Below are 57671 nucleotides of genomic sequence, written 5' to 3' on the forward strand. Positions count from 1 at the left end.
CGGCAACAGCGCGGTGGTCCCACCTGACCCCATGCCGAACTCAGAAGTGAAACGCCGTAGCGCCGATGGTAGTGTGGGGTCTCCCCATGCGAGAGTAGGGAACTGCCAGGCATCAAATAAGTGGAAAGCCCTGTACTGACGTACAGGGCTTTTTGCTATGGGAGATTTGGATAAATTTTCAGCCATATCCCTCTATTTTTTCCTCATGTAGTTCCCTTTTTATCACTCATTGCTTTTCGTTTTCTCTGGTATATAACCAGATCGTCTAGATTAATAACCGAAGCTGAAACATTTTCACTTAACGTTTGCAGACTCGACATTTTAGATAAAAACCGTTATCTTCGGCTATCTAGAAGTCTAAACGTATAAATGGATGTAGTGAGGAAGTTGCTATGCCGATCCGGGTCCCAGATGAATTACCAGCCGTAAATTTCCTGCGCAATGAGAATGTTTTTGTGATGACCTCATCACGCGCAAAAACTCAGGAAATTCGTCCTTTGAAAGTGCTGGTACTCAATCTGATGCCAAAGAAAATTGAGACCGAAAATCAGTTTTTACGGCTGCTTTCCAACTCCCCTTTACAGATTGATGTGCAGCTGCTGCGCATTGATAGTCGTGAATCTAAAAATACTCCGGCTGAACACCTGAATAACTTTTACTGTGATTTCGAAGACATCCAGCATGATAACTATGATGGCCTGATTGTCACCGGCGCTCCTTTGGGCTTAGTGGATTTCTGTGATGTTGCCTACTGGCCAGAGATTGAGCGCGTTATCCACTGGGCGAAAGAACACGTCACGTCGACATTGTTCGTGTGTTGGGCGGTGCAGGCTGCGTTAAATGTGCTTTATGATTTGCCGAAGATGACGCGCGAAACCAAGCTTTCAGGCGTTTATCCTCACCAGACATCACAACCGCTGGCTTTGCTGACCCGTGGATTTGATGAAACATTCCTGGCCCCTCATTCGCGCTATGCTGATTTTCCTGCGGACATCCTGCGTCAGCATACGGATCTTGATATTTTCGCTGAATCTGACGAGGCCGGTGCTTATTTGTTCGCAACGAAAGATAAGCGTATGGCCTTCGTTACGGGTCATCCGGAATATGATGCCGGTACGCTGGCCGGAGAATATTTACGTGATGTCGCAGCCGGTTTATCACCTGAAATGCCTTACAATTACTTCCCGCAAGACAATGCAGAGCTAGCGCCTAAAGCGACCTGGCGTAGTCACGGCCATCTGCTGTTTACCAACTGGCTAAACTACTATGTTTATCAGATCACGCCATTCGATCTGCGCCAGATGAATCCAACCCTGGAATAATTCCCTTCATGATTTACAGACGATCCTACGTGATCGTCTGCTTCTGTTTGCCTCCAACGCCTTCCTCTTAAATGACTATCCGATCCTCAGTCTCTAAAAAATCGAAATAGATTCATATTTTTCGATATTTTTTTACGTGTTTAACTCACTGATTAATAGCTGTTAAATCATGCAATAAAAATAAAATGGAAATCGTTTTTGATTTTATGAAAAACCTGATTACGCTTAAATCTATCGGGCAATAAATGACCATCGATAAACCCCCAGAGGATCTTTCCCTGTGGCGCTGGTTTATTTTCTACCGTATCAGCATCTGCTTAGTGAGGCGGTCTGGCAGATTTAAGTCGAAAAATCAGGAGAGTTAGCGATGTCAGAGCAAATTACGCGCAGTCAGCTTAGTTTTACACGCCGTTTTGGTGAAAATGAAACACATATTCTGACTGCAGAAGCAGTGGATTTTTTGTCTGAGCTGGTCATGCGCTTTACCCCGCAGCGTAACCGCTTGATGACAGAACGTGTCGCGGTGCAGAGAAAAATTGATGGCGGTATTTTACCGAATTTTATTTCGGAAACTGATTCCATAAAAAAATCACAGTGGACGATTCGGGGCATTCCGGAGGATTTAAAAGATCGCCGCGTAGAAATCACCGGCCCCGTAGAACGCAAAATGGTGATTAATGCGCTAAATGCCAATGTGAAAGTCTTTATGGCGGATTTTGAAGATTCCCTTGCTCCTGACTGGCAAAAAGTCATCGAAGGGCAGATCAACTTACGTGATGCGGTTAACGGGACGATCAGCTACACCAATGAATCCGGAAAAATTTATCAGCTCAAACCCGACCCGGCCATTCTGATTTGCCGTGTGCGCGGACTGCACTTACCTGAGAAACACGTCACCTGGCAAGGTGAGGCCATTCCCGGTTCTCTGTTCGATTTTGCGTTGTACTTTTTCCACAACTATCGCGCATTGCTGGCGAAAGGCAGTGGCCCTTATTTTTATCTGCCAAAAATGCAGTCATATCATGAAGCTGACTGGTGGAGTCAGGTCTTCAGCTTTGCCGAGGACTACGCCGGATTATCACGTGGCACCATCAAAGCCACCGTTCTCATTGAAACTCTACCTGCCGTATTCCAGATGGACGAAATTCTTTACCACCTGCGCGACCATATCGTCGGGCTTAACTGCGGGCGTTGGGACTATATTTTCAGCTATATCAAAACGTTGAAGAATCATTCTGACCGCGTTTTGCCCGATCGTCAGTCCGTAACGATGACTCAACCTTTCCTCAGTGCTTACTCGCGCCTGCTTATCAAAACCTGTCACCGCCGTGGCGCATTTGCGATGGGCGGCATGGCGGCCTTTATCCCGAGCAAAGATGTTAAACGCAATGAATGGGTGCTGAACAAGGTAAGAACGGACAAAGAACTGGAAGCGACCAACGGGCATGACGGTACCTGGATAGCACATCCGGGGCTGGCTGATACCGTGCTGGAAGTCTTCGATAAAGCGCTCGGTTCCCGCTCCAATCAGCTGGACGTATTACGCGAAGACGATGCAGATATTACTGCGGCACAATTGCTGGAGCCTTGTTCCGGCGAACGTACTGAAGAGGGTATGCGTGCCAACATCCGTGTTGCCGTGCAGTACATCGAAGCGTGGATCTCCGGTAATGGCTGCGTACCCATTTACGGGTTGATGGAAGATGCTGCTACCGCCGAGATTTCCCGAACCTCAATCTGGCAATGGATCCACCACGGCAAAACGCTCAGCGACGGTCAGCTGGTCACCAAGCCTTTGTTCCGCCGCATGCTGAATGAAGAAATGCTGGTGATCCAACAGGAGTTAGGTGAACAACGTTTCAGCGCCGGGCGCTTCACGCAGGCCGCCACATTAATGGAAAAAATTACCACGCAGGATGAGTTAATCGACTTCCTGACCCTGCCGGGCTATCAGCTGCTGGCCTGATTCTTCTTACCCTACACATAAAAAGACCGGAGCATTTGCCATGAAAACAACACGTACTCAGCAAATTCAGCAGCTTGAAGAAACCTGGAATCAGCCACGCTGGAAGGGGATTACCCGCCCTTATACGGCCGCCGAAGTCATCAGCCTGCGCGGCTCGGTGAACCCGGAATGTACTCTGGCTCAGCACGGCGCTGCCCGTCTGTGGAATTTACTGCACGGCGCGTCCCGTAAGGGGTATGTGAATTGCCTGGGCGCGCTCACCGGCGGGCAAGCATTGCAGCAGGCAAAAGCCGGGATTGAGGCGATTTATTTGTCTGGCTGGCAGGTCGCGGCCGATGCCAATACGGCGTCCAGCATGTATCCGGATCAGTCGTTATATCCGGTGAATTCCGTGCCTGAAGTGGTAACGAGGATTAACAACACTTTCCGCCGTGCGGATCAAATCCAGTGGGCGAATAATATTGAGCCCGGTCAGCCCGGTTATACCGACTATTTCCTGCCGATTGTGGCTGACGCTGAAGCCGGTTTTGGCGGCGTACTCAATGCTTTTGAACTGATGAAATCCATGATTGAGGCCGGTGCAGCAGCGGTTCATTTTGAAGACCAGCTTGCCGCTGTTAAAAAGTGCGGGCATATGGGCGGAAAAGTTCTGGTGCCAACACAGGAAGCCGTGCAGAAACTGGTATCCGCGCGGCTTGCCGCCGATGTTCTCGGTGTACCGACGTTGCTGGTGGCGCGTACCGATGCCGATGCCGCTGATTTACTGACGTCCGATTGTGACCCTTATGACAGCCAGTTTATTACCGGCGAAAGAACGCATGAAGGCTTCTACAGAACGCATGCGGGTATCGAGCAGGCCATCAGCCGCGGGCTGGCGTATGCGCCGTACGCTGATGTTGTGTGGTGCGAAACATCAACGCCTGATCTCACTCTGGCCCGGCGTTTTGCCGAGGCCATTCATGCCAAATTCCCGGGCAAACTGCTGGCCTACAACTGTTCGCCATCGTTTAACTGGAAGAAGAATCTGGATGATAAAACGATTGCCACCTTCCAGGAGCAGTTGGCGGCGATGGGCTATCAGTACCAGTTCATCACGCTGGCGGGCATCCACAGTATGTGGTTCAACATGTTCGATCTTGCTCATGCGTATGCGCAGGGCGAAGGGATGAAACATTACGTCGAAAAAGTGCAGGAACCTGAATTTGCGGCGATCGGCCGCGGATACACTTTTGCTTCACATCAGCAGGAAGTGGGCACCGGATATTTCGACAAAGTGACGAACATCATTCAGGGTGGACGCTCATCGGTAACCGCGTTAACCGGTTCGACCGAAGAACAGCAATTCTCCCCGACATCCCACTGATTTGACCCGGCGCAAGCCGGGTTTTTCCCCTGCCGGAGCCGATATTATGCGCATCGAGCTGTTGATTGCTCAGACTATTTTGCAAGGGTTCGATGCACAGTATGGCCGGTTTCTGGAGGTGACCTCGGGCGCGCAACAACGCTTTGAAAATGCCGACTGGCCGGCGGTGCAGGCGGCTATGAAACAGCGAATTCATCTCTACGACCACCATGTCGGATTGGTTGTCTCTCAGCTCAAATGCATTACGGGTCAGCACTTTTACGATGCTGCATTCTTGGTCCGCATAAAAAACTGTTACGCCGGATTGTTGCCTGACTATCCCCGGGCAGAAATCGCCGAAAGTTTCTTTAATTCAGTCTATTGCCGGATTTTTAAACACCGTGAACTCACGGCGGATAAGCTTTTTATTTTTAGCGAACAGCCCATTCACCGGCCACAGTATTGCGCCCGGCCACTCGCCCGGCAATATCCTGTGAAAGGAAATCTGGTCACCACGCTGGGCCGGATTCTTCACGATCTTCCGATGCGTTTAACGTGGGAGAATGCGCCGCGTGATATTGATTACATCAGTACAGCATTGCAGCAAAGATTTCCCGGTGATGCGATATCAGAGGCGGTAATTGAGATCGCCACTGAAGTTTTCTACCGCAATAAAGCGGCGTGGATTATTGGAAAAATCGGGCTGGGTCAGCAGGTTTTCCCGCTGTTATTGCCGGTGCATCAAAGTCATCAGCGCGAATTGTTTGTGGATGCGTGTCTGACAGAGGGAAATGATGCCAGCATCGTTTTCGGCTTCGCGCGTTCCTATTTTATGGTGTACGCCCCGCAACCGGGCGCGCTGGTGGAATGGCTGCGGGAGATATTACCGGCAAAAACGACGGCTGAACTTTACAGCGCGATTGGCTGCCAGAAGCATGCGAAAACCGAATGTTATCGGGAGCATTTACGCTTTATGGCGCAAACCGACGAGTCTTTTATTATTGCGCCGGGCGTCAAAGGTATGGTCATGCTGGTCTTTACCTTGCCCGGAAGTGACCGCGTTTTCAAAGTCATTAAAGACCGTTTCGCCCCGCAAAAGGAGGTGACTGAAGCGCAGGTTATGGCCTGCTACCAGTTGGTCAAAGAGCACGACCGCGTAGGGCGGATGGCCGATACCCAGGAATTTGAACATTTTGTTCTGGCTAAGAAAAATATCAGCCCGGAATTAATGGCAGAGCTACAGCGTGAAGTCCCGGCGAAGATTGAAGATCTGGGCGACAGTATTGCCCTGAAGCATTTGTATATCGAACGGCGTATGACGCCACTGAATTTATATCTGGAACAGGCGGATGATCAGCAGATGCATGACGTTATTGAAGAATACGGTAACGCGATTAAACAACTTGCGGCAGCGAACATTTTTCCTGGAGATATGTTGTTTAAGAATTTTGGCGTGACCCGTCACGGCCGCGTCGTATTTTATGATTACGACGAAATCTGTTACATGACGGAAGTGAATTTCCGCGATATTCCTGAACCGCGTTACCCCGAAGATGAACTGGCCAGCGAGCCCTGGTACAGCATTGCGCCGGGGGATGTTTTTCCTGAAGAATTTCGCCAATTCTTGTGCAGCGACAAGCGCGTCCGGCAGTTCTTCGAAGTGGCACACAATGACCTGTTTTGTGCCGATTACTGGCGCGGTCTGCAAAAGCGGATCCGCGAAGGGCACGTTGAGGACGTCTTCGCATATCGCCGCAGTCAGCGTTTCAGCCGCCGTTAAGTCTTATGCTCCCGCCATCAGTGCGGGAGCAATTCCTCAATTAATGTTTCCCGCCGCCATAAGCCTGCGTAATTTCTTTTGCTGCGTGGATCACCAGCGCGCCCAGTTCTGTCACGCGATCGTCTGTTATCCGTGAAACCGGGCCGGAAATGGAAATCGCGGCGTAAGCGTCGTTATGCTCATCGTAAATGCAGGTCGCCACACAGCGCAGGCCGAGTGCATGTTCTTCATCATCAAAGGCATAACCGCGTTTGCGCGTATCGGCCAGCTCCTGTTTCAGGTTTGCCGGAGACGTTTTGGTCAGCGGTGTGTAGCTGTGTAAACCAATTTTGTGCAGAAGCTTCGCCAGGCGCTCTTCCGGCAGGGTGGAAAGAAATGCCTTACCCGCACCGGAAGCATGCATCGGCAGTTTTCCGCCAATCGGCGCTGACATTCGCATCAGTGCATTACATTGCACCTGATCGATAATGATCGCCTGATAATCACTGTGATCCAGCACTGCCAGATTCACCGTTTCGCCGGACTCCTCCATCAGACGGCGCAGCATCGGGTGCACCATCGCCAGCAAATTACGGCTTTGCAGAAAACTGCTGCCGACCACGAACGCATGCGAGCCGATGGTCCACAGACCCAAATCGCCGACCTGTCGCACAAACCCCTGCTGCTGCATCGTGGTCAGCAAACGGTGAGTGGTGGAATTCGGTAAACCTGCCTGCTGAGCCAGATCCGTCAGTGCAACGCTGCCCTGAGCTTCAGCGATATATTCCAGCAACTTAAGGCCACGCGTGAGGGACTGAACCTGTCCGGTGGCGGCGCTACCTGCTGTTGCAGCGGCTTTTGTTTTCTTAGCACGCTTGGCCGGAGTCAATGTGGACATTGCCATAAGCCTGTTCCTTGTAAGATGCGCCAAAAACTGGCGAAGAAAAATTATTTTTGGAATTGGTTTTCGTTTTTACAGTATGGATCGCAACCTGCCTTTGCGCTCATCCGATGTGTTGCACAGCATTTGCGGGATGCCTTCCTGAATTGAAAAAGTCTCATGTCACCACGGCCTTTTGGCTTCTGAAGGTATGCTAGGATGTTGACCATAATTTCCGGCGTATGAATGAACAATTTGCCGGGTGTGCGTGGTGGGTGATGAGGTGAAAGTGACTAATCGGGTTGAAGCGCTACATAAGCAACTGGCACAGCGCATTTTGGTGCTGGACGGCGGCATGGGAACCATGATCCAGAGCTACCGTCTTGAAGAAGAAGATTATCGCGGCCAGCGCTTTGCCGACTGGGGAAGCGATCTTAAAGGCAATAACGATCTTCTGGTCCTGAGCAAACCCGAAGTGATCATCGAGATCCACAACGGTTATCTTGCCGCTGGCGCAGATATTCTCGAAACCAACACCTTCAACTCCACCACTATTGCGATGGCCGATTACCATATGGAATCGCTCTCGGCTGAAATCAACTATGAAGCCGCCCGGCTGGCGCGTCAGTGCGCCGATGAGTGGACCGCCCGCACACCGGATAAACCGCGCTATGTGGCCGGTGTTTTAGGCCCGACTAACCGCACAGCTTCGATCTCTCCAGACGTTAACGATCCGGCATTTCGTAATGTGTCATTCGATCAACTGGTGGAAGCCTATCGCGAATCGACCCGCGCGCTGATCGAGGGCGGTGCCGATCTCATCATGATCGAAACCGTTTTCGATACGCTCAATGCCAAAGCCGCCACATTTGCGGTTGAAAGCGAATTTGAAACGATGGGCATCGTATTGCCTGTGATGGTTTCCGGCACCATCACGGACGCCTCTGGTCGAACATTATCCGGCCAGACCACGGAAGCTTTTTATAACTCACTGCGCCACGTTAAACCGCTCACTTTCGGCCTGAACTGCGCCCTGGGGCCGGATGAATTACGTCAGTATGTCGCTGAGTTATCGCGTATTGCCGAATGTTATGTCACGGCGCACCCGAACGCCGGTTTGCCTAATGCTTTCGGTGAGTACGATCTGGAAGCCAAAGAAATGGCGGAACACATTGCCGAATGGGCGCGCTCGGGCTTTCTGAATATTGTCGGCGGTTGCTGCGGTACCACGCCTGCACATATTGCGGCGATGGTAAAAGCCGTCGAAGGCGTGCCGCCGCGTGCGGTGCCGTCTATTCCCGTGGCCTGCCGTCTGGCGGGGCTGGAACCTCTGACTATTGATCCGCAGACGCTGTTTGTGAACGTTGGCGAACGTACCAACGTCACCGGTTCTGCGCGATTTAAACGGTTGATTAAAGAAGAGAAGTATTCTGAAGCGCTGGCAGTTGCCCGCCAGCAGGTAGAAAGTGGCGCGCAGATTATCGACATCAACATGGATGAGGGGATGCTCGACGCCGAAGCGGCGATGACGCGTTTTCTCAACCTGATTGCCGGTGAGCCGGATATCGCCCGTGTGCCAATCATGATTGACTCCTCCAAATGGGATGTCATTGAAAAAGGCCTGAAATGCATTCAGGGCAAAGGCATTGTTAACTCCATTTCGATGAAAGAGGGTGAGGAAGCTTTCCTGCATCACGCCCGTATGGTGCGCCGCTACGGGGCAGCCGTAGTCGTCATGGCCTTTGATGAAACCGGACAGGCGGATACCCGCGCCCGTAAAATTGAAATTTGCCGTCGCGCCTACAAATTGCTGACTGAAAAAGTCGGCTTCCCGCCGGAAGATATTATTTTCGACCCGAATATCTTTGCAGTCGCCACCGGGATTGAAGAGCACAACAACTACGCCGTTGATTTCATCGAAGCCTGCGCCGACATCAAAGCCCAGTTACCTCATGCGCTGATTTCCGGCGGTGTCTCCAACGTTTCCTTCTCGTTCCGTGGTAATGAACCGGTGCGCGAAGCTATTCATGCCGTGTTCCTGTATCACGCCATCCGCAACGGCATGGATATGGGGATCGTCAACGCTGGCCAGCTGGCGATTTATGATGACTTACCGGCTGAACTACGCGACGCCGTTGAAGACGTGATCCTCAACCGCCGCGATGATGGTACCGAACGTCTGCTCGAGTTGGCCGAAAAATACCGTGGCAGCAAAGACGATGGCGAAGCGAATAAACAGCAGGCGGAATGGCGCAGCTGGGAAGTTAAAAAACGCCTCGAATACTCGCTGGTGAAAGGCATCACCGAATTTATCGAACTGGATACCGAAGAGTGCCGCCAGCTGGCTGCGCGGCCTATCGAAGTGATTGAAGGTCCGCTGATGGACGGCATGAACGTCGTCGGTGACCTGTTTGGTGCCGGTAAGATGTTCCTGCCGCAGGTGGTGAAATCCGCCCGTGTTATGAAACAGGCTGTGGCATATCTTGAGCCGTACATCGAAGCCAGCAAGGAGAAGGGCCAGACTAACGGTAAAATCCTGCTCGCGACGGTAAAAGGTGACGTGCATGACATCGGCAAAAATATTGTCGGCGTAGTGCTGCAGTGTAATAACTACGAGATTATCGATCTCGGCGTGATGGTGCCGACCGACAAAATTCTGAAAACCGCCATTGAAGAGAACGTCGATATTATCGGACTGTCAGGGCTGATCACGCCCTCACTTGATGAAATGGTTAATGTGGCGAAAGAGATGGAGCGCCGCGGTTTTACCATACCATTACTGATTGGCGGTGCGACGACATCCAAGGCACACACCGCGGTTAAAATCGAACAAAACTACAGCGGCGCGACCTGCTACGTGCAAAACGCTTCGCGTTCAGTCGGCGTGGTGTCTGCTTTGCTGTCAAAAGATCAGCGTGATGCGTTTATCGAACGCACGCGCAAAGAGTACGACACCGTGCGCATCCAGCATGGACGTAAAAAGCCGCGTACACCGCCGGTCAGCCTTGAGGTGGCGCGCGATAACGCCACCACTATCGACTGGGACGATTACACGCCGCCGGTTGCTCATCGCCTCGGCATTCAGAAAGTGGAAGCCAGCATTGAAACGCTGCGCAATTACATCGACTGGACGCCATTCTTCATGACCTGGTCGCTGGCAGGCAAATATCCGCGCATTCTGGAAGACGAAGTGGTCGGTGAAGAAGCGAAGCGCCTGTTCAAAGATGCCAACGATCTGCTCGATAAGCTTTCCGCTGAAAAATTACTGAATCCGCGCGGTGTGGTTGGCCTGTTCCCGGCAAACCGTAAAGGTGATGACATCGAGATTTACGCAGATGAGCGCCGCACGGACGTGCTGGTTGTCAGCCACCATTTGCGTCAGCAAACCGAAAAAACCGATTTCGCGAACTATTGCCTGGCCGATTTTGTCGCACCGAAATCCAGCGGCAAAAAAGATTACATGGGCGCGTTTGCCGTCACAGGCGGGCTGGAAGAAGATGCGCTGGCCGAGGCGTATGACAAGCAGCATGATGATTACAATAAAATTATGATCAAAGCGCTGGCAGACCGTCTGGCCGAAGCGTTCGCGGAATACCTGCATGAGAAAGTGCGTAAGGTCTACTGGGGTTTTGCGCCGACAGAAAACCTGAGCAATGAAGAACTTATCCGCGAAAATTATCAGGGGATCCGCCCGGCTCCGGGTTATCCGGCCTGTCCTGAACACACTGAAAAAGGCCAAATCTGGAAACTGCTGGATGTGGAAGCCAACACGGGTATGCAACTGACTGAATCCTTTGCGATGTGGCCGGGCGCGGCGGTATCCGGCTGGTATTTCAGCCATCCTGACAGCAAATACTTCGCCGTGGCGCAGATTCAGCGCGATCAGGTTGAAGATTACGCCGCGCGCAAAAACATGCCGGTCGCCGAAGTCGAACGCTGGCTCGCGCCAAACTTAGGTTACGACGCCGATTAATTTCCCTGTCATGCTTCCAGCTGACTCTGCGCTGGCGGTTCTCATGAAACCCGGTCACTGACTTCATCAGGTGGCCGGGATTCATATCAATTCACTTCCACATCAATGTGCAGCGCGTCATAACGCCAGTATTCCAGATCGCAGTCGATGACCCGGTCATTTTGGTCCCGGTTGGTGCGCGTGATAAATAACGCGGGGCTGCCGGAGGCAACTTTCAGCGCCTGCGACGCTTCTCTTGTCAGCAGCGTCGGCACCATATCAAACCGTACGCGCCCGTAATGGATATCGTAGCGTGATGCATACAGGTCAGTCAGGGAAGAGGTTAAATCTGCATCAAGAATGCCACTGAAATACAAAGGATTGAGGTAATGCTCCACATAAAGTACCGGGCGCTTGTCGATATAGCGTAACCGGCGGATGCAGATCACATCACTGCCGGAGGGCAGCAATAACTTCTGGCATACCGTATCGCTGGCAACGCAGTGCCTGGCATCAATAACCTGAGTTTCTGCGCTGCGCCCCTGATCTTTCGCCATTGCGTGAAAATGACTTCTTTGCAACGGGTTGTAGACAATGCGCGGAGGAGAAACAAACCAGCCCCGGCGTACTTCACGATAAATCAGCCCCTGCGCTTCCAGATGGCCTAACGCTTCACGCAGCGTAATACGGGTCGTGGAAAACTGTTCACTCAACGCGCGCTCAGAAGGCAACCTTCCTTCGGCAGAAAATGCTCCGGCCGCAATACTTTCGCTCAAAGCCTTGCAGATAACGGCAAGGGTGGTCTGCGATTCATTCATCGGTGAGCAAGCCTCATTTCAGTGCGTTTTTGCACCAACCTGACCCGGAATTGCGTAAATTATGTGCGCTTGTTAACAGCGATAAGCTTAAAACTGCTGCTTTTTCACGCTGACATATAATTATCACAATTGAGCGTTAGATTGGCTTGGTTCTTGCTGGACTAGACCAGCACTTCACACACTACCATCCGGAGCATCCGTTATGAAACAGTTGTTCGCTTCTGTGTTAACCAGCGCGCTTGTCCTCTCCGCTTCACCGGCATTTGCCGCTGAACCTCCTGCTGAACTCCTGAAAGCGGCACAAGCCGAAGGCACGGTGAACAGCGTCGGTATGCCTGATGACTGGGCGAACTGGAAAGAGACCTGGAATGATTTGAGCACCAAATACGGCCTGAAACACAGTGATACCGATATGAGTTCTGCTCAGGAAATCGCGAAATTCCTTGCCGAAAAAGACAATGCCAGTGCGGATATTGGTGATGTGGGTGCTGCATTCGGTCCGGTAGCGGTTCAGAAGGGCGTCACTCAGCCTTATAAACCGACCACCTGGGATCAGGTGCCAGACTGGGCGAAAGATAAAGATGGTATGTGGGCACTCGCTTACACCGGCACTATTGCATTCATCATTGATAAATCTCAGGTGAAAGATGAGCCGCACAGCTGGGCTGATTTGCTCAACAGCAAATACAAAGTCACTATCGGTGATGTCAGCACCGCAGCGCAGGCCGCGAACGGCGTTCTGGCGGCAACGTACGCGATGGGCGGCAATGAAAAGGATCTGAAACCGGGTCTGGAATATTTCGGCAAATTGGCGAAAGCAGGACGTCTGAGCCTGACTAACCCGGTCATCGCTTCTCTGGAAAAAGGTGAAGTGCAGGTGGGTGTGGTCTGGGACTTCAACGGTCTGAGCTATCGCGACAAAATCGACAAAACCCGCTTCGACGTGGTGATCCCTTCTGATGGTTCTATCACCTCGGGTTACACCACCATAATCAACAAATTCGCCAAACACCCGAACGCCGCTAAACTGGCGCGTGAATACATCTTCTCCGATGCCGGTCAGATCAACCTGGCGCGTGGTTATGCCCGCCCAATCCGTGCTGATCACATCACATTGCCAGACGACGTGAAAGCCAAACTGCTGCCATCCAGCGAATACAAAAATGCTCACCCGATTGCCGATCCGGCTGCCTGGGATAAGAGCGCCAAAACCTTGCCTCGCCTGTGGCAGGAAAACGTCATGATCAACATGCAGCAGTAATTTCCTGAATTAAAAAATAGAAAAAACCGGGCAGCGAAAGCATTGATTAATTACAACACCTGCAAGAAAGGCATAAGTGTAATGAAGAGCATTCTGGTAGTACTCGACGGCCTGAATTATCAGGTCGGCAAAGACGCAATGGGTTATTTACAGGCTCAGTGTGCCGCAGGACGCGGCCGCTTGTATCAACTGGAATGCGAACTGCCTTCGCTGTCCCGGCCGCTTTACGAATGCATTCTCACCGGCATCGCGCCGGTGGCGAGTGGTATTGTGCATAACCACGTTGACCGGTTATCCACGCAACGCAGTATTTTCCATTATGCTCGTGAGGCAGGTCTGACGACCGCGGCTGCGGCTTATCACTGGGTCAGTGAATTGTATAACCGCACGCCGTTTGACCCGCCGCGTGACCGGCATACCAGCGATGAGTCTCTGGCCATTCAGCATGGTCATTTTTACTACGACGACGGCTACCCTGATTCGCATCTGTTTGACGATGCTGAAAGCCTGCGTCGTCGGCATGACCCCGATTTCCTGCTGATCCACCCGATGAATATTGATGACGCTGGCCACAAATTTGGCCTGTCGACGCCGCAATACCGCAACAAAGCGCGGACGGCGGACGGCATACTTTCGCGCTATCTGGGTGACTGGCTGGACGCGGGTTATCAGGTCATCGTAACCGCCGACCACGGCATGAACGATGACCGCAGCCATGGCGGTATTTTACCGGAAGAGCGTCAGGTGCCGTTGTTTGTCTTTGGCAGTGCTTTCAGCTTTAAAGATGCCGCACCGCTGCAAACCGAGTTGTGTGGCACTGTTTGTCAGATCCTCAATATTGCCCACGACAAGCCACATTGCGCGGCATTACTGGCCTGAATCCCGTCACTTTTAGAGGATAACCGATGAAAGCTAAGTGGATTGCAGCGCTGTTTATGCTGCCGTTTCTGATTTTTTTCGTCGCGTTCCAGCTGGCGCCGCTGGCCTGGATTGCAGTGAGCAGCTTTTACAGCGAAACCTATGAAGCCTGGGGACTGGGCAATTACAGCGATATTCTGACTTCTCCGTTTTATCTGCAGGCCATGCGCTTCTCGCTGGATATTTCTATCTGGTCGAGTTTATACGGTTTGCTAATCGCGTTAGTGGGCAGTTACTCACTTCGCCAGCTAGGCCCGACAAAGCTGCATGATTTCGTGATGTCGTTTACCAATATGACCAGCAACTTCGCGGGCGTGCCTCTGGCGTTTGCCTTTGTGATTTTGCTCGGCCTGAACGGTTGCCTGACGCTGCTGCTCAGAAAATATGGCCTGATGGAGCATTTCGACCTGTATTCGAAAGACGGGCTGATTGTGCTTTACACCTATTTCCAGATCCCGTTGGGCGTATTGCTGATGTATCCCGCGTTTGATGCCCTGCGCGAAGACTGGCGCGAATCGGCGGCTCTGCTCGGTGCGGGGCGCTGGAGTTACTGGCGTCATATCGGCATACCCGTTTTATTCCCGGCGCTGCTGGGGACTTTCGTGATTTTGCTCGCCAACGCTCTGGGCGCGTATGCCACGGTTTACGCGCTGACCACAGGCAATTTCAACGTCGTGCCGGTACGCATCGCGGCGCTGGTGTCGGGGGATATTTCCCTCGATCCGAATATGGGCAGTGCGCTGGCGATGTTGCTGGTGGTGCTGATGGCGTTTATCACGCTTGTCCATCAGTGGTTATTGCGTAAAAGTTATCTCAGTCAGCGCAGCTGATTGCCGGAAAAAGGAACGTAAGATGTCGCGCTCTGAAGCGATTTACCACCGTGTGGTGATCTGGATTTTACTGATTGTCCTGATGTTGCCGTTGCTGGCGACGCTGGTGTACGCGCTGGTGCTGGAATGGGGCGCGACCATTTTGCCGAGCGGCTTTACGCTGAAATGGCTGGTGGAATTGTGGAGCGATCCGCGTTTTCTGATTGCGCTCTGGCACTCGCTGCTGGTGTGTTTTGGCACACTTTTCCTGTCGCTGGTGCTGATCCTGCCACTAATGTTTGTGATTGCTTACTATTTCCCTAGGCTCGATGCGCTGATGAATATTCTCATTCTGCTGCCGTTTGCCGTGCCGCCGGTGGTGTCATCGGTGGGGCTGATGCAGCTGTATTCTGCTGAGCCGCTGGCGCTGACCGGTACGCCGTGGATCCTGATTGGATGTTACTTCACCATCGCCTTGCCGTTTATCTATCGTGCTATTTCCAACAACATGCAGGCGATCAACCTGCGCGACCTGATGGATGCGGCGCACCTGCTCGGTGCCAGTACCTGGAAAGCCGCGTTGCTGGTGGTGTTACCCAACTTACGTAAAGGCGGAATGATTGCCGTGTTGCTGTCCTTCTCCTTCCTCATCGGGGAATTCGTCTTCGCCAACTTACTGGCGGGCAGCCGTTATGAAACGGTACAGGTTTATCTCTATAACATGCGCAATGGCAGCGGTCATTTCACCAGCGCATTAGTCATCTCGTATTTCATGGTCGTCCTGATTTTCACCTGGGTGGCGAACATGCTGAACAAAGGAAAGAGCTGATTATGTCGTATTTGCAGGTCACTCAACTCAACAAGTCGTACGGTCCGACGCAGATTTTCAATAACATTGATTTCTCGGCACAAGAGGGTGAATTCGTCACGTTGCTGGGGCCAAGCGGCTGCGGAAAATCCACCCTGCTGCGCTGCCTGGCCGGACTGACGTCGGTCGATAGCGGAAAAATTGTGATTCAGGGGCAGGACATTGTGCCCTTACCACCACAGCAGCGCGGGATCGGGATGGTCTTCCAGAGCTACGCGCTGTTCCCGAATATGACGGTCGAAGCCAACGTTGCGTTTGGTTTGAAAATGCAAAAGATACCGGCTTTGGAACTACACCGTCGCGTGGGCGAAGTGCTGGAACTGGTGGAAATGAACGATTACGCCAAACGTTATCCGCATCAGCTTTCCGGCGGTCAGTGTCAGCGTGTGGCGCTGGCGCGTTCGCTGGTGACGCAGCCGCGCCTGTTGTTGCTCGATGAACCGCTTTCCGCGCTTGATGCCCGTATCCGTAAACATCTGCGCGAACAAATCCGCCGTATTCAGCGTGAAATGAACCTGACGGCCATTTTCGTCACGCACGATCAGGAAGAGGCGCTGACCATGTCAGACCGGATTGTGCTGATGAACAAAGGACAAATCGTCCAAAATGCCGATGCCGAAACCTTATATACTGAACCGGTGGATGCGTTCGCAGCGGGCTTTATCGGCAGCTACAACCTGCTGAGTTCTGAACAGGCGATGGCGCTGACAGGCATGACTTACACGGGCCGCGTTGCCATCCGGCCAGAGTCGGTGACGATATGCGAGCTGACTGAGGGCATTCAGGCTAAAATTCTAAGCCACAGCCTGCTGGGCAACGTGGTGCGTTATCGTGTTTTAGCGCACGGTGTTGAGCTTTCTGTGGATGTTTTAAACCGTTCTGTGGCCTCACTTCGCGCCGATGGCAGCGATGTTGGTTTGCAGTTAGATCTTGTTACGTTACGGGAAGTTGCATGAAACTGGCGCTGTTTGATCTCGATGAAACTCTGATTAGCGGCGACTGTTCCAGCTTGTGGTCTGCCTACATGGTAGCGAATGGCTGGGTGGCGGATGAACAGGCTTTCCTGCAACAGGATGCCGCGCTGATGCAACAATATGCCGTGGGTAAAATGGATATGCAGGAGTACATGCGCTGTACTCTCGCACCGCTTACCGGCCGCAGCGAAAGTGACGTCGCAGGCATGGTCGCAAGCTATATTCAGGACGTAATAGCACCGCGTATTTATGCGCAGGCGCGTGAGTGCCTGGCTGCTCACCGCGCACAGGGCGACCGGACGGTCATTATTTCCGCCTCCGGCCAGCATCTGGTGCAGCCGATTGCCCGTTACCTCGGTGTTGAGGAAACGCTGGCGATTGGTGTGGAAATGAAAGACGGGCGCTTTACCGGCGCCACGCAGGGGACGATGACGTACCGCGAAGGCAAAGTGTCGCGTTTACTTGAACTCATCAATCAGGACGATTCCCTGCTGCAACAAGCCAGTTTCTATTCGGATTCCCACAATGATCTGCCCTTACTGACCCGCGTGGGTCAGCCGGTTGCCGTGAATCCCGACGCCATCCTGCTCCGGCACGCCCGGCAGGCAGGATGGCCCGTGTTTTCGTGGAAATAGACTGCAGATAAAAAATGTTAAATCAGGGGCGTTTTTATAGGGATTTCTTCAGAAACTTATTCTGACGCCCGTGACGATTTGCCAGTAATCAATCCCTTCCTCTTCCAGCCTTTTCTGGTATTCCCCGCCCACACTCAGTGACACATTCGGGATGAGCGTATTGACCACGCCAATATTCAACTGCGCCGCGCTGCCTGTCACATCGGTTGAAAAACGACTGACATCGTTACTGTGGAGGTCGCCGATATGAACGTCAGAATGGTGGCTGAAATCTTTTATCAATCGCGTGCTGGCGACCACCGCCCATTTCCCGGTATTCAGGCTGTCCCAGTCGTATCGATAACGCAATCCGATACTGCCCAGCGGCCTCGTCATGTTATCGTATTTAACCTTCGCGTCATCGATATCGGTAAAGTTATCAACCTTCAGATATTGCACTCCGGCACCTATAACCGGCGTCAACTGATGCTGACCCAATGTGAACTGATAGCCCACATCCAGCGTGGCGCCAAACGATTTGGCATTGATATCTGCGACATCACCCCCGCGTAAATCGGTGGAAACCTCGCCGTTGTATTTCGCCGCATTCAGCCCGAATTCCGCCAGAAGCCCGTTTTTCTGTTTGTAAACCGACAAGCCAGAAAGCCCCCATGTGGTGTAGTGCGTTTTGCTGTCTCCGTCTGCCGCATCAGGAGTGATATCCAGATCCGCCCGGGAAAGCCCAAGGCTTACATCAAAAGACTGACTGTCAGACTGCAGTTGCAAGACCTTACCGCCAAACAGCCAGCCTTCTTGTTTCTGTTTATAGTCGTAGCCGTAATCTTTAAAGCTGAGCGACGAATGGTAAGTATCTTCTCCATTGAGGTACTGGAAGAAAATATTCATTTTCTTATCGTCGAGAAGCGAAACCTGATTTTGAAAACTGCTGTTCAGGCGGCTGCTGTAGCTGAATAATGCGGAAGGCAGGGAAAGATAAGAGGGCACCTGCGGAGTTACCGCTGCCCGGCTGTATTGAGAATCGCTGTGATGTTCCGGTTCCGGTTCCGGCGTTATATTGCCGCCGTCATCAGGTTCCGGTACGGGAGTCACATCGCCGCCGTCATCAGGTTCCGATACGGGAGTCACATCGCCGCCGTCATCAGGTTCCGGCACGGGAGTTACATCGCCGCCGTCATCAGGTTCCGGAATAGGATCCGTCGTGGGTGAGGTGTTCTCATTTTCACTGAGCATTCGGTTTTGCAAGCGGTAGTCCCAGTATTGCCCTCCCGAACCGGTCACTGCACGCTCATCAGCGGCGCTGCGACCCGGAGCAAAAGCATACAGCGTATAGGCATACGCACCGCGCGCGACGTATTCTCCCGCCAGTGCAAAAGAACTTTTGCCCGCATTGCCGCCGACCTGGATCAGCGAAATACCTTCCTGGTTATCTGCACTGCCGTTGTTGTTACTGTCGGTAAAAATACCCTCTCCGGATGGCGTCACTGAAACCAGAATGGGTTTGTCATCTGAAATCACATCGCCATTGATCAGCAAGCGGTCATATTGCAATGCGCCCGAAGTCAGTTGCGCCCGTAGCTCGACAACGTCGCTGGAGCCGGTGGTCAGATTACCATTGATGTGTATTGTGGATGCACTAACCGGAGCGGCGGAATAGCCCGAAGGGCCGCTGTCAGCATAATAAGGGGCGATGATAACGTCATCTTTCACAACCAGATCGGCGATATTGGCGTTACCGGCAAATGTGGTTCCGGTTTCCATGGTCAGCGTGGAAGCCAGCGAACCCTCGAGAACAAGCGCGCCGTTTTTAACCGTGGTGCCGCCGGTAAAGGTATTGTCACCGTACATGTAAAGATTTGCCCGGCCGTCTTTGCTCAGACTGCCGGCGCCTTCCAGCGTAGCCGCAATAGTGACATCCGCCGTGCCCGATGTACTTTTATCACTGGCATCGCCGGCTTTCACCGAAAGTATGGCCTCGTCGCCCAGGAGCACATGACCTTCCAGTTTGCTGCGGCTGTGCATTTGCAGAGTCGAACGGTCTCCGAGAGTGATGTCACTATCAAGTGTTCCATGTTCAGTGAGCTGAAGCAGACCGCCTTCATTAAGGTTTAACGTGCTTATCTGGAAAGTTTCATCAATCCAGTCGTTGCTGAAAGTCGCGCCACCCGCATGTGGTGTCATCCTTCCGCCCAGTGAAAGCGTACCGTTGCTGACGGTCAGATTATTAAGCCAGCCGCCGCCGGTCAGGGAATAGTTATCGGTGCTTTTGGCGGACGCTAATATAACGTTGAGCCCCTGCGCGGTATCAGGTGTTCCCAGGCGTCCGATAAAGGTTTCAGATTTCGTGTTTGCCAATGTCAGCGTGGAACTGTCATCCGGATTAGCATTGATGATGGTCGCGCCAGAATCACTGTGATTAATCGTCGTGAAGCGCATGTCATAGCCATTGAGATCCAGTTTCCCCCCGCGGTAACCGAAATAAATATGGGCGGGGTCAATCTGGTCATCTCCCTGCAATTGCACGGTGGGTCTGCCACTGACAAGGGTCACTGAGGAAAAAGCGCGATGGTGGCCCGCCCCGTCGTCCTGCTGAGCCAAAACAGCCGTGCCATCCCCGATATTTAATTCCCCCGGATTATCGCCAAAGGCGTTGACGTAAAGTGTACCGGCACCAATTTTATGCAGGCTGTCTCCCGCCACTCCGTTAACTTCCCAGTCAACTCTCTTACCGGCATCAATCTCAATACCGCCACCCATCCAGGTATTATTTTGACCGTCGGCAGAAATAACCCGGTAGTCGTTGGAAAACTGTAATTTACCCGCGCCCTGATTAATTGTCGCATCCAGGACAATTAATCCGCCATCACCGTTGAAACGCAGATCCTTAGAAGCATCAAGCTGAGGGTTCCGCACATCCGTGCCTATATTTCCTGCCATGATATCTTCCGGGGTGAGAATAAACTGGCCGGGAAGACGGGTGTTGATACCATGCCATTGCCAGCCAGAGTTGCCCTGAATAATGTCGCCAGAAGCCCCCGTGCCGGTCCAGTGAATATCCCCTTGTGCTGCGATATCAATGACATCTGGATCGGTATAATTGTTGACAATGCTGCTTATAAAATCGGTGGGTAAACCCAGCCCGTAAGTACCAAGTGTGTGCGGCGCACGGTTTTCAACGCCGGTACCCGATGTTGTTACACCATACATCTTCCACTTTTTATCAACATTGTCGTAGACCAGTATCGGGCTTCCGCTGTCTCCCTGGTTGGCGGCAATATCCAGAGGCGAGGCCGTATTATTATTAACCCAGTAAATTTGATTCTGAGATATCGTTTGCGGATTTAATGTCCCGGCACTTTTCCACATATAGGAATATTTTGTTAACTGATTCAATGTCTGGCCTGCCGCATCAATCTGATATTGATATCCGGCCCCTACTCGCGTGAAATATACATACCTGCCATTATTTTTACTCTCGTAAACATCAGAGGGTTTGACTATTTCAACAGGAGCGACTTCAGTAATGACTTTATTTAAGCGGTCGACATTAAAATCTGCATTCGGGTCATTATTATAATTAATGACCTCATATTGTGTACTGTATTTAGCGTTAGCCCCGAAAGTGGCATTTTCGAACCAGCCAAGGTGAGTCACGCTGGTGACATAGTTAGCCCCGATAACAGTCGCATAGCCCGCAGTACTTGCGCTGGCAAAGTCCGGCAGAGAGAAGGGAAGGATCCCCGCAGGGGTCCCATCAAGGTTAAATACCTGCACGTTATTGGCGCCAGGCTGATATTTTCCCAGGTTTTCCGCGAAGTCGCGATAGTCCTGTACATCAATGTTCTCGTTCATTACACCGGCACTGGCATTGAATATGCAAAGTGATATCACTCCGCTCAATAATTTAACTTTCATATATTCGTGTCCTTGAAAATAAATCCATCTGATTTAAGTATGTTTATTTTTATTTGATAGGCGTAATTAATGAGTTGTCGTTGTAAATACCCCATTAAATGAATGTAAGGTGAATTTGATGCTAATGAATTAGGTGTTCATGTTAATTGTTTAGTTTTTTTTATTTTATGAAAAAAAGAGGAGTGGTGTTTTCTTGCAGGCAGTCTAGAGGGAATAAATTTTCTAATCAAACAGGATTTTGAAAATTGTTATTCATGTCTCTATAGTTTGATGATTTAAATAATAAAACAGAGAAAACGCTAAACATCTGCTTTGGTATGACGGACTTGTTTACCTCAATAATGTGCGTAGTCTACAGTTAGATGTGGCAGATGATGAGTCAGGTTAAGCAGGAAAGCTCAAATATTCTGATTCATCGGAATCCAACACAAACCGGTGGGTACCGGAAATAACAGGAGTTTCTCGTTCGTGTTAACCCTTTTGCATCTTTTGTCTGCTATTTCTTTGCTCGTATGGGGGACGCACATCGTGCGTACCGGCATCATGCGCGTTTTTGGCGCCAATCTGCGCCGTGTTCTGAGTAACAGCGTGGAGAAAAAGCCGCTGGCGTTTGTCGCTGGTATTGGCGTGACCGCACTGGTGCAAAGCAGTAATGCGACGGCACTGCTGGTAACGTCGTTTGTGTCACAGGGGCTGGTTGCCCTGGCACCGGCGCTGGTGATTATTCTCGGCGCGGATGTCGGGACCGCCGTGATGGCGCGTATTCTGACCTTCGATCTCTCCTGGCTTTCTCCGCTGCTGATATTCGTCGGCGTGGCCTTTTTCCTCAGCCGTAAGCAAACCCGCGCCGGGCAGATGGGGCGCGTCTGTATCGGGCTTGGCCTGATTTTACTGGCGCTGGAACTGATTGTGGGCGCGGCAACGCCAATTATGCAGGCGTCGGGCGTGAAGGTTTTATTCTCTTCTCTGACCGGCGATGTGCTGCTGGATGCGCTGACCGGCGCAGTGTTTGCCATCATCAGTTATTCCAGCCTGGCGGCGGTGTTACTGACGGCAACGCTTGCGGCGACCGGCGTTATCTCGCTGAAAGTGTCGTTGTGTCTGGTGATTGGCGCAAACCTTGGCAGCGGGCTGCTGGCGATGATCAACGCCAGTAAAATGAATGCAGCAGGTCGCCGCGTGGCGCTGGGCAGCACGCTGTTCAAACTCATTGGTTTAGTGATTGTGCTGCCGTTTGTCGGGCCGCTTTCCGTGCAACTGGCGCGTCTGGGCATACCGGATGAAGAACTGGTCATTTATTTTCACATGTTCTACAACCTGATCCGTTGTCTGGCGATGGTGCCGCTGACCGCGCCGATGGCGAAGATTTGTCAGCTGATGATTGCCGATGTGCCGGAAGACGATCCGCGTTTGCGTCCGCGCCATCTGGACGTCAGCGCGATTGATACCCCGACGCTGGCGCTGGCCAATGCCGCCCGCGAAACCCTGCGTATGGGCGATGTAGTGGAACATATGCTGATCCTCAACCGGGAAGTAATGCACGGAAAACTGGCGCAGGATCGCGAGGTACGGCGTCTCGATGACGATGTCGATGTGCTGTATACCGCCATCAAACTGTATCTGGCGCAAATCAACAAAGAAGGGCTGGGCGAAGACGATTCACGCCGCTGGGCGGAAATCATCGAAATGGCACTGAACCTGGAACAGGCCGGTGACATTATCGAGCGCATGACCGGCGATATCACCGCCAAATCTCACGCCACACGCCGCGCATTTTCACCGGAAGGGCTGGTGGAGCTGGAAGCATTGCATGAGAAATTGCTCGACAACCTGCGTCTGAGTCTGGGGGTTTTCCTGTCGAACGACCTGACCAGCGCACGTCGTCTGCGCCGCTCCAAACACCGTTTCCGTATTCTTGACCGGCGCTATGCGCACGCCCACGTCGATCGCCTGCATCAGCATAACGTGCAAAGTATCGAAACCAGTTCGCTGCACCTTGGGTTGCTGGGCGATATGAAACGTCTTAACTCGTTGTTCTGTGCGGTGGCGTATAACGTGCTGGATCAGGATGAGCAGGAAGATGAACAGCGTGAAAATAACGATGATATGAAGCGGGTATGAGTTTCTGGGTCGGGTATAAACAATGAACCGGACGCGAACGATGCGTCCGGTTTTTTTGGCTTATCAGTCTTTTTTAACCGGTTTACCCGACCAGTAACCGGCCAGCAACGAGCCGGAAAGATTGTGCCAGACCGAGAACAGTGCGCCCGGCAGTGCGGCCAGCGGGGTGAAATAGATTTTCCCCAGCGTCGCCGCTAAGCCTGAGTTTTGCATCCCGACTTCCATCGCCAGCGTGCGGCAGGTGGTTTCGTCAAACCCGAACAGCTTCCCGCCCCAGTAACCGCTCAGCAGACCAATGCCGTTGTGCAAAATCACCGCCACAATCACGATCAGGCCGACGGAACCGATAAAGCCCTGACTGCCGGCCACGACGGCGCTGATTATCGCCACGATACACACCATGGAAAACAGCGGCAGCAGCGGCTCGATGCGTTTCACGGTTTTGGTGAACAGATGATGAATAATCAGACCCGATAAAATCGGGATAACCACGATCTGCAAAATGCTCAGCAGCATGCCTTCCACATCCACTTTGATATGCGTATCAACGTACAGACGCGTCAGCAACGGTGTGGCGAAAACACCGACCAGCGTAGAGACGGCAGAAATCGTCACGGACAGCGCAACGTCACCTTTGGCGAGGTAAATCATCACGTTAGAGGCAGTGCCGCTGGCGACGCTGCCGACTAAAATCATCCCGGCGGACAAATCAGGTGGCATATGGAACAGTTTCGCCAGCACCCAGGCGGCCAGCGGCATCACCAGATAGTGCAAAAAAGTGGCGGCGGCGACCGGGCCCGGACGCGACAACACGCGTTTGAAATCACCGAATTCGAGGGTAACGCCCATCGCGAACATAATCAGCATCAGCAGGGTGGAAACATGCGGGCCAATCGGGGTGAACGTGCCGGGCGAATAATAGGCCGCGACGGATAACAGCACAGCCCACAGCGGGAACAGGCGGGTTATTTTGGCTAACATTGAGGATGATCCTTGTCTTTGTTGTTTTGCAAAAGGTACAGACAAAAAAAGACCGAGCACATGGCCCGGTCTTTTCAGATACCGCGCCCGTCGTTATTCGAATAGGTTGCGGTGTAGTGTTTTTACGACCTGATCGGCATCATTGCCCGGCACCAGGAAGCACAGGTTGTAGCTGCTTGCGCCGTAGCAAATCATGCGGATGTTGAACGGATCCAGCACGCCAAACACTTCTTTGCCAACGCCACAGGCCTGCGACAGCTTGTTGCCGATAATAGCGACCAGCGCCAGATTTTCTTCCACTTCCACGCGGCACAGTGAGGATAATTCTGTCAGCAGCGAAGTGGTCAGCAGGCTGGCATCGGAAGAGGTGGAGCCGGTGGTATCCAGCGTCAGCGCCACGCTGACTTCTGACGTGGTGATAAGATCCACGGAAATGCTGTGACGTGCCAGAATGCCAAACACTTCGGCGAGGAAACCGCGTGAATGCAACATGCTCAGGCTGTGCAGCGTGACCAGCGTTTGCCGGCGGCGCAGGGCAATTGCGCGGAACAGCGGCGGACTGTCGGTGGTATCGCACACTAACGTGCCGCCGCCCGACGGGTCTTTGCTCGAGCCGACAAACACCGGAATACCGCGGCGTACCGCAGGCAGTAATGTGGCCGGGTGCAGAACTTTCGCGCCAAAGGTCGCCATTTCAGCGGCTTCTTCGAAAGCGATACGATCAATGCGTTTTGCTGCCGGAACCAGCCGCGGATCGGTGGTGTAAATCCCCGGTACATCGGTCCAGATATCCACACGAACAGCGCTGAGCGCTTCACCCAGCAACGCCGCCGTGTAATCGCTGCCGCCACGGCCCAGCGTGGTCGTGCGGCCTTTGCCTTCAGAGCCGATAAAGCCCTGCGTGATCACCAGCGCGTCCTGCAGGCGCGGTTGCAGCTGTGAAACGGTTAACTCGCTCAGTGTCTGTGTGTCCGGTTCTGCACGACCAAAACGATCGTTGGTGCGCATGATTTTACGCACGTCGAACCATTCCACCGGCACGTTGCGCTGGCGGATGATTTCAACAAACAGAAGGGTAGACATCAGCTCGCCGTGGCTGACCAGTTCGTCGGTCAGCGCCGTTGATGTCGCGAGGCTGGCGGCTTCGGACAGCATAGCGATGTTTTCCAGCATGCGGCCCAGCTCTTCGCGGATCACCGTCGGATTGTCCAGACGGTCGATAATGGCATTCTGGATACGGCGAATTTCATCAAGCAGGAACGCCCGGCGCTCAGCTTCTTTGCCTTCGGCCAGCTCGACTAATAAATTGGTGACACCCGCAGAGGCGGAGAGAACAACCAGACGCACTTCAGGGCGCGACAGAACGATATCTGCGCTGCGATTCATGGCGTCGAAATCCGCTACGCTGGTACCGCCGAACTTGGCGACGATAACGTTGCCCAGAGGCTGCGGGTTGGCGTTGCGGGTTGCTGCGTAATTCATGTAAAACCTCGTGTCAGGGTCGTCATACCAGACGGCCATCTATTCCATAAACTCTAAGAATTGGCACAAGGGGAGAGCGGGAAGGGGGCAGACGTAGAAATGCTACGATACACCCAGAAGCGCTCCACCTTGTCGACATCCTCAAGGATGCCCGGTGACAACCCAGGGGATTCAGCCCCTGTAGCCGATCTTATGCCTGCCGAAGGCTTCAGACCTCGGCGTCGCTCCCCCTGATGTACCCTCGCAGGATTTCGGTTCCTCCGATACACTTCCTGGGCGACGCGCCTCTTCTGGCTCACGCGACACGCGCGCGAGTTAGGTGCTTAGGAATAACGGGTTCTCGCCTTTCTGTCAACGGCAACAGGCCGCTAACGCCACATTTTGAACGATTGTCATCTAATATTGTTCTCTGTCATTGTGATTTAGCAGATCTGACCTATCGCAAGAAAAGGCATCTCATCTCGGGAACTTCAGGATACAATCGGGACAGTTACCTCATATTTATTCTCAGCCTAAGAGCATTGCTATGAAAAATATCAATCCAACTCAGACCGCTGCCTGGCAAGCCCTGCAGCAGCATTTCGACAAGATGAAAGATGTGCAGATTAGCCATCTGTTTGCTGAAGATGGTGATCGTTTCTCCAAATTCTCTGCCACGTTTGAAGACCAGATGCTGGTCGATTTCTCTAAAAACCGTATCACGACAGAGACGCTGGACAAACTGCAGGCGCTGGCCAAAGAAACTGACCTTCAGGGCGCCATCAAATCGATGTTCTCTGGCGAGAAGATCAACCGTACTGAAGACCGCGCGGTGCTGCACGTTGCCCTGCGTAACCGCAGCAACACGCCAATCGTCGTGGACGGCAAGGATGTGATGCCGGAAGTGAATGCGGTTCTGGCGAAAATCAAAGGTTTCACCGAACGCGTTATCGGCGGTGAGTGGAAGGGGTATACCGGCAAAGCCATCACTGATGTGGTAAACATCGGTATCGGCGGTTCAGACCTTGGCCCGTTCATGGTGACTGAGGCACTGCGTCCGTACAAAAACCACCTGAATATGCATTTCGTCTCCAACGTGGATGGCACGCACATCGCCGAAACGCTGAAAGATTTGTCACCGGAAACCACGCTGTTCCTGGTGGCATCAAAAACCTTCACCACTCAGGAAACTATGACCAACGCCCACAGCGCGCGTGACTGGTTCCTGAAAACCGCGGGCGACGATAAGCATGTAGCGAAACACTTCGCGGCACTGTCGACCAACGGTAAAGCGGTGAGTGAATTTGGTATCGACACCGACAACATGTTCGAGTTCTGGGACTGGGTCGGCGGCCGTTATTCACTGTGGTCCGCAATCGGTCTGTCTATCGCCCTGTCCGTTGGCTTTGATAACTTCGAACAACTGCTGAGCGGCGCTCACGCGATGGATAAACACTTCGCCAATACTCCGGCAGAGAAAAACCTGCCGGTTCTGCTGGCGCTGATCGGCATCTGGTACAACGATTTCTACGGCACCGAAACTGAAGCTATCCTGCCATACGACCAGTACATGCACCGCTTTGCTGCTTACTTCCAGCAAGGCAACATGGAATCAAACGGTAAGTTCGTTGACCGTAATGGCAATCCGGTGGATTACCAGACTGGCCCGATCATCTGGGGCGAGCCGGGTACCAACGGCCAGCACGCGTTCTATCAGCTGATTCATCAGGGCACCAAAATCATCCCTTGTGACTTCATCGCGCCAGCTATCAGCCATAATCCGCTAAGCGATCACCACGCGAAACTGCTGTCTAACTTCTTCGCACAAACAGAAGCGCTGGCATTCGGTAAATCTCTGGACGTCGTCGAGAAAGAATTCGCCGATCAGGGGAAAAAACCGGAAGACGTTAAACACGTTGCGCCGTTCAAAGTGTTCGAAGGTAACCGTCCGACCAACTCCATCCTGCTGCGCGAAATCACGCCTTACAGCCTGGGTGCGTTGATTGCGATGTATGAGCACAAAATCTTTACTCAGGGTGCAATCCTGAACATCTACACCTTCGACCAATGGGGTGTGGAACTGGGTAAACAACTGGCGAACCGTATTCTTCCTGAACTGGAAGGCAGCGAAGATGTGACCGGCCACGACAGCTCGACTAACGGTCTGATTAACCGCTTCAAAAACTGGCGCTAATCCCCCGTCATCCTTCAGGTTGTTTCAGCGTTGGCTGCGTGAACTCACCCCGGTCACTTACTTATGTAAGCTCCCGGGTTTCGTTCCCTTGCCGCCTTGATCCAGCCCGAATGATTTAGAGGGACAGGTCGAAATATTTCTAAATAAAAGGGTTAGCCTCAACGGGCTGGCCCTTTTTAATGCCGCTTTTCCGGCACAGACTCTGTGGTATTCTGCGGGTATTCATAACAAAAGTGGGATGTAGATCACATGGCAGGATCAAAACGCGCAATGATGATATCCGTCATTATGCAGCGAATCTTGAACGTTTTCTTATTGGGACTGGCCGCGATCCTGATGATTTTTATCGGGCGCGAAACCTATCATCTGGCGATGGTGTTGTTCGTTAATAACGACCAGTCTTCGTCGTATCTGCTGATAGAGGGGATTGTGATTTACTTCCTCTATTTCGAGTTTATTGCGCTGATTATCAAATACTTTTCCTCGGGTTATCACTTTCCGCTGCGCTATTTTATTTATATCGGTATCACCGCAATTATCCGCCTGATTATCGTCGACCATAAAAGTCCTTATGACACGCTGGTTTACGCCTGTGCGATCCTCGTGCTGGTCGTAACGCTGTTCCTGGCAAACGGCGAACGTCTGCGTCGCGAATAAAACAGGCCATTACTGACCCGCATTCATGCGCTAGAATGCGGGGCAGATAATTCATTGGAGGTATGAATACCTTCATTACGGAGCCGTTGATGTCTGATTCCCATTCCTCTGAACAATCCCCAATCCACTGGTTTGACGACCCTTCGCAGGTCCCTGCGGATGTTGCCGACTGGCTGATGGAAATGGGATCCATGACCCGCCGGTTTGAAAAGCAGGGTGTTACCGTCACCGTAAAGCCACAAAACGAATGTTTTGTCAGCCGGGGGGAACTGGGTGAAAGTGAAGCGCAGCAGTTACCTGAAAGTGCCCGTTACTGGATCCGCGAAATTGTGTTGTTTGGCGATGCCGAACCCTGGCTGCTGGGCCGCACGGTCATCCCTGAAGAAACGCTGACCGGACCGGATCTGGCGCTGGTTGATTTAGGCACCGTCCCGCTTGGACGCTATCTTTTCAGCGGCAATAACCTGACCCGCGATTACATTCATTTAGGGCAATTGCAGAGTGAAAATGGTGACTTATGGGCACGTCGTTCCCGCCTGCGTTTGTCAGATAAACCCCTGCTGCTGACTGAAATTTTCCTGCCAGACTCGCCGGTACATCGCCCCGAGGGCAAAGTGAGTAAGGCATGAGCCAGACTAATCAACAAGGAGAGCAGAGAGTGTCAGGAAGTATGACTCAGGGCACATGGCGTGATTACTGCCGCCTGATGCGTATTGATAAACCGATCGGCTCGCTGTTGCTGCTATGGCCCACATTATGGGCGCTGTGGGTGGCCGGTGGCGGAATGCCTTCGGCAAAGATTTTACTGGTTTTCGTGCTGGGCGTGTTTTTTATGCGCGCTGCCGGGTGCGTGGTGAATGATTACGCCGACCGTAAATTTGACGGTCATGTCAAACGTACCGCGAACCGTCCGCTGCCAAGCGGTGCGATTTCCGGTAAGCAGGCGAAAATGCTTTTTGCCGGGCTGGTGCTGGTTTCGTTCCTGCTGGTTCTGCTGCTTAACCGCATGACGATTTTGCTGTCTCTTGCCGGGCTGGCGCTGGCATGGATTTATCCGTTTATGAAGCGGGTCAGCCATTTGCCTCAGGTGGTTTTGGGCGCGGCATTTGGCTGGGCCATTCCGATGGCGTATGCGGCGGTGAGCGAAAGCGTACCGCTCAGCTGCTGGCTGATGTTTGCCGCTAATATCTGCTGGACGGTGGCGTACGACACGCAATACGCCATGGTTGACCGCGATGATGATTTGAAAATCGGTGTGAAATCGACAGCGATTCTGTTCGGTCGTTTTGACACGCTGATTATCGGCCTGCTGCAACTGGCGACGTTAATACTGATGGGCATTGTCGGCCATCTTTCCCAGCTTGGCGCGCCGTTCTACTGGTCGCTGCTGCTGGCCGCTGCGCTGTTTGTGCATCAGCAAAAGCTGATTGCTAAACGCGAGCGTGACGCCTGTTTCCTGGCTTTTCGCCAGAACAACTATGTCGGACTGGTGCTGTTCCTTGGCATTCTGATGAGTTTATCTGCTTTCAGCTTCTGAGCCTTTCAGGCAATAAAAAACGCCCGGTCTTTTTATAAGCCCGGGCGTTTTGCTTTATGGCGTTACCGCAATGATTTTAACGTCAATCAGTGATCGGTATCGCGCACGTCCATTTTAGGCTCAGCCGGAGGTTCTGTAGGTTGCGGCAGTTCCGAAGGCATACCTGCGCTTTCAATGGTGAGCTTGATATCCGGCGTCATCAAATCGCTGAGCATGATGTAAATCTCTCGCGTTTGCTCCTGAATCGCATCACCGCTGTCACTGATATAGCCCTCAGCGCGTAACGTGCCGACGAGCGTCGAGAACACCGCTTTGTCGAAGAATTCTGGCGCATTGATACCGTGAAGTACGGACAAACGCTGCGCCATAATCCGGCTCTCTTTTTCCAGCGCACCACGGTTGATGCTTGGATTATTGGTGAGCAGGGAGAAGGTGATCGCGTAGCGTTGCAGCGTTTCACGCACACCTGCGGCCAGCAGCTGCAACGTGCGGATACGCGCCGGGTTAAGCGTCAGTTCGTCGTCTTCCAGATGAATGATTTGCTGACGAGCCAGTTCCAGCGTCAGGACATCCAGCACCTGCGGAAGCTCTGACTTATCGAAATACATAAACAGTTCAGCTTTGAGCATCGGGTAAATCAGCTCTACCTGACGCAGCAATTCAGCACGACTCACATGGCGGTGGTGCATCACGATACTTGAAATCAGCGACGGCAGAACCAGCATATGGTGGATGTTGTTGCGGTAATACGTCATCAGCACCGCTTGTTCGCGCGGCAGAACGATGATGTCGCCGATATTGTCTTTCTCGACCTGGAACTTGTTCATGTTCAGCGCGTGATCGAGCAGCTGATCGGCGCTCAGATCAGGCACGGTCGAATCCGCGTTATAGGGTACGTTACGCAGCAATTGCAGATAGCAGTCGATTTGTTCGATCAGCTGTTCGCGGGTCAGTGAGCGCTGACGCGATGCCAGCAGCGCCGTACAACACAGGTTCATGGCATTGGCTGCCGCTGAGTTGTTGATACGCACCATGATCTGCTCTGCCAGATCCTGCACCGTTGGCGTCAGCCAGCTTGGACGTTGCGCTTCGATAGGATCGATTGCTTCACGCCAGGTCGGCACATTCTGGTTCAGGTACGTAGTCAGATGCAGCGGTTCACCGAAATTGACATAACCCTGGCCAAGGTTGCGCAGTTTGCGTAGACCATTGAGCATCTGGGTCAGGCTTTCTTTTTCTTTGGTCGCACCGCGCAATTCTTTCGCGTAGGTCCCCACTTCCATCACGTGCTCATAACCGATGTAAATCGGCACTAACGTAATCGGACGTGAACCGCCGCGCAGCATGGCCTGAATGGTCATCGCCAGCGTACCGGTTTTGGGTTCCAGCAGGCGTCCGGTGCGTGAACGACCACCTTCGACAAAGTATTCGACCGAATAACCACGGCTGAACAACTCGCCCAGATATTCACGGAAAACGGTGGAGTAGAGTTTGTTGCCTTTAAAGGTACGACGAATGAAGAACGCGCCCAGACGGCGGAAAATCGGACCGGCTGGCCAGAAATTCAGGTTGATACCGGCAGCGATATGCGGCGGCACCAGCCCCTGGTGATAGAGCACGTAAGACAACAGCAGGTAGTCCATATGACTGCGGTGGCAGGGCACATACACAATTTCCTGACCATCCAGCGCCAGCTGACGGACACGCTCAGCATTGTTGACGTTGATACCTTTATATAAGCGGTTCCACGTCCAGCTCAGCACACGGTCCGACAGACGCACGGCCTCATAAGAGAAATTCGCCGCGATTTCTTCCATCAGCGCGATAGCATTCTGCTGGGCTTTTTCATGGGAAATTTTCTTGCTGCGGGCTTCGTCTTCAATCGCTTTTTCGATGGCCTTGGAAGCCAGCAGCTTATTGAATAAATCCTGACGAGCTGGAAGGCGCGGGCCGACTGCCGCCAGACGCTGGCGGGAGAAATGCATGCGCGCCACGCGTGCCAGTTTCTGAGCGATAGTTTTGTCTGTACCGTGTTCCGTCGCCATATAGCGCAGGGAAACGGTATTAGAGAAACGAACAAAACTGTCACGTCCGAGCCACAGCACGGCGAAGAATTTCTGGATGCCATTCAGCACGCGCAGATGCGGCGTATCATCCTGACCTTCCCGGCCTGGCGCACGACCAAACATCACGGAAACTGGCAGCATCTGAATGTCTAAATCCGGATTGTTGCGATGCAAATCCAGATAGTCGTGGAACAGCTTTACGGATTCCTGCTTCGGCGTGTAATACGAGAATACGCGCGGGCCTTCAGCAATGAAAACATGGCTTGGCAGCAGGGTTCCGTCGATTTCCAGCGGAATAAGAGGGTCGGGCAGATTCTCGGCCAGACATTGCGCACGCAACGTCAGCAAGTCTGCTTTGGAGTTATAAGGCAATACGTACAAAATCGGGCGCGTCGGGTCTAAATGCAACTCGGTAACCGGATCTGAAGGTATGACCTTGCTCTTTACCAGCAATGAGAGTGGTAAATTCAATAATGTGTAATAAAGTCTACGCCAACCTGACATAAAAACGTGAAGCCTCTTGTTAGCAATTTCGCCGCAAGGATACCAGAAAGCTCAGATGAGATCTGTGGTGATGCGATACCATATAACAGCTAAAATGCTGCAAACACTCTAAGGATCAGTACCCGAAATGGCGAACCAAGTCACCGGATTTACCCGAATTTATAAAGCAGCCGGATATTCCTGGAAAGGATTGAAAGCCGCATGGCAAAATGAAGCGGCTTTTCGCCAGGAAGCCAGCGTCGCTATCCCGCTAATTTTGTTATCTTTCTGGCTGGATGTCAGCAGTATAGAACGTATCCTGCTGATTGGCTCCGTCGTGCTGGTGTGTGTGACTGAACTGCTTAACAGCGCCATTGAATCCGCGATTGACCGCATCGGGCCTGAGTTTCACGTCCTGTCTGGACGTGCGAAAGATATTGGCTCCGCCGCCGTACTTCTGACCATCATATTGGCGATTTTTGTCTGGGTCAGCATCTTTTGGCCGCGATGGTTCTGATCTGGAACCTGTATTCCAGGAATTATCGTTATGCCCTGTTTTTATTCAATCTTAGGTTTTCATTGCCCGTTTAGCTGTATATACTCACAGCAAGACTGTATAAACAACCAGGGGGCGGAATGAAAGCTTTAACGACCAGACAACAAGAGGTCTACGACCTTATTCGCGATCATATCTCCACCACCGGTATGCCACCGACCCGCGCAGAGATTGCATCCCGTCTGGGGTTCCGTTCCCCGAACGCGGCGGAAGAACACCTGAAAGCGCTGGCGCGTAAAGGCGTTATCGAGATCGTTTCCGGTGCTTCGCGCGGTATTCGTCTGCTGATGGAAGAAGAAGAAGGTTTACCGCTGATTGGCCGCGTTGCCGCCGGTGAACCGCTGCTGGCTCAGCAGCACATCGAAGGACATTACCAGGTCGATCCGGCCATGTTTAAACCGAGTGCGGATTTCCTGCTGCGCGTCAGCGGGATGTCGATGCGTGATATCGGTATTCTGGATGGTGACCTGCTGGCAGTACACAAAACGCAGGACGTCCGTAACGGGCAGGTTGTCGTTGCGCGTATTGATGATGAAGTCACGGTCAAACGCCTGAAGAAACAGGGCAGTGTTGTTCAGCTGTTGCCTGAAAACAGCGAATTCCAGCCGATTGTGGTTGATTTGCGTGAACAGAATTTCAGCATTGAAGGTCTGGCGGTTGGCGTTATCCGCAACGGCGACTGGATCTAATCTGCGCTTAAGTTCTACGTTGCAGGTGCATTGGCCGCCTCTGACGCGCCTGTAAATATCAGTATCTCATCGCCCCGTTTTGGGGCGATATTGTTTGAAGCTGCTAATAAACTTTCCCGATAAAATCCTTTTTCTCACGTGTTATCCGCTGTGTTACCTGTTTAGAGCAAATACCGGATTTGCACTCTCTGTGCTCTGAATTACCGGCCTTTTTCAGTCAGACAGATTCCAATTCCACGTTATATCCTGCTTTGGATTAATCCTAATAGTGGTTTTTATCCCTGTTTTGGGAAGACGAATCCGCATTCTCTACTAAGCTTTGAAGTGTTAAGGACGGGCTGCCAGCAAACGTGCAGCTCCACAACCCAAGGTAACAGGAGATATTTATCATGAATAAGGACCAAGCCGACGGTAACTGGAAGCAGTTCAAAGGGAAAGTGAAAGAACAGTGGGGTAAGCTGACTGATGACGACCTGACAGTCGTTGAAGGTAAACGTGATCAGCTGGTAGGTAAGATTCAGGAGCGATATGGCTATCAGAAGGATCAGGCCGAGAAAGAGCTCAAGGATTGGGAATCGAAAAACAAATATCACTGGTAACACGCGACTCCCCCTCGCGTATCAGTGACGTATCCTGAGTTATTGCTGCTCCTACCCGGAACACTTTCAGGATACGGGTACAAGGATGTACCCAACCTTCAACATCTTCCTTCTACACCTTAAATTATCCGTTCAGCTGCGTTAAAACCCTTCCGCTTTACGCCTTTTGAAATTCCATCAAAAACACCTGATTTCTCAGCGTTTTTTTACCACAATACTGTGGTCGTGTTCGCAATGATCGTGGCTGTCGCAGGTTTCAACAACTTTGCATTCGGCACATAAGCCATGTGCTTCAACGACCGAATGACGCAACTCAAAACCAGATTCAAGCGCCAGTTTCGCCAGACGTTCTTCAATGCCGTCTGTGGTTTTTTCCGTGACCAGCCCGCAGCGGTCACAGATAAACAGCGCTGAAGTGTGGCTCGGCTCTTCGAAATGATGGCAAAGCACATAGCTGTTAGCCGATTCAACCCGATGAATAAACCCTTGTTCCAGCAGAAAATCCAGCGCCCGGTAAACCGTTGGCGGTTTGGCCTGTGGTTCGCTGACGCGCAGCAGATCCAGCAAGTCATAGGCGCTGATCGCACCGGGTTGTTGCGCCATCAGTCGCAAAACTTCCAGCCGCTGCGGTGTAAGACGAACATTGCGCTGCTGGCAAAGTTCTTCAGCTTGTGAAAGTAATTTTTCCGGATTATTCAGGGTCATAGCAACATTCTCTGAGCGCAGATTGGGATAAATAGGCCACATCATGCAGCCATTCTTAATTTTATCATGCTTCAGCCAGATCGACGAATTATGCGCCGCTCAGCCCGCCATACCTTCCAGCGCTTTTTCCACATACAGGTAACCAATACCCATAATTTGCTGCTCGCGGCTTAGCGTGCCGGGCGCAATGTGTGTCGCCTGCGTTTTGACATGATCGGTTCTGTCAAACGGGTTCAGCCCGCTCTGTGCGCGGACGGCGTTCAGCCAGACGTCGCCGAATCCGCAACTGCGACCGTACAGATAAATACGGTTAATGTTCAAAATATTGAGGAAATTATACAGGCTCAGTCCCAGCGCCCGCGCACCCTCCATCACCTGCGCGCAAAGTGCCGCGTCGCCCTGATGAAACCGGTCAATCAGCTCCTGCGTGCCCGGTGTGCGTGGTGGCTGCAAAGGATTCTCTGCCACGATAAGCTGCCGGGCTTTTTTCTTCAGCGCCGACAGCGAAGCCAGCGTTTCCAGGCAACCGTAGCGACCACAGGCGCAGCGGCTGCCCTGCGGATCGACAATCGTGTGCCCGAGTTGCCCGCTGCCAAAAAGGCTGCCGCGATAAATCTGCTGATTGATCACGAAAGAAGATCCGATGCCGTAATCGACGTTGATCACGCAAAAATCATGCTGGTCGTTCGCGTGCTGCCACTTCTCGGCCAGCGCCAGCATGATGCAGTCGTTATCCATCAGGATTTCGGTTTGCAACTTCTCTTCGAGCAAATATTTAATCTCGATTTCGCCGGTCCACGGTGCCTGCGGCATGCGCTGAGACACGCCAGTAGTCGGATTCACCTGCCCGTGGATCGCCAGTGCCAGCCGGATTTTAAGGCCGGGGAATTTCTTCCGATACTGATGAAAACAGGCTTCGATCTGCGCCAGCATCGCTTCCGGCGTTTTGACCGCAATATCCGTCAGCTGGTAGCCGCTCAGCGGCAAAATCAGCCGGTTCACCAGAATGCTCTCGATGCGATAAGGCGTGATGTTCATGCACAAGATCGTGCTGTCATCCGTGGCGACCTGATAACTTCCTCCGCCAAGCCCGCGGGAATGCAAATTCACCGGATTATGGGTGATCAGTCCGTCGTTTTGCAGATCATCAAGGATCTTGCTGATAGCCGGGATCGACAGATGTGAAAGCCGCGACAGCGTTGATTTACTGGTATTTTTCTCCCGGTAAAGCAACGTCATCAGCACCTGCTTATTAAACTGACGTACCCGCAGATTGTTCAATCCTTCCATCGGCATTTACTAAACCCCGTTTACTGAATTGCGTGACCGTAGCGGATCCGCGTCTTTTGTACGTTGCGTAGACTCTCGAAATTGATATTTCGGTATGACGTATTGAGGACAAATCATGAGCGGAACAGTAAAAGTCTGGCAGGAAGCGGTGGATTTACCGACCTGGTTAACAGGGAAACAGGACACGCACCCGATGTTTCTGGCGCACCGGGTGTATCAGGGCTCGTCCGGCGCGGTCTATCCGTACGGCGTGACCGATACGCTGACCGGTGAGAAAGTCATGAAAACCTATCAGGCGCTGTATCTGGAAAATGATTATATCAAAATCATGTTGTTACCCGAGCTTGGCGGGCGTGTACATCGCGCCTGGGACAAAGTAAAACAGCGTGATTTTGTCTATTACAACGAAGTCGTGAAACCGGCACTGGTCGGCTTGCTCGGGCCGTGGATTTCCGGCGGCATTGAATTTAACTGGCCGCAACATCACCGCCCGACCACTTTTATGCCTATAGACTTCACGATTGCCGAGCAGGAAAACGGCGCGAAAACGGTCTGGATGGGCGAGGTTGAGCCGATGCGCGGTTTGCAGGTGATGACCGGTTTCACGGTGTATCCGGACAAAGCGTTGCTGGAAATCAGCGCGAAAATTTACAACGGCAATCCAACGCCGCGCCATTTCCTGTGGTGGGCGAACCCCGCGGTCACCGGCGGCGACGGTCATCAGAGCGTATTCCCGCCGGACGTCACCGCGGTTTTCGATCACGGCAAACGCGACGTCTCGTCATTCCCGATAGCCACCGGCACTTACTATAAAGTGGATTACTCGGCAGGCACCGATATCTCGCGCTACAAAAACATCCCGGTGCCGACTTCATACATGGCGGATAAATCTGACTACGACTTTGTCGGCGCGTATGACCACGATCAGCAGGGCGGATTACTGCACATCGCCGACCATCATGTTTCGCCGGGCAAAAAACAGTGGACGTGGGGGAACTGCGATTTTGGCCGTGCGTGGGACAGAAATCTCACTGACAACAACGGGCCGTACATCGAACTGATGACCGGCGTCTTCACCGATAATCAGCCGGACTTCACCTGGCTGGATGCATATGAAGAGAAATGTTTTGTGCAAAACTTCCTGCCTTACAGCGGGTTAGGTACGGTGCAGAATGCTTCTGAGCAGGCAGTAGTTAAGCTTGAACGTCACGGAGATACACTCAAGTGGGGCGTGTACGCCGTCAGTCCGTTGCAGGCCGCACGACTGGAAATCGCCGGTGAGAAGGACAGCGAACTTGTGTTCGAAGACGCGATAAACCTGCAACCGGGCGAAGTGATTCAGGGCGAGCTGCGCGGCGAATTTCCGGCGCGCCTGCGGTTACGTTTGCTGGATAAACAGGGTGCTGAATTGCTGACCTATCAGGAGCATCAGGCCGAAGAAATGCCGCTGCCCTCGCCGGCAACCGCGCCGTTGCCTGCGGCGGAGGTTACTTCTGCCGATGAAGCCTGGTTTATCGGCCAGCATCTTGAGCAGTATAACCACGCCAGTCAGGGCGCAGAGAACTACTACCGGCGCGGCGTGGCGCTCGATCCGCTGAATTATCGCTGCAATCTGGCGCTGGCGACGCTGGAATACAACCGGGCGAATTTTTCTCAGGCTGTCACTCTGGCGGATGCCGCACTGAGCCGTGCGCACCGGCTGAATAAGAATCCGCAATGCGGCCTGGCGAGCCTGATCCGCGCCAGTGCGCTGGCACAAACCGACGATTTTGATGCCGCGTTTGACGGTTATTACCGTGCTATATGGAGCGGTAACGCCAAACCGGGCGGGTACTTCGGGCTGGCGCAGATTGCGACCCGCCGCCAGCAGTTCACGCAGGCGCTGAATTTCTGTGAGCAGGGGCTGGCGACGCAGGCTAATCATTACGGGCTGATTGGCCTGAAAGCTTTGTTGCTGTGCCTCAGCGGGCAGGATGCGCGTCCGTTTATCGACACACATTTGCAGCAATATCCGCTTCACTACCTTCTGCATTTTTTACGCTATCACCTTGCGCCGGACACCGGCGCTGCGACTGAGCTGCACCGTGTTACCGGGCGTCGTGGTGAAAATGCCATGAATATCGCCATCCAACTTAAGGAGTGCGGGCAGGATTTGCTGGCGCGGGAAGCCCTGCGTGTGCTCGACAGTCAGGAAACACTGCCGCTGTATTTACGTGCGAGCCTTGAGGACGAAGGGCGCGAAGCCTTGTGTCAGGCGGCGCGGCGCGTTTTCCCGGACAGGGTTCGTTTCCCGCAATGGCTGGCGGAAGTTCGCCTGCTGGGTGCATTCCCCGATGACGCCTTTGCCCTGCATCTTCTGGCCTCTTTCCATTACAGCAAAGGCAATACCTCTGCCGCCGTGACCTGCTGGCAGCGCTGTCTGACGCTTGAACCAGACTTCGCCGATGCATGGCGCGGGCTGGGAATTTATGCGTGGAACCACCAGCACGATGCCGCCGAAGCGCGCCGCTGTCTTGAAGAAGCCTGTCGGTTACAGCCGCAGGATGCGCGTTTGTTATTTGAATCTGATTTGCTGAACCGGCTGGCCGGTGTCCCGCCGCAAATCCGTCTCGCGCGGCTGGAGAAGTTACTGCCGGTGGCGACACAACGTGACGATCTGACCGCCGAATTGCTCGGCCTGTATAACCTCAGCGGTCAGTTACAGCCCGCGAAAGCGCTTCTGGCCGACCGGCAGTTCCATCCGTGGGAAGGTGGCGAAGGGCGGATCACCGGACAATATCTGATAAATAAACAGCTGCTGGCCTTTGAAGCGCTGAATGCCGGAAACGCAGTTGCAGCGCAGGCTTTGCTGCTGTCGGCGCTGGAATATCCGCATAACCTCAGCGAAGGGCGGCTGGTCGGGCAGACCGACAATGACATCTGTTTCTGGCTGGGCGTCTGCGCGCAAAAACTACAGCAGCATAAGCAGGCGCAGGCGTGGTTTGAGCGCGCGGCGGCCGGTGATAAAGGCATGGGCGAGCGGCGCTATTACAACGATCAGCCGGTCGATTATCTGTTCTATCAGGGAATGGCGCTGCGCAAACTTAACGATCCGGCCCGGAGTCGTCAGGTCTTCACGCAGATGCTGGAATGGGCCGCCAGTGCGGAAACACAGCCGGTCACCGACGACTTCTTTGCTGTGTCATTGCCGGATTTGGTGGTGCTGACCGGCGACCGTCAGAAAGACCATCGCATCCACTGTTTGCTGGTGAAAGCGCTGGCGCTACGCGGGGTGAACGACGACGGTTCCGATGATGTGCTGCAACAGATTTTTGCGCTGGATCCGTCCTGTGCGAAAGCGCATCTCTTCTCGCAACTGCCTGACTGTTAACCGGAGAAAATCATGCCGCTCTGTTCTCTGGAAAACCGCCACCTTGCGCTGACTGTGTCGTCTTCGGGCGGCACGATTTTACAGCTTAGCGCAAGACGCTCCGGCGGGGATTTTCCGCTGCTGCGCCCGGCCATGCTCAGTGACGAAACACCCGCGGCGCAGTCTGCATGTTTTCCGCTGGTGCCGTTCGGCAACCGGCTGAAAGGGAATGCGTTCAGCTTTGAAGGGAAAACGTACTGTTTGTCGCCCAATACCGCCGATGCGCATTACCTGCACGGCGATGGCTGGCTGGCGGAGTGGGACTGTATTTTTCAGGGCGCGGAGTCAATGACCCTGGCTTTTGAGCATCACAGCGACAGCTATTGTTATCGCGCCGAACAGCGTTTTTTGCTCGCCGGCGACCGGCTGGAGGTGACGATGACCGTCACCAATCTGGCCGATTATGCACTGCCTTTCGGACTGGGCTGGCATCCGTTTTTCCCGCTGACGGCGTCCACCCGTTTGCAGGCTGTCGCTTCGGGTTACTGGCAGGAAGAGGCGCAATGTGTGGCGGGGAAACATCATCAAAATTTGCCCGCTGATCTGGATTTTTGTACATCCCAGCCCTTGCCGCGCCGCTGGGTGAATAATGGATTTTCCGGCTGGAATGGTTCGGCTGATATCGTCTGGCCGGATGCCGGACAGCAATTACGGCTGACCACTCAACCGGCCTGCCCGGTGTATTTCCTGTTTATGTCAGATACCCGTTTCGACCCCGGCTATCAGCACGATTTTTTCTGCATTGAACCCATGACCCATGCGGCAAATGACCATCATTTGCCGGGCGGTGGCTCGCTGACGGTTTTATCTCCGGGCGCTCACCTGACACAGCAAATGTCGCTGCAGTGTATTGCACTGTGCGGCGACGAACATGCCTGAAGGAGGAATGATTATGTCTGACTCACAAGCTTTGAATATGCCCTACGTATGGATGATTTGCCTGGTGGCTGCCTGCGGCGGCTTGCTGTTTGGTTATGACTGGGTGGTGATCGGGGGAGCCAAGCCTTTTTACGAGGCGTATTTTGGCATCACCGACGCCGCGATGTCCGGCTGGGCGATGAGCTCCGCCTTGCTGGGCTGCGTGCTGGGCGCCGCGGTTTCCGGTTCGCTTTCTGACCGGTTTGGCCGTCGCCTGCCGCTGATTATCGCTGCGGTCTTATTTACCGCTTCCGGTATCGGCACGGCACTGGCATTCAATTTCGACTCCTTTGTTTTCTGGCGTATTGCGGGCGGTGTCGGTATCGGTCTGGCCTCCGCGCTGGCACCGGTTTACATCGCCGAAATCAGCCCGGCAGAAAAACGCGGCCGCTTTGTCGCCGTCAATCAGCTGACCATTGTGCTCGGCGTTCTGGCCGCACAACTGATTAACCTGATGATTGCTGAACCCGTGGCATCTGCCGCCGCGCAGGCCGATATTTTGCAAAGCTGGAACGGACAAACCGGCTGGCGCTACATGTTTGGTGCGGAAGCCATTCCGGCGGCAGTCTTTTTAGTGCTGATGTTTGTGGTGCCTGAATCCCCGCGCTGGCTGGCGAAAGCGAACCGTTATGCGCAGGCCGAAAAGGTTTTGGGCCGCATCGGTTCTGCCGGATATGCGCGTTCAACGCTGGCGGATATCCGCCGTTCTCTCGGTTCTGAAAGCCAGAAAGTGCCGTTCTCGGCGCTGTGGGAACCGCGCGTCCGACCGATTGTGCTGATGGGTATTGTGCTGGCGGTTTTCCAGCAGTGGTGCGGCATCAATGTGATATTCAACTATGCGCAGGAGATTTTTGCTTCTGCCGGATTTGATATCAACGACACGCTGAAATCGATTGTCGCCACCGGCCTCATCAACCTGATTTTCACGCTGCTGGCGTTGCCGCTGGTGGACAAAATCGGGCGTCGTCGTCTGATGCAGCTCGGTTCAGCGGGCCTGACCGTGATTTATATTCTGATCGGGCTGGCCTACACCTTTGGCGTGATGGGATTACCGGTGTTGCTGCTTGTGCTGGTGGCCATCGCGATTTACGCCATGACGCTCGCGCCGGTAACCTGGGTATTGTTGTCTGAAATCTTCCCGAACCGTGTGCGCGGCAACGCTATGGCGGTCGGTACGCTGGCGCTCTGGATTGCCTGTTTCTTCCTGACGTATACCTTTCCGCTGATGAACGCGGCGCTGGGCGCGGCGGGCAGCTTCTTTATCTACGCGGTGATTTGTATGGCGGGCTGGATTTTCATTCAATGCAAAGTGCCGGAAACGCGCGGTGTCACGCTGGAAGTGCTGGAGCAGCGTCTGAGCCGTACCGCCGCAGAGCGAAAAACCGACGATGCGGCCGTGTCGCAAAGCCGCTAAACCGGGCAAGATGCCGAATGTTTGTTCTGTGGTATAATCAGCGATTAACTTCCCTCTGGCCGCCGTGCCGGAGGGAGCGCCATGAACCCTCAGCGAATGTCAGGCCGATGTCAGAAACTCAACACGCAATGCCCCAAAACGCCATGTCCACAACCCAGCCATATTCCGCTCAGCGTTTTTCCGTTGCGCCTATGCTCGACTGGACCGACCGACACTGTCGCCATTTCCACCGACTGATGACTGGCCAGACATTGCTGTACACCGAAATGGTCACTACCGGCGCGATTATTCATGGCAAAGGTGATTATCTGGGCTTTGGCAATGAAGAACATCCGGTGTCTTTGCAGCTGGGCGGCAGCAATCCGGCCGATCTGGCGCACTGCGCGAAGCTGGCAGAAGAACGCGGCTATGACGAGATCAACCTGAACGTCGGTTGTCCGTCGGATCGTGTGCAGAACGGTATGTTCGGTGCCTGCCTGATGGGTCAGGCGTCGCTGGTGGCGGACTGCATTAAAGCGATGCGCGATGTGGTGTCGATTCCGGTCACCGTCAAAACCCGCATCGGGATTGACGATCAGGACAGCTACGAATTCCTCTGCGATTTCATCCGTCAGGTGTCTGAAAACGGCGGTTGCGATACCTTTATCATTCATGCCCGTAAAGCCTGGCTTTCCGGCCTGAGCCCGAAAGAAAACCGTGAAATCCCGCCGCTGGATTACCCGCGTGTTTATCAGCTCAAGCGTGATTTCTCTCATCTGACGATGGCGATTAACGGCGGCATCAAAACGCTGGAAGAAGCCAAAACGCATCTGCAACATATGGACGGCGTGATGGTGGGCCGCGAAGCTTATCAGAATCCCGGCATGTTGCTGAATGTGGATCGCGAGCTTTTTGGTTCCGACGCGCCGCTGAAAACCGGGCCGGATATTATCCGCGCACTGTATCCGTATATCGAAGCGGAGCTCAGCAAAGGCACGTATCTCGGCCACATCACCCGCCATATTCTGGGTCTGTTCCAGGGCGTGCCGGGTGCGCGTCAGTTCCGCCGTCATCTCAGCGAAAACGCGCATAAAGCGGGCGCCGGCATCGACGTGGTTGAACAGGCATTGCAGATGGTTGCTCAGCAGCAGGCAATGGCAGCGGAGCAGGCATAAAAACAGCGTGATAAAATTCACTATCTGTTAGTCAAACTCACTATCTTTTCGCAGGCCATTTGTGCCTGCGGATTATTTTATCCTTAATATTCAATCAATTATTTATCCCCTCACTCTGGCACGCTTCTTGTAATAGCTTCATCGTGTTTTGACATTACGTCTTACTGCACACTGGCTTATTAAGGAGCACCCGATGCTGGAAATTCTCTTCGTGCTTGGTTTTTTCTTTATGCTGATGCTGACCGGCATTTCCCTGCTGGGCATGGTGGCGGCGCTGATCGTGGCATTTGGTCTGATGATGTTGAGCGGCTTCTTTGTGATTGTTATTAAAATGTTGCCGTGGCTGATTTTAGCGGTCGCTGCCGTCTGGATATACCGGACATTTATCCGGCCTGACGAACCAAAATATCGCCGTCGCCGCCTGCCATAAAAAATTCGGAAGATAAGTCGTTTTCATAACTTCATGAAATAGAAAAGGTTGATGGCGGCGTTTTGAGCACAAAAAAATGTAAACGTTACATCTATAACTTTTACTTATGTGCTAGCGATCACAAGCTGGATCAGAATGTGCGGTCGAAATGCATAAATCATATTTTTTAACATGGGTGACTGTTAGGATGGAATTCATACGTGGTCAGCAGGCCGCAAACTGAATTCATCAAGTCCGGTGAGGCACACAATAGTCACACAAGTGACACCGCCCTCCGGATTTACCCGGCAGTACCCTACAGCAGTACCCGTCTGAACACAGAGGTCGTCTGTATCAGGCAGTAAAAAAGGCTTCCATCCGGAAGCCTTTTTTGCGTCTGTTACTTGCCCGGGATCAGCAGGCTTGAGCCTTGCGTGATGCGGCTTTCCAGCGTTTCGTGGGCGCGTTTAGCTTCGGAGAGCGGGAATTTCTGCGCGTCGCTGACGTCCACTTTTATCGCGCCGCTGGCAATCAGCGAAAACAGCTCGCCGCTGGCCTGGGCCAGTTCTTCGCGATTGGTTACGTAGCCATTAAGCGAAGGGCGCGTGACGAACAGCGAACCTTTCTGATTCAGGATCGCCAGATCCACGCCTTTCACCGGCCCGGACGCATTCCCAAAGCTCACCAGCAAACCGCGGCGCTTCAGGCTGTTCAGGGATTTTTCGAAGGTGTCTTTGCCGACAGAATCATAAACCACGCCGACTTTCTCGCCGTTGGTCAGTTCGGCCACGCGGGTGGCGATATCTTCTTTCTGATAGTTAATCGTCGCCCAGGCACCGGCTTCTTTGGCGCGAGCGGCTTTTTCATCAGAACCGACAGTCCCGATCAGTTTTACGCCCAGCGCTTTTGCCCACTGGCTGGCAATCAGCCCGACACCGCCTGCGGCAGCGTGGAACAAAATGGTTTCGCCCGCCTGCACTTCATACGTCTGGCGCAGTAAATAGTAAACCGTCAGCCCTTTCAGGAATGACGCCGCCGCCTGTTCAAAGCTGATGGCATCCGGCAGCAGGGCGATTTTCTCCTGCGGTACGTTATGGATTTCGCTGTAAGCGCCGAGCGCTGACTGCGCATACACCACGCGGTCGCCCGGTTTAATGCCGGTCACGTCGCTGCCGATTTTGGTGACAACGCCTGCCGCTTCGGTACCCAAACCGGCCGGGAAACTGGCTGGTGGATACAAACCGCTGCGCACATAGGTATCGATGTAGTTAATACCAATGGCTTTGTTCTCAACCTGAACTTCACCGGCCTTAGGTTCTTGTGGCTGATAATCAACGTATTGCAGAACGTCAGGTGTACCTGTTTCAGAAAACTGGATGCGCTTTGCCATGTTTTTCCCTCGTGATGGAGTCTGATTTCAACCCTAGGCTAAATGGCCGGGACAATCCAGATTTTAGGCACAGCCGGTTAATACCCTTTTGAAATGAGACATGACAACCTATACTAACGCGCACGTTGCGCTTCTGATTTTCGGAAGTCCGACGCTCATAAAACAGGCGCTTACAGCAGGAACAAATCCACAGATGGCAGCAAAAAAACCGACCAATCAACAGAACGAAACCCGCGATCGTCAGATGGAAGGCCTGAAGCTTCCGCCGCATTCGCTGGAGGCTGAGCAATCCGTTCTGGGCGGGCTGATGCTGGACAACGAACGCTGGGATAACGTCGCGGAGCGCGTGGTCAGCAATGACTTCTTCAGCCGTCCGCATCGCCTGATTTTCACCGAAATGCAGCGTTTGCTGGAAATGAGCAAACCGATCGACCTGATTACGCTGTCCGAATCGCTCGAACAAAAAGGCGATTTAGACTCGGTCGGTGGTTTCGCTTATCTGGCAGAACTCTCTAAAAACACACCAAGTGCGGCAAACATCGGCGCTTATGCCGATATCGTGCGCGAACGTGCCGTTGTGCGTGAAATGATTTCAGTCGCCAACGAAATCGCCGACGCCGGTTATGATCCGCAAGGTCGCAGCAGCGAAGACCTGCTCGATTTAGCCGAGTCCCGCGTATTCCAGATTGCCGAAAGCCGCGCCAGTAAAGACGAAGGCCCGAAAAGCATCGACCGCATTCTGGAAAGTACCGTTTCGCGTATCGAAGAACTGTTCCAGCGCCCGCACGATGGCGTGACGGGCGTATCGACCGGTTATGCGGATCTCGATAAGAAAACCGCCGGTCTGCAAAAATCTGACCTGATTATTGTGGCGGCGCGTCCGTCGATGGGTAAAACCACGTTTGCGATGAACCTCGCCGAAAACGCCGCAATGATGCAGGATAAACCGGTCTTAATCTTCAGTCTGGAGATGCCCGGCGACCAGATCATGATGCGTATGCTGGCGTCACTTTCCCGCGTCGACCAGACCAAAATCCGTACCGGCCAACTCGACGATGAAGACTGGGCGCGTATTTCCAGCACCATGGGGATTTTGCTCGAAAAACGTAACATGTATATCGATGATTCCTCCGGTCTGACGCCAACTGAAGTCCGTTCCCGCGCACGCCGTATTTTCCGCGAACACGGCGGTCTGAGCCTGATCATGATCGACTACTTACAGCTGATGCGTGTTCCGGCGCTGTCCGATAACCGTACGCTGGAAATCGCCGAAATCTCCCGCTCGCTCAAAGCACTGGCGAAAGAATTGCAGGTGCCGGTGGTGGCGCTGTCGCAGCTGAACCGAAGTCTGGAGCAACGCGCCGACAAACGTCCGGTCAACTCCGACTTGCGTGAATCCGGCTCCATCGAGCAGGACGCCGACTTAATCATGTTCATCTATCGTGACGAGGTTTATCACGATAACAGTGAAGAAAAAGGCATTGCGCAGATCATCCTCGGTAAGCAACGTAACGGCCCGATCGGCACCGTTCGCCTGACGTTTAACGGGCAATGGTCGCGGTTTGATAACTATGGCGGCCCGCAATACGACGAAGACTAATTGTGCGGGGCTATCTTGCTTGCCATTTTGCCTTCGGGCAGTGCTCACTTGTTGTGGCAAAACCAGCTCATGTACTTGCGTGTACACTCTGGTTTTTCCGCGCTGGCCGAATGCAAACTTCGCCCCTTTAGCCTGTTAAAACCCCAAAAAAATTCACATTAAAGGACTCAAAATGAAAGCGGCTACGGCTGTCATTGATCGCCGCGCTCTGCGACACAATCTGCAACGGGTGCGTCATCTGGCGCCACAAAGTCGTCTCGTTGCGGTCGTGAAAGCAAACGCTTATGGGCACGGTCTACTGGAAACGGTGCACAGCTTGCAGGATGCCGATTATTACGGCGTGTCCCGGCTCAGCGAGGCGTTATCGCTGCGCAAATCCGGCATTGTTAAACCCATTCTCCTGCTCGAAGGTTTCTTCTCACCGGATGAATTGCCGCTGCTGGTGGAACATCAGCTCGATACCGCTGTTCACAGCATCGAACAGCTCGACGCTCTGGAAAACGCGCAACTGGCGCGCCCGCTGAATGTCTGGCTGAAACTCGATACCGGAATGCACCGTCTGGGCGTGAGCCCGGCGCAGGCAGAGACGTTTTATCAGCGCCTCAGCGCCTGCAAAAATGTTGTTCAGCCTGTCAATATGATGAGCCATTTCTGCCGTGCCGATGAGCCGGAAAGCGATGCCACGCCGAAGCAACTGGCCTGTTTTAATGCGTTTGCCGACGGCAAGCCGGGGCAAAAATCGATTGCCGCTTCCGGCGGGATCCTGCTCTGGCCGCAGTCGCATATGAGTCTGGTGCGTCCGGGGATTATCCTTTACGGCGTATCGCCGCTGGAAACCGGAGACGCCAGCGATTTTGGCCTGCAACCGGCGATGACGCTGACCTCCAGCCTGATTGCGGTGCGCGAGCATTTCGCCGGTGAACCGGTCGGTTACGGCAGCACCTGGACCAGCGATCGCGACACCCGTCTGGGCGTGGTGGCGATGGGGTATGGCGACGGTTATCCGCGCAGTGCGCCGAGCGGAACGCCGGTGCAGGTCAATGGCCGCATCGTGCCGCTGGTCGGACGCGTTTCGATGGACATGATCACGGTGGATTTAGGGCCGGACGCGACGGATAAAGTCGGCGATGAAGTCATCTTCTGGGGGCCAGTTCTGCCGGTTGAACGCGTTGCGCAGGCAACCGGCATCAGTGCGTATGAACTGGCCACGCAGCTCAGCGAAAGGGTTTGCCGCCAGTATATTGGCGACTGACATTTACTTCTTCACCGCCAGCCACTGGCTGACAATTTGCTGATATTCGCCAGTGGCTTTACTCAGGTGAAGCCACTGGTCGACATACATCTTCCAGCTAATATCATCACGCGGCAGCATGTAGGCTTTCTCGCCATATTGCAGCGGCTTTTTCGGGTTCACCGCACACAGTTTCGGATAGCGTTTCTGCTGATACAACGCTTCGGACGCATCGGTAATCATCACGTCTGCTTTCTTATCCACCAGCTTCTGGAAAATCGTCACGTTATCGCTCAGCGTCAGCGTGCCTTTTGGCAGATGGCTGTGAACAAACGCTTCATTGGTGCCACCCGCCGGTTCAATCAGGCGAACGGAAGATTTATTCAGCTGCTCAACGGTCTGGTATTTCCGCACATCTTCGCAACGCACCAGCGGAATTTTCCCGTCCTGATCCAGCACATTGGCGAACCATGCTTTTTGCTGGCGTTTCAGCGTGACTGAAATACCGCCCATCGCGATATCACAATGCCCGGCGTTCATTTCATCTGGCAGCGATTTCCAGGTGACCGGCACCCAGGTCGGTTTTACGCCCAGACTGGCCGCCAGTGATTCTGCCATGGCGATATCAATGCCTTCGTACTGGCCGTCTTCTTTCAAAAAGGTGTACGGTTTGTAATCGCCGGTGGTACAGACATTCAGCGAGCCTTTCTGTAATACACGTTCAAGACGGGATGACGTGGCGTCTGCGTGGGCGAGTGCGGGTATTACGGCAAGAAATGCGAGAGGGTAGAGGATTTTTTTCATTATTCTTTCCTTGAGTTTAAATCACGTGCAAGTATAAGAAAAAACAGCCGATAAGTAATTAACCGATATATACCCGTCATACTTCAAGCTGTTTATGCGTTGGCTGCACCTGCTCACCCCAGTCACTTACTTGAGTCAGCTCCTGGGGATTCACGGCCTTGCCGCCTTCAAACAACTTGAATTATTTTGGGTATAGTCTTTGCAAAGTTAAATCACTTTATACAAAAATTAAAACGACAGGAAAGGTGCTATGTACAGCGTTGATGATTACGACCTGAAAATTCTGACCTTATTACAAGCTAACGGAAGACTGACTAATCAGGAATTAAGCGAACTGGTAGGATTGTCCGCATCACAATGCTCACGTCGCCGCATTGGTCTGGAACAGGCGCAGTTAATCCTCGGTTATCATGCACGTCTGGCTCCGGAAGCGCTCGGTCTGGGTATGATAGGTTTGATTGAAGTCAGGCTTATCAACCACTTACCTGCGCAGGTTGACGCTTTCCACAGCATGCTCGGTGAAGTCGATGCCATAATCGACGCCTATAAAACCACCGGTGATGCGGATTATCTGCTGAAAGTTGCCGTCAAAGATTTGGCCGGTTTGAGCACATTGATCAGCCAAATCCTGTCTGTACACAAAAGTGTGGCGCACGTGAAAACCTCGGTTGTGCTTAACCGTTTAAAAGAAAACGGTCTTTTAACCTTAGCCTGATAAAAATAACGCCAGCGTAATAAATAAAACCCTCTGTTTATTACGCACTATTATGGTGACTTATTTTGGTGCGAATTCCCGTTTCTGGTGCATGAAAATGAATTAAAATGCGCAATCTGTGCATGTAAAGATTAATTAACGCGTCACAAAATCTTATTTTCGTTTTTTAATGCAAATTACGTGCGTAAATATTGCCTTAATTTCCCGTCTCCTTAATTATCACGAAAAGACTTTTGAGTATTATTTTTCGGGGAAAGGGGAATTATGGCAAGTTTAGACAATCTTAAGCCCGTCGCTGAACAACCGCACAGCGGGCACACGCTGGTTGAAGATGCGCTGGCGATTATCATCGGCACGCTGATGGTCTCGTTTGGCGTGGTGATGCTGCGTCAGGTCGGCGCGCTGACCGGCGGTACGGCGGGGATGGCGTTTCTGGCGCATTATATTTCGCACGTCTCATTCGGTACGGCTTTCTTTATTATCAACTTACCGTTCTATTATTTATCCATCCGCCGCATGGGCTGGCAGTTCACGCTGAAAACATTTGCGGCGGTGGCGCTGGTCTCGGTGTTCTCTGATTTGCACCCGCTGTTCGTTCACTTCGATCATCTCCAGCCTTTCTACGCCACGCTGTTTGCCAACGTCATCATGGGGATTGGCTTTATCGTCCTGTTCCGCCACAAAGCCAGCCTCGGTGGCGTGAATATTCTGGCGCTGTTTCTTCAGGATAAATACGGCATCCGCGCCGGTAAATTCCAGATGGGCGTCGACTGCTGCATCGTGCTGGCCTCGCTGTTTGTGGTCAGCTATGAAATGCTGATCGCCTCCATTCTGGGCGCGGTGATCGTCAATCTGATTATCGCCATGAACCACCGGCCGGGGCGTTACAGCGTCTGACGCAAAAAAAACGGCGCAGATTTCTGCACCGTTTTTGCTTTGTTTTTATGCCCGTCGTCGCCCTGTTATGCAGCGAAACCGCCGTCAATAGTCAGGCTGGAACCGGTGATATATCCCGCTTCCGGGCCAGCCAGATACGCGACGAAACCGGCGATTTCACTGTCTTTACCGTAACGATCCAGCGCCATAAAGCTCAGCATGCCTTCCGCCATTTCGCCGTCAGCCGGGTTCATATCAGTATCAACCGGGCCGGGTTGCAGATTATTGACGGTAATGCCGCGCGGGCCTAAATCACGCGCCAGGCCTTTTGTCAGGCCGACGATCGCTGATTTGCTCATGGCATACACCGCGCCGCCCTGGAACGGGACGCGATCTGCGTTGGTACTGCCGATGGTGATGATGCGACCACCATCAGGCATATGGCGCGCGGCCTGCTGGCTGGCAACGAAAACGCTGCGTACGTTAACCGCAATGGTGCGGTCGAAATCGTCAATGGTCAGCGCGTCCAGCTCCCCAAACGCCAGAATACCGGCGTTGTTGACCAGAATATCGATTTTACCGAAAGCCTGAGCGGCGTTGTCGATAGCTGAACGCACGCTGCTTTCATCGGTGCTGTCGGCTTTAATCGCAAGGGCTTTACCGCCGCTGGCTTCGATGGATTTCACCAGCGCCTGCGCTTTTTCGTCGGAAGAAACGTAGGTGAAGGCGACGCTGGCACCGTCATGGGCCAGACGCTTAACGATAGCGGCGCCGATGCCGCGTGATCCGCCCTGAACAAAAGCGGCTTTGCCTTGCAGTGATGGTTGAGTGGTCATTTTTGTGTGCTCCAAAACAGATGAGTTAATCGGGCTAGTGAACCGAGTATTCACCTGATCCGTGCGGTGAACTAGCCGGTAAACGCTATAATCATTTCAAACTAAAAGTTTGAAATCGGAGTCAACGGATGCTTGTTCACCTTGATTGTTTTGTGATCAGTGCAGATACCGGAAGTTTTTCTGCCGCCGCCCGACAGTTAGGGCTGACCTCCGCCGCCGTCGGGAAAAATGTCACCACGCTTGAAACTCAACTCGGCGTGCGTCTGTTTCAGCGTAGTACACGCAAGCTGAGACTGACGGAGGCCGGAGAGCGTTTTTTGCAGGAAGTTCGCGTCGGGCTGACCACGGTAAAAATGGCGATGAAAGGGCTTTCCACATCGACCGAACGTCCTTCCGGCGTCCTGAAAGTCAGCATGGGAACCTATTTTGGGATGCATTTTATTCTCCCGCTTCTGCCGGAATTTCTTCAGCGTTACCCGGATATTCAGCCGGACTGGGAGTTTGATAACCGCAAGATTGATCTGATTGGCGAACGCTATGACGCGGCGATTGGCGGCGGTTTCGATCTGCCGCAGGGTATTGTGGCCCGTGAACTTGCGCCGGTTCATGCCGTGCTGGCGGCGGCACCGGCCTATCTGAGCCAGCATCCGCCTTTTCTTGAGCCTGATGACCTGGCGCGCGGTGACGGAATCCGCATTCGCTCACCGCAAACCGGTAAGATCCGCAACTTTATGCTGCGCAATGCCGGTGGTCAGCAATCTGCCGTCGGGCTTCCCGTGTGCATGACGTTTAACGAGCCGGAGGCCTGCTGCCGGGCGGCAGAAATGGGGCTGGGAATTGTAATGGCAAATATACCGGATCTGCTTCCGGCGCTGGAAAGCGGCTCACTGGTGCGTGTACTTCCAGACTGGTATGCGGATGCGGGCGGGATTTTCCTTTACTTTCCGACACATAAATTGCTGCCTGCAAAGACCCGGGTATTTGTTGATTTTATTATTGAGAAATTTCGTGAGCACCATATTGCACGGCGCATTGATGCCCGCAGCAGCGGGCAAAAAACGCCCGAAAATTGACAACAATGTTGTCATCTTTTTTAACGAACTTTGATAGTCTGTGAAAGAGCAGCGATGCGCCGGTATGACTGGCGTGGATTGCCGCGCCACTCAACCAAACCAAGGAGATGTATACCGTGTTCCAACATGTTGATGCCTATGCCGGTGACCCGATTTTGTCGCTGATGGAAAGCTTTAAGACCGATCCAAGACAAGACAAAGTGAACCTGAGCATCGGTCTCTATTACGACGAGCAGGGTATTATCCCGCAACTGGCTGCGGTGGAAAATGCAGAAAACCAGCTGAACGCCGGGCCGCAATCTGCGTCAGTGTATCTGCCGATGGAAGGTCTGCCGGCATACCGCGCAGGCATTCAGGAACTGCTGTTTGGCGCGGAACATGCGGCGCTGAAACAACAGCGTATCGCCACCATTCAGACCGTCGGCGGCTCCGGCGCGCTGAAAGTCGGTGCGGATTTCCTGAAGTTCTACTTCCCGAATTCGGAAGTTTACGTAAGTGACCCGACCTGGGAAAACCACGTGGCTATCTTTGGTGGCGCAGGCTTCAAAGTGCATACGTATCCGTACTTTGACGCAGAAACACTGGGTGTGAATTTCACCGCGATGGTCGAACGCCTGAAAACCTTACCGGCGCAAAGCATCGTGCTGCTGCACCCGTGCTGCCATAACCCGACGGGTTCTGACCTGACGCCCGCGCAGTGGGATCAGGTGATTGAAGTCACCAAACAGCGCGAGCTGATCCCGTTCCTCGACATCGCTTATCAGGGCTTTGGCGCAGGTATTGATGAAGATGCTTACGCGATCCGCGCGATGGCGTCTGCCGGTGTGAACTGCTTCGTCAGCAACTCCTTCTCGAAGATTTTCTCCCTGTACGGTGAACGCGTCGGCGGATTGTCCGTGGTGTGTGAAGACAGCGAAGCCGCTGGCCGCGTACTGGGTCAGCTGAAAGCGACCGTGCGCCGCAACTACTCCAGCCCGCCGAATTTTGGTGCGAAAGTGGTGGCGAAAGTCCTGAGCGACAGCGCGCTGAACGCGCAGTGGAAAGCCGAAGTAGAGAAAATGCGCACCCGTATTCTCGAAATGCGCCACACGCTGGTCGACAGCCTGAAAGTCGCCTTGCCGGGTCGTGATTTCAATTACCTTCTGCAACAGCGCGGCATGTTCAGCTACACCGGTTTCAGCGAAGAACAGGTTGTCCGTCTGCGTGAAGAATTCGGCGTTTACCTGATCCTCAGCGGTCGCGTGTGCATGGCAGGCCTGAATCACCATAACGTGAAACAGGTGGCTGAAGCCTTCGCCGCCGTGCAGTAAATCCCCGTCATAATTCGGGCTGCTGCGGCGTGGGTTGCGCTCACTCACCCCGGTCACAGGGTACGTCCCTGTTTCCGGGGCTTCCTGAGCTTACCGCCTTGCTTCAGCCCGAATTATTTAGGGGAGTAAGCGTTGTTTAGGGCTGACAGCGATGTCGGCCCTTTTTTGTATTTGCGATCTCATCCCTTTCTTTTTCGCCATGTTGCTGCACACTAAATAGACGATTTCGGTAATGGAATTGTTCACCTCAGAGACGGAGAAAGGCAAAAATGACCAGTCTGGAATTGCTCGACTACTGCATGGGAAAACCCGGAGCAGAGCAAAGTACGCAGAACCCATACGGTGCGAATCAGATAAAAGTGGGCGGTGTGATGTTCGCGATGTTCTGCGATTGTCAGGGATTTGAAGCCGTTTCGCTGAAAACCAGCCTCGAAATGGCCGGAAAATTGCGGGCGGAACACACCTGCATTCTGCCCGGCGAGAACCTCAATAAAGCGCACTGGAATACGGTCGTGCTTGACGGTAGTTTGCCGAACTCTCAGCTTTATTCCCTGATCGACAGTTCCTACAAAATGGTCGTTTCCGCTTTGCCGGAGAACACCCGTCAGGAATTTGGCGTCTGATCGCCGGGCCACTGGCCGGTGCCCAGCGTCGCAGGTGAATAATCAGGCGCTTCTCCGCGCCACGGCAACGCTGCGCGAAAACGCCATACGCGGGTGATATCCAGGCTCCAGTAACGTTCCGCACCTGACGGACCGGGGATTTCTTCCGGCTGCCAGTGAATTCTGGTGTGCCCCTGTAAATGCAGAATATCGCCGCTGGCGAAATCGATAAACAGCAGCGCGGCGCGGGGCTCGGCCAGCAGATTTCCCAGCGTATTCATATACTGATTGCCCCGGTAGTCAGGCACCCACAGCCGGTTTCCCACCAGATGCGCAAACCCCGGCTGACCACCGCGATGCGACACATCGGTTCCACCATGCGCGTGGCTGGCGATGAAAAAAGTATCGGCACGCGCAATCAGCGCGCGGGCGTCTTCGTCCGGTTCCGTCATATCTTCCCGCGCGGGCAGTGGTTTGTGTACCGGGACGTCCGTCAGTTTGCGGATCTGAATATACTTCGGACAGTTGCCAAAACTCTGATCGATGAGGATCTCGATCCGGTTTTTGTCCATGCGGCCGATCCTGCCGTTTGCCCGGTTTCGTCTGCGGTTGGAGAAATCGATCCCCAGCGCGCCGACCTGTTTCCCTGGTTCCAGCGCGGCCTGCGCCGGATCGTCGGGGCGACGTGGCGCATTCACCCGCAGATGTTTGTCATCCGGGGCGCGGATAAAACCGGCGGGACCGGTCAGGATCGTCGCCACCGGCCAGCCATTTTGATCCAGCGTGGCGACAAACAGATAAGGCAGTGCGGCAAAAAACAACCGGTGCTGTTCCGGCATCGCCTCGCGTATTCCATGCGAGGAAACATCAAACCCCGCCAGATCCTGCGCAAGGATTTCATCGGCATGGAATACGCTGTTCATGGCGCTTTACAACGCTCTTTCGGGCAACGGCGACGCAGGAAGCCGCGTGAAGCCCGGCAGATTTTCAATCCGTTTCAGCCAGCGGCGGATCGCCGGATAATCTTCCAGTGAAACACCGCCTTCCGGTGCCGCGGCGATATAGCTGTAGCAGGCCAGATCGCCAATTGTGACGCGGTCGGTCGCCAGAAACTCATGCGCTTCAACATGCTTTTCCAGCTGCGGCAGGAATTTCGCCGTCAGCGCCAGCGCGTAATCATAAGGTTCCGGTGCAGAAAATTGTTTCACCATCCGCGTTGAAGCCGGGCCAAAACGCACTTCACCGGCCGCGCGGGACAACCATTTCTGCACTTCCGCCGCTTTCAGCGGATTTTCCGGCAGCCAGTGACTGTCAGGCGCATAGCGTTTCACCAGATACACCAGAATGGCGTTGCTGTCGGTGATGATGTGTTCGCCATCGACTAAAACAGGCACCTGTTGCAAAGGATTCAGGTGAGCAAATTCTTCGGTTTTGCGTTCGGCGGCACCGGCTTCTTTAAACTCAAAAGGCAGATTGAGCATCTTAAGCAATAAGGTGACGCGGTGGCAGTGGCCGGAAAGCGGCGTGCCGAAAAGCTGGATGGCGGGCATGGAATGTCTCCTTTGTCTGTGTCGTATAAACATTACTCTTGCGCGAAATGATTGTGATCCACGAAGATTGAAATTGAGTGTTTCACTTTGTGGAAGAATCTATGGACCGTTTGGATGAAATGGCGATTTTTGTCGCCGTACTTCAGTATGGCAGCCTGGCGGAAGCTGCCCGTAAACTTCACCGTTCGCCACCGGCGATCACGCGCGCGATTGCCTCGCTGGAACACCGATTCGGTGCGCGGCTGGTCGAGCGCACCACCCGGAGCCTGGCGCCGACAGAAGCGGGCGCACGTCTGGCCGAAAAAGCACGGTTGTTGCTCAGCCACTATCAGGACGCCGTGGAAGACACTGCTGAAACCCAGCTGAGCGGCCTGTTGCGGCTGACTGCGCCGGTTCAGTTCGGGCGTAAACACGTTGCGCCGCTGGTGATGGAATTTCTCGAACAGAACCCGGACATGCAGATTGAGATGATGCTCAGCGACCGGAATCTGGATCTCATCGATGAAGGGTTGGATCTGGCGGTACGCATCGGGCATCAGGAAGATTCGGGCAAAGTGGCGCGTAAAGTGGCGGAAGTTACCCGCGTGCTGGTCGCCAGCCCGGCGTATCTGGCGCAACACGCTCTGCCGCAGCATCCGTCAGATCTTGCGACGCATCAGACCATCATGGGCACGCTGCGCACGCAAATCCGTGAATGGCGGTTCGGGCCGCACGAAGACGATCTGCGCGTCCGGCTTTCGCCGCGTTTGCTGCTCAATGATGTCGAATCTCAGCTGCTGGCGGTGCGCAGCGGACGCGGAATTGCGCGGTTGTTGTCGTATCAGGTGAGCGAAGATTTGCAGGCCGGAAGCATGGTCCGGCTGCTGACGGATTTCGAACCGCTGCCACTGCCGGTTCAGCTGGTCGCGCAACAGGTACAGCAAATGCCACGCAAAGTCCGGACATTCTGGGATTTCGCCTTCCAGCGCCTGAGCGTGCTGCCGCAACTGCATCCTTTAAAGGGTGACGCGGGTCACGATCCTTTGTTGTAAAAATAACCTACTCTGAGAGTTGTGCAAAAACAGTGAGTTACTTCAGGACAGGTCGTCCGTCTGCTCACGCCAACCCAGAAGGAAAGGATGATGACCCGCAACAGGCTGAATCTTGCCACGCTTTTGATACTGGCGCTTAGCGCGCCGTTCCCCCTGACCGTTTTCGCGCAAAGCCTGCCTCAGGACGCCGACGCGTCTGTTCCGGCGAGGAACTACATCACGGCGGTGAATCCGGATCTCACGATTACCTACCGGCTTTATGCGCCTGGTGCGGAGCATGTGGACGTGGTGACCGGTGCAACGCCGGTGACTTACATTCCGCATCAGATGACCAAAGACGAAAAAGGCGTCTGGAGCTGGACGTCGGACGCGCAGAAACCCAATCTCTACGAATATTTCTTTAACGTTGACGGCCTGCGGATTGCCGATCCGGGCAGCGCCATACCGAAACCGCAGCGTCAGGTGAACACCAGCCTGATACTGGTGCCGGGCAGCATTCTGGATGTGAAAAACGTGGCGCATGGCGAAGTGCGCACATTGACCTATCATTCTGCGGCGCTAAATTCTGAGCGTCAGGTCGCGGTCTGGACGCCG

Annotated in this window: 46 protein-coding genes, 1 rRNA gene and 1 riboswitch (1 of these 48 running past the window's edge); of the genes, 34 read left to right on the forward strand and 13 right to left on the reverse strand. The window is 53.4% G+C overall.

Annotated features, from left to right (window positions below):
- The 5 genes from rrf to aceK form a co-directional block, all read left to right on the forward strand.
- Positions 1-111, forward strand: a 5S ribosomal RNA gene (gene rrf / locus GW579_RS19250); the annotation flags it as partial.
- Positions 112-392: 281 nt separating this feature from the next.
- On the forward strand, positions 393-1322 hold the full coding sequence (metA, locus tag GW579_RS19255; protein ID WP_152327455.1) for a homoserine O-acetyltransferase MetA: 930 nt from the start codon (positions 393-395) through the stop codon (positions 1320-1322).
- Between the two features lie 367 nt (positions 1323-1689).
- Positions 1690-3288, forward strand: a complete 1599-nt coding sequence (gene aceB / locus GW579_RS19260) for a malate synthase A (protein WP_165061193.1) — start codon at positions 1690-1692, stop codon at positions 3286-3288.
- Between the two features lie 40 nt (positions 3289-3328).
- Positions 3329-4651 (forward strand): isocitrate lyase, encoded by a 1323-nt coding sequence (gene aceA, locus GW579_RS19265; protein WP_165061196.1) that lies wholly within the window; start codon positions 3329-3331, stop codon positions 4649-4651.
- A 46-nt stretch (positions 4652-4697) separates the two neighbouring features.
- Positions 4698-6410 carry a bifunctional isocitrate dehydrogenase kinase/phosphatase gene (gene aceK / locus GW579_RS19270; protein WP_165061199.1) on the forward strand — a complete coding sequence of 571 codons (1713 nt, stop codon included), beginning with the start codon at positions 4698-4700 and terminating at the stop codon, positions 6408-6410.
- A 40-nt stretch (positions 6411-6450) separates the two neighbouring features.
- Here the strand turns inward: aceK and iclR are convergent, their stop codons facing one another.
- On the reverse strand, positions 6451-7293 hold the full coding sequence (gene iclR / locus GW579_RS19275; RefSeq protein WP_371819832.1) for a glyoxylate bypass operon transcriptional repressor IclR: 843 nt from the start codon (positions 7291-7293) through the stop codon (positions 6451-6453).
- Positions 7294-7558: 265 nt separating this feature from the next.
- Here iclR and metH point away from each other — a divergent pair, with 265 nt between their 5' ends.
- A complete protein-coding gene (gene metH / locus GW579_RS19280) occupies positions 7559-11242 on the forward strand; it encodes a methionine synthase (RefSeq protein WP_420821556.1) in 3684 nt (1227 codons plus the stop codon).
- An 86-nt stretch (positions 11243-11328) separates the two neighbouring features.
- Here metH and GW579_RS19285 read toward each other — a convergent pair whose 3' ends face one another.
- Positions 11329-12039, reverse strand: a complete 711-nt coding sequence (locus tag GW579_RS19285) for a UTRA domain-containing protein (RefSeq protein WP_152327449.1) — start codon at positions 12037-12039, stop codon at positions 11329-11331.
- A gap of 202 nt (positions 12040-12241) precedes the next feature.
- Here GW579_RS19285 and GW579_RS19290 point away from each other — a divergent pair, with 202 nt between their 5' ends.
- The 6 genes from GW579_RS19290 (at position 12242) to GW579_RS19315 (ending at position 17504) form a co-directional block, all read left to right on the forward strand.
- Positions 12242-13300: an ABC transporter substrate-binding protein gene (locus GW579_RS19290; RefSeq protein ID WP_152327448.1), complete on the forward strand. Its 1059-nt coding sequence runs from the start codon at positions 12242-12244 to the stop codon at positions 13298-13300.
- An 81-nt stretch (positions 13301-13381) separates the two neighbouring features.
- A complete protein-coding gene (locus GW579_RS19295; RefSeq protein WP_152327447.1) occupies positions 13382-14179 on the forward strand; it encodes an alkaline phosphatase family protein in 798 nt (265 codons plus the stop codon).
- Positions 14180-14205: 26 nt separating this feature from the next.
- A complete protein-coding gene (locus GW579_RS19300) occupies positions 14206-15048 on the forward strand; it encodes an ABC transporter permease (RefSeq protein WP_152327446.1) in 843 nt (280 codons plus the stop codon).
- A 22-nt stretch (positions 15049-15070) separates the two neighbouring features.
- The gene (locus GW579_RS19305) at positions 15071-15856 is read left to right on the forward strand and encodes an ABC transporter permease (RefSeq protein WP_165061205.1); all 786 of its coding nucleotides are present in this window, start codon (positions 15071-15073) and stop codon (positions 15854-15856) included.
- A 2-nt stretch (positions 15857-15858) separates the two neighbouring features.
- Entirely contained in the window at positions 15859-16851 is a 993-nt protein-coding gene (locus GW579_RS19310; RefSeq protein ID WP_165061208.1) for an ABC transporter ATP-binding protein, read from the forward strand.
- Entirely contained in the window at positions 16848-17504 is a 657-nt protein-coding gene (locus tag GW579_RS19315) for an HAD family hydrolase (RefSeq protein ID WP_165061211.1), read from the forward strand. The genes GW579_RS19310 and GW579_RS19315 overlap by 4 nt, the downstream gene beginning before the upstream one ends.
- 48 nt (positions 17505-17552) lie before the next feature.
- Here the strand turns inward: GW579_RS19315 and GW579_RS19320 are convergent, their stop codons facing one another.
- Positions 17553-21353: a S6 family peptidase gene (locus tag GW579_RS19320; RefSeq protein WP_235937437.1), complete on the reverse strand. Its 3801-nt coding sequence runs from the start codon at positions 21351-21353 to the stop codon at positions 17553-17555.
- A gap of 531 nt (positions 21354-21884) precedes the next feature.
- Here GW579_RS19320 and GW579_RS19325 point away from each other — a divergent pair.
- Positions 21885-23537 carry a Na/Pi cotransporter family protein gene (locus tag GW579_RS19325; protein ID WP_152327442.1) on the forward strand — a complete coding sequence of 551 codons (1653 nt, stop codon included), beginning with the start codon at positions 21885-21887 and terminating at the stop codon, positions 23535-23537.
- A 63-nt stretch (positions 23538-23600) separates the two neighbouring features.
- Here the strand turns inward: GW579_RS19325 and panS are convergent, their stop codons facing one another.
- Together panS and lysC are read right to left on the reverse strand one after the other, a co-directional pair.
- Positions 23601-24518: a ketopantoate/pantoate/pantothenate transporter PanS gene (gene panS / locus GW579_RS19330; protein WP_165061217.1), complete on the reverse strand. Its 918-nt coding sequence runs from the start codon at positions 24516-24518 to the stop codon at positions 23601-23603.
- 93 nt (positions 24519-24611) lie between these two features.
- A complete protein-coding gene (lysC, locus tag GW579_RS19335) occupies positions 24612-26000 on the reverse strand; it encodes a lysine-sensitive aspartokinase 3 (RefSeq protein WP_152327440.1) in 1389 nt (462 codons plus the stop codon).
- A gap of 109 nt (positions 26001-26109) precedes the next feature.
- Positions 26110-26298: riboswitch (Lysine riboswitch) on the reverse strand.
- Positions 26299-26526: 228 nt separating this feature from the next.
- On the opposite strand from lysC, the gene pgi reads away from it, so the two are divergent.
- The 4 genes from pgi to ubiA all read left to right on the forward strand — a co-directional run bounded on the left by pgi (position 26527) and on the right by ubiA (position 30367).
- Positions 26527-28173, forward strand: a complete 1647-nt coding sequence (pgi, locus tag GW579_RS19340) for a glucose-6-phosphate isomerase (RefSeq protein ID WP_165061220.1) — start codon at positions 26527-26529, stop codon at positions 28171-28173.
- Between the two features lie 249 nt (positions 28174-28422).
- Positions 28423-28830: a phosphate-starvation-inducible protein PsiE gene (gene psiE / locus GW579_RS19345; protein ID WP_095924316.1), complete on the forward strand. Its 408-nt coding sequence runs from the start codon at positions 28423-28425 to the stop codon at positions 28828-28830.
- An 89-nt stretch (positions 28831-28919) separates the two neighbouring features.
- A complete protein-coding gene (gene ubiC / locus GW579_RS19350; RefSeq protein WP_165061223.1) occupies positions 28920-29459 on the forward strand; it encodes a chorismate lyase in 540 nt (179 codons plus the stop codon).
- A 41-nt stretch (positions 29460-29500) separates the two neighbouring features.
- Positions 29501-30367, forward strand: a complete 867-nt coding sequence (gene ubiA / locus GW579_RS19355) for a 4-hydroxybenzoate octaprenyltransferase (RefSeq protein ID WP_193333198.1) — start codon at positions 29501-29503, stop codon at positions 30365-30367.
- Between the two features lie 86 nt (positions 30368-30453).
- Here ubiA and plsB read toward each other — a convergent pair whose 3' ends face one another.
- A complete protein-coding gene (gene plsB, locus GW579_RS19360) occupies positions 30454-32937 on the reverse strand; it encodes a glycerol-3-phosphate 1-O-acyltransferase PlsB (protein ID WP_152327436.1) in 2484 nt (827 codons plus the stop codon).
- 127 nt (positions 32938-33064) lie between these two features.
- Here plsB and GW579_RS19365 point away from each other — a divergent pair, with 127 nt between their 5' ends.
- The 3 genes from GW579_RS19365 (at position 33065) to GW579_RS19375 (ending at position 34760) form a co-directional block, all read left to right on the forward strand.
- Positions 33065-33433: a diacylglycerol kinase gene (locus GW579_RS19365; RefSeq protein WP_152327435.1), complete on the forward strand. Its 369-nt coding sequence runs from the start codon at positions 33065-33067 to the stop codon at positions 33431-33433.
- Positions 33434-33552: 119 nt separating this feature from the next.
- Positions 33553-34161 carry a transcriptional repressor LexA gene (gene lexA / locus GW579_RS19370; protein WP_047605531.1) on the forward strand — a complete coding sequence of 203 codons (609 nt, stop codon included), beginning with the start codon at positions 33553-33555 and terminating at the stop codon, positions 34159-34161.
- A gap of 389 nt (positions 34162-34550) precedes the next feature.
- Positions 34551-34760, forward strand: coding sequence for a CsbD family protein (locus tag GW579_RS19375; RefSeq protein WP_101074856.1), 210 nt, complete (start codon positions 34551-34553; stop codon positions 34758-34760).
- A 195-nt stretch (positions 34761-34955) separates the two neighbouring features.
- On the opposite strand, the gene zur is transcribed toward GW579_RS19375, so the two are convergent.
- Positions 34956-35465, reverse strand: a complete 510-nt coding sequence (zur, locus tag GW579_RS19380) for a zinc uptake transcriptional repressor Zur (RefSeq protein ID WP_152327434.1) — start codon at positions 35463-35465, stop codon at positions 34956-34958.
- A gap of 99 nt (positions 35466-35564) precedes the next feature.
- A complete protein-coding gene (locus GW579_RS19385) occupies positions 35565-36761 on the reverse strand; it encodes an ROK family transcriptional regulator (RefSeq protein ID WP_165061227.1) in 1197 nt (398 codons plus the stop codon).
- A 109-nt stretch (positions 36762-36870) separates the two neighbouring features.
- Between GW579_RS19385 and GW579_RS19390 the strand changes: the two genes are divergently transcribed.
- The 5 genes from GW579_RS19390 (at position 36871) to pspG (ending at position 44080) form a co-directional block, all read left to right on the forward strand.
- Entirely contained in the window at positions 36871-40125 is a 3255-nt protein-coding gene (locus tag GW579_RS19390) for a DUF5107 domain-containing protein (RefSeq protein ID WP_165061229.1), read from the forward strand.
- A gap of 12 nt (positions 40126-40137) precedes the next feature.
- Entirely contained in the window at positions 40138-41043 is a 906-nt protein-coding gene (locus GW579_RS19395; RefSeq protein WP_165061231.1) for an aldose 1-epimerase, read from the forward strand.
- A 13-nt stretch (positions 41044-41056) separates the two neighbouring features.
- Positions 41057-42496 (forward strand): sugar porter family MFS transporter, encoded by a 1440-nt coding sequence (locus GW579_RS19400; protein ID WP_165061232.1) that lies wholly within the window; start codon positions 41057-41059, stop codon positions 42494-42496.
- 107 nt (positions 42497-42603) lie between these two features.
- Positions 42604-43650, forward strand: coding sequence for a tRNA dihydrouridine(20/20a) synthase DusA (dusA, locus tag GW579_RS19405; protein ID WP_371819834.1), 1047 nt, complete (start codon positions 42604-42606; stop codon positions 43648-43650).
- Positions 43651-43843: 193 nt separating this feature from the next.
- Complete coding sequence (pspG, locus tag GW579_RS19410; protein WP_165061234.1) at positions 43844-44080, forward strand: envelope stress response protein PspG; 237 nt, start codon at positions 43844-43846, stop codon at positions 44078-44080.
- Between the two features lie 379 nt (positions 44081-44459).
- Here the strand turns inward: pspG and GW579_RS19415 are convergent, their stop codons facing one another.
- Positions 44460-45449 (reverse strand): quinone oxidoreductase, encoded by a 990-nt coding sequence (locus GW579_RS19415; protein WP_152327426.1) that lies wholly within the window; start codon positions 45447-45449, stop codon positions 44460-44462.
- A gap of 193 nt (positions 45450-45642) precedes the next feature.
- Here GW579_RS19415 and dnaB point away from each other — a divergent pair, with 193 nt between their 5' ends.
- Complete coding sequence (dnaB, locus tag GW579_RS19420; protein WP_101074864.1) at positions 45643-47049, forward strand: replicative DNA helicase; 1407 nt, start codon at positions 45643-45645, stop codon at positions 47047-47049.
- 172 nt (positions 47050-47221) lie between these two features.
- Positions 47222-48301: an alanine racemase gene (gene alr, locus GW579_RS19425; protein ID WP_165061236.1), complete on the forward strand. Its 1080-nt coding sequence runs from the start codon at positions 47222-47224 to the stop codon at positions 48299-48301.
- A 3-nt stretch (positions 48302-48304) separates the two neighbouring features.
- Here alr and GW579_RS19430 read toward each other — a convergent pair whose 3' ends face one another.
- Complete coding sequence (locus GW579_RS19430; protein ID WP_165061239.1) at positions 48305-49084, reverse strand: transporter substrate-binding domain-containing protein; 780 nt, start codon at positions 49082-49084, stop codon at positions 48305-48307.
- Positions 49085-49334: 250 nt separating this feature from the next.
- Between GW579_RS19430 and GW579_RS19435 the strand changes: the two genes are divergently transcribed.
- Positions 49335-49799: an Lrp/AsnC family transcriptional regulator gene (locus GW579_RS19435; protein WP_165061242.1), complete on the forward strand. Its 465-nt coding sequence runs from the start codon at positions 49335-49337 to the stop codon at positions 49797-49799.
- A gap of 264 nt (positions 49800-50063) precedes the next feature.
- Positions 50064-50696 carry a YitT family protein gene (locus GW579_RS19440; protein ID WP_165061245.1) on the forward strand — a complete coding sequence of 211 codons (633 nt, stop codon included), beginning with the start codon at positions 50064-50066 and terminating at the stop codon, positions 50694-50696.
- A 65-nt stretch (positions 50697-50761) separates the two neighbouring features.
- Here the strand turns inward: GW579_RS19440 and GW579_RS19445 are convergent, their stop codons facing one another.
- Positions 50762-51511 carry a 3-oxoacyl-ACP reductase family protein gene (locus GW579_RS19445; protein WP_165061247.1) on the reverse strand — a complete coding sequence of 250 codons (750 nt, stop codon included), beginning with the start codon at positions 51509-51511 and terminating at the stop codon, positions 50762-50764.
- Positions 51512-51639: 128 nt separating this feature from the next.
- Here GW579_RS19445 and GW579_RS19450 point away from each other — a divergent pair, with 128 nt between their 5' ends.
- The 3 genes from GW579_RS19450 to GW579_RS19460 all read left to right on the forward strand — a co-directional run bounded on the left by GW579_RS19450 (position 51640) and on the right by GW579_RS19460 (position 54517).
- Positions 51640-52584 carry a LysR family transcriptional regulator gene (locus GW579_RS19450; protein ID WP_165061249.1) on the forward strand — a complete coding sequence of 315 codons (945 nt, stop codon included), beginning with the start codon at positions 51640-51642 and terminating at the stop codon, positions 52582-52584.
- Between the two features lie 116 nt (positions 52585-52700).
- Entirely contained in the window at positions 52701-53894 is a 1194-nt protein-coding gene (locus GW579_RS19455) for an amino acid aminotransferase (RefSeq protein ID WP_152327418.1), read from the forward strand.
- Positions 53895-54163: 269 nt separating this feature from the next.
- Positions 54164-54517 (forward strand): MmcQ/YjbR family DNA-binding protein, encoded by a 354-nt coding sequence (locus tag GW579_RS19460; RefSeq protein ID WP_152327417.1) that lies wholly within the window; start codon positions 54164-54166, stop codon positions 54515-54517.
- Here GW579_RS19460 and GW579_RS19465 read toward each other — a convergent pair.
- Positions 54499-55419 (reverse strand): pyridoxamine 5'-phosphate oxidase family protein, encoded by a 921-nt coding sequence (locus tag GW579_RS19465; RefSeq protein ID WP_152327416.1) that lies wholly within the window; start codon positions 55417-55419, stop codon positions 54499-54501. The two genes, GW579_RS19460 and GW579_RS19465, sit on opposite strands and share 19 nt — an antisense overlap.
- Positions 55420-55425: 6 nt before the next feature.
- A complete protein-coding gene (locus GW579_RS19470; RefSeq protein ID WP_165061252.1) occupies positions 55426-56046 on the reverse strand; it encodes a glutathione S-transferase family protein in 621 nt (206 codons plus the stop codon).
- 101 nt (positions 56047-56147) lie between these two features.
- Here GW579_RS19470 and GW579_RS19475 point away from each other — a divergent pair, with 101 nt between their 5' ends.
- On the forward strand, positions 56148-57077 hold the full coding sequence (locus GW579_RS19475) for a LysR family transcriptional regulator (protein WP_165061255.1): 930 nt from the start codon (positions 56148-56150) through the stop codon (positions 57075-57077).
- A 90-nt stretch (positions 57078-57167) separates the two neighbouring features.
- Positions 57168-57671, forward strand: partial view of an alpha/beta hydrolase-fold protein gene (locus tag GW579_RS19480; RefSeq protein WP_165061605.1) — the start only. The gene runs 678 nt beyond the window's last position; 504 of the gene's 1182 nt are visible here — the first part of the coding sequence; it begins with the start codon at positions 57168-57170; its stop codon lies beyond the right edge, outside the window.

Source organism: Rahnella contaminans, from assembly GCF_011065485.1.
Classification (GTDB): Bacteria; Pseudomonadota; Gammaproteobacteria; order Enterobacterales; family Enterobacteriaceae; genus Rahnella; species Rahnella contaminans.

What these genes read in the sequence shown, in the direction of transcription:
- metA (WP_152327455.1), top strand. Translation starts at nt 393, where the DNA reads ATGCCGATCCGGGTCCCAGATGAATTACCAGCCGTAAATTTCCTGCGC.
- aceB (WP_165061193.1), top strand. Translation starts at nt 1,690, where the DNA reads ATGTCAGAGCAAATTACGCGCAGTCAGCTTAGTTTTACACGCCGTTTT.
- aceA (WP_165061196.1), top strand. Translation starts at nt 3,329, where the DNA reads ATGAAAACAACACGTACTCAGCAAATTCAGCAGCTTGAAGAAACCTGG.
- aceK (WP_165061199.1), top strand. Translation starts at nt 4,698, where the DNA reads ATGCGCATCGAGCTGTTGATTGCTCAGACTATTTTGCAAGGGTTCGAT.
- iclR (WP_371819832.1), bottom strand. Translation starts at nt 7,293, where the DNA reads ATGGCAATGTCCACATTGACTCCGGCCAAGCGTGCTAAGAAAACAAAA.
- GW579_RS19285 (WP_152327449.1), bottom strand. Translation starts at nt 12,039, where the DNA reads ATGAATGAATCGCAGACCACCCTTGCCGTTATCTGCAAGGCTTTGAGC.
- GW579_RS19290 (WP_152327448.1), top strand. Translation starts at nt 12,242, where the DNA reads ATGAAACAGTTGTTCGCTTCTGTGTTAACCAGCGCGCTTGTCCTCTCC.
- GW579_RS19295 (WP_152327447.1), top strand. Translation starts at nt 13,382, where the DNA reads ATGAAGAGCATTCTGGTAGTACTCGACGGCCTGAATTATCAGGTCGGC.
- GW579_RS19300 (WP_152327446.1), top strand. Translation starts at nt 14,206, where the DNA reads ATGAAAGCTAAGTGGATTGCAGCGCTGTTTATGCTGCCGTTTCTGATT.
- GW579_RS19305 (WP_165061205.1), top strand. Translation starts at nt 15,071, where the DNA reads ATGTCGCGCTCTGAAGCGATTTACCACCGTGTGGTGATCTGGATTTTA.
- GW579_RS19310 (WP_165061208.1), top strand. Translation starts at nt 15,859, where the DNA reads ATGTCGTATTTGCAGGTCACTCAACTCAACAAGTCGTACGGTCCGACG.
- GW579_RS19315 (WP_165061211.1), top strand. Translation starts at nt 16,848, where the DNA reads ATGAAACTGGCGCTGTTTGATCTCGATGAAACTCTGATTAGCGGCGAC.
- GW579_RS19320 (WP_235937437.1), bottom strand. Translation starts at nt 21,353, where the DNA reads ATGAACGAGAACATTGATGTACAGGACTATCGCGACTTCGCGGAAAAC.
- panS (WP_165061217.1), bottom strand. Translation starts at nt 24,518, where the DNA reads ATGTTAGCCAAAATAACCCGCCTGTTCCCGCTGTGGGCTGTGCTGTTA.
- lysC (WP_152327440.1), bottom strand. Translation starts at nt 26,000, where the DNA reads ATGAATTACGCAGCAACCCGCAACGCCAACCCGCAGCCTCTGGGCAAC.
- pgi (WP_165061220.1), top strand. Translation starts at nt 26,527, where the DNA reads ATGAAAAATATCAATCCAACTCAGACCGCTGCCTGGCAAGCCCTGCAG.
- psiE (WP_095924316.1), top strand. Translation starts at nt 28,423, where the DNA reads ATGGCAGGATCAAAACGCGCAATGATGATATCCGTCATTATGCAGCGA.
- ubiC (WP_165061223.1), top strand. Translation starts at nt 28,920, where the DNA reads ATGTCTGATTCCCATTCCTCTGAACAATCCCCAATCCACTGGTTTGAC.
- ubiA (WP_193333198.1), top strand. Translation starts at nt 29,501, where the DNA reads ATGACTCAGGGCACATGGCGTGATTACTGCCGCCTGATGCGTATTGAT.
- plsB (WP_152327436.1), bottom strand. Translation starts at nt 32,937, where the DNA reads ATGTCAGGTTGGCGTAGACTTTATTACACATTATTGAATTTACCACTC.
- GW579_RS19365 (WP_152327435.1), top strand. Translation starts at nt 33,065, where the DNA reads ATGGCGAACCAAGTCACCGGATTTACCCGAATTTATAAAGCAGCCGGA.
- lexA (WP_047605531.1), top strand. Translation starts at nt 33,553, where the DNA reads ATGAAAGCTTTAACGACCAGACAACAAGAGGTCTACGACCTTATTCGC.
- GW579_RS19375 (WP_101074856.1), top strand. Translation starts at nt 34,551, where the DNA reads ATGAATAAGGACCAAGCCGACGGTAACTGGAAGCAGTTCAAAGGGAAA.
- zur (WP_152327434.1), bottom strand. Translation starts at nt 35,465, where the DNA reads ATGACCCTGAATAATCCGGAAAAATTACTTTCACAAGCTGAAGAACTT.
- GW579_RS19385 (WP_165061227.1), bottom strand. Translation starts at nt 36,761, where the DNA reads ATGCCGATGGAAGGATTGAACAATCTGCGGGTACGTCAGTTTAATAAG.
- GW579_RS19390 (WP_165061229.1), top strand. Translation starts at nt 36,871, where the DNA reads ATGAGCGGAACAGTAAAAGTCTGGCAGGAAGCGGTGGATTTACCGACC.
- GW579_RS19395 (WP_165061231.1), top strand. Translation starts at nt 40,138, where the DNA reads ATGCCGCTCTGTTCTCTGGAAAACCGCCACCTTGCGCTGACTGTGTCG.
- GW579_RS19400 (WP_165061232.1), top strand. Translation starts at nt 41,057, where the DNA reads ATGTCTGACTCACAAGCTTTGAATATGCCCTACGTATGGATGATTTGC.
- dusA (WP_371819834.1), top strand. Translation starts at nt 42,604, where the DNA reads ATGTCAGAAACTCAACACGCAATGCCCCAAAACGCCATGTCCACAACC.
- pspG (WP_165061234.1), top strand. Translation starts at nt 43,844, where the DNA reads ATGCTGGAAATTCTCTTCGTGCTTGGTTTTTTCTTTATGCTGATGCTG.
- GW579_RS19415 (WP_152327426.1), bottom strand. Translation starts at nt 45,449, where the DNA reads ATGGCAAAGCGCATCCAGTTTTCTGAAACAGGTACACCTGACGTTCTG.
- dnaB (WP_101074864.1), top strand. Translation starts at nt 45,643, where the DNA reads ATGGCAGCAAAAAAACCGACCAATCAACAGAACGAAACCCGCGATCGT.
- alr (WP_165061236.1), top strand. Translation starts at nt 47,222, where the DNA reads ATGAAAGCGGCTACGGCTGTCATTGATCGCCGCGCTCTGCGACACAAT.
- GW579_RS19430 (WP_165061239.1), bottom strand. Translation starts at nt 49,084, where the DNA reads ATGAAAAAAATCCTCTACCCTCTCGCATTTCTTGCCGTAATACCCGCA.
- GW579_RS19435 (WP_165061242.1), top strand. Translation starts at nt 49,335, where the DNA reads ATGTACAGCGTTGATGATTACGACCTGAAAATTCTGACCTTATTACAA.
- GW579_RS19440 (WP_165061245.1), top strand. Translation starts at nt 50,064, where the DNA reads ATGGCAAGTTTAGACAATCTTAAGCCCGTCGCTGAACAACCGCACAGC.
- GW579_RS19445 (WP_165061247.1), bottom strand. Translation starts at nt 51,511, where the DNA reads ATGACCACTCAACCATCACTGCAAGGCAAAGCCGCTTTTGTTCAGGGC.
- GW579_RS19450 (WP_165061249.1), top strand. Translation starts at nt 51,640, where the DNA reads ATGCTTGTTCACCTTGATTGTTTTGTGATCAGTGCAGATACCGGAAGT.
- GW579_RS19460 (WP_152327417.1), top strand. Translation starts at nt 54,164, where the DNA reads ATGACCAGTCTGGAATTGCTCGACTACTGCATGGGAAAACCCGGAGCA.
- GW579_RS19465 (WP_152327416.1), bottom strand. Translation starts at nt 55,419, where the DNA reads ATGAACAGCGTATTCCATGCCGATGAAATCCTTGCGCAGGATCTGGCG.
- GW579_RS19470 (WP_165061252.1), bottom strand. Translation starts at nt 56,046, where the DNA reads ATGCCCGCCATCCAGCTTTTCGGCACGCCGCTTTCCGGCCACTGCCAC.
- GW579_RS19475 (WP_165061255.1), top strand. Translation starts at nt 56,148, where the DNA reads ATGGACCGTTTGGATGAAATGGCGATTTTTGTCGCCGTACTTCAGTAT.